Below are 55,203 nucleotides of genomic sequence, written 5' to 3' on the forward strand. Positions count from 1 at the left end.
AACCCCCCCCCCCCCCCCCCCCCCCCCCCCCCCCAATGCCATCATTAGACCAGAGATTCAGTGCCGCTTGCTGCGGCCGTGCTTGGCCGCCGCGCGCTTGCCGCTGCGTGCGCTGGGGGTTTTCTCCGGCGTGGCGAGGGTCTTGGGCGAGGCCTTCTTGCCCTTCGGCATCTTGGACATGTCGGTCAGCAGCACGGCCTTGGGTTTGGCCGGCTTGCGCTCGGGCGCCGGCGCATTGTCGCGTTTGATCGCCTTGCGCAGTCCCTCGTAGGTCACGCCCTTGACCAGTTTGAATTCGATACGCCGGGCCTCGAGATCGACACGCGCCACCTGCACCTGCATCTTGTCGGTCAGGCGAAAACGCATGCCCGTGCGCTCGCCACGCAGTTCGTGCAGGCCGTCGTTGAACTGGAAATACTCCGCGCCGAGCTCGGACACATGCACCAGCCCTTCGACGTGGAGTTCGTCCAGCGTGACGAACACACCGAACGGCGCGACGCCGGTGACCGTGCCGCTAAACACGTCGCCCACGCGCTCGCGCATGTACCAGCACTTGAGCCAGGCCTCGACATCGCGCGAGGCATCATCGGCGCGCCGCTCGTTGGCGGAGCAGAACAGGCCCAGTTTTTCCCAAAGCGCGTGCTCCTGTTCCTTGGCCGTGCCGGGCATGACCTGCATCTCTTCCAGAGCGTTGGGAACATAGCGCTTGCCGTGCAGCAGCGCCTTGATCACGCGGTGGGTGAGCAGATCGGGATAACGCCGGATGGGCGAGGTGAAGTGGGCATAGGCGGGATAGGCCAGGCCGAAGTGGCCGACGTTGTCGGGACTGTACATGGCCTGCTGCATGGAGCGCAGCGCCATGGTCTGCAGCAGCGGCGCGTCCGGCCGGTTCTTGGCGTTCGCCAGTAGCGCCGAATAATCGGCCGCGGCCGGCTTGTCGCCGCCGCCAAGCTGCAGGCTCAGTGTCTTCAGGAAGTCGCGCAAGGCCTGCAGTTTTTCCGGAGTGGGCCCCTCGTGGATCCGGTACAGCCCGGGATGTTTGCTGCGCTCCATGAAGTCGGCCGCGCAAGTGTTGGCGGCCAGCATGCATTCCTCGATCAGCTTGTGGGCATCGTTGCGCACATAGGGAACGATGCTCTGGATGCGGCCCAGTTCGTTGCAGACGATTTTGGTCTCGACCGTATCGAAATCGATCGCGCCCCGCTTCTCGCGGGCCTGCGCCAACAACTGGTACAGCGCGTACAGGTCCTGGATCTGCGGCAACACGCCAGCGTGTTTGCGCGCGGCCGGCCCGTCCTGCTGCTGCAGCGCGGCCCAGACCTCGGTATAGGTGGTGCGCGCATGCGAATGCATGACCGCGTTGTAGAACTGGTAGGCCTGGACCGTTCCTGCCTTGGCGCCGGTCGCGGGTATCACCATGTCGCACACCAGCACCAGCCGGTCGACGCTGGGATTCAGCGAACACAGTCCGTTGGACAGCTTCTCCGGCAGCATGGGAATGACCTTGCGCGGAAAGTACACGCTGGTGCTTCGCTCCAGCGCGTCGGCATCCAGCGCATCGCCGGGCGTGACGTAATGCGCCACGTCCGCGATGGCGACGATGAGCCGCCACCCTGCCCGTTTGCGGGTCTCCGTGCCCAGCTCCACCCGTTCGCAGTAGACGGCGTCGTCGAAGTCGCGCGCGTCTTCGCCGTCGATGGTGATCAGCGGCACGTCACGCAGATCGTACCGGCCGGCCAGGTCGCCCTTGACCACTTCGGCCGGCAGGCGCTCGGCCCGCGCGAGCGCCTTGTCCGAGAACTCGTGCGGGACGTCGAACTTGCGGACGGCGATCTCGATTTCCATGCCGGGATCGTCGATTTCGCCCAGGATCTCGACCACGCGGCCCAGCGGCTGCGTATGCCGGGTCGGCTGCTCGATGATCTCCACCGTGACGACCTGGCCATGCTGCGCCTGGCCGGTTTCTCCCGGCGGCACGAGTATGTCGTGCTTGATGCGCTGGTCTTCAGGCACGACCAGGGACAGGCCCCGCTCGTGCAGATAGCGCCCCACCAGCTTGTTGGTGCGCCGCTCCAGAACTTCGACGATGGTGCCCTCGGGCTTGCCGCGGTAGTCGCTGCCGGCCAGGCGCACCAGCACGCGGTCGCCATGGAGGACTTTCAACATTTCCTTGGGAGGCAGGAACAAGTCGGTCTGGCCATCGTCCCGTATCAGGAAGCCGAAACCGTCGCGGTGCCCCTGCACCCGGCCCGCGATGAAATCGAGCTTGGTCGACAACAGCAGCGCGCCCTTGCGGTTTTGCATCAATTGGCCGTCGCGCTCCATGGCGGCGAGCCGTCGTTCGAACCCCACGCTGCCCGGGTCCACGCCCAGCCGACGCGCCAGTTCCGCCGGAGCGATGGGGGCATTGGCCTCCCGCAGCAATCCGAGGATTTGCTCGCGAGTGGGCACGTCGGGATCGAAATCCGCTGGCGTGGAAGGAAGGTTGTTATGGGATCGAGTTGTCAAAGTTTCAGGTTCTCTTTATAATGCGCAGCTTCTGTCGCTGCTGCCCCGCATGCAACGGTACACGCAAGGAATAACTTGAGTTTACCGCAGCAAATGTTAGGTAGTTGCGACAATGCCCAGATGGCGGAATTGGTAGACGCACTAGTTTCAGGTACTAGCGCTTAGCGGCGTGGAGGTTCGAGTCCTCTTCTGGGCACCAATTCTTGGCAGGCGCAAGCCTTCCGTGTAGTTGGCAATACGAGTTGGAATACCCGCTCAAAGGGTTTTTTGGTTGTGCAGCAGTGCCCAGGTGGCGGAATTGGTAGACGCACTAGTTTCAGGTACTAGCGCTTAGCGGCGTGGAGGTTCGAGTCCTCTCCTGGGCACCAACTGATGGCAGTTCCGGATCCGGAAGGATCCACAGGCAAAACCCCGCAACTTCTGTTGGCGGGGTTTTTTGTTGCCTGCTCGCGCCGCGCAAGGCACGGTCACGCGTGAGCCCCATCACGGCACGGGGCACATCGCGGAACCGGTCGACAGCGGCAATCAGTCGCTCTTCCCCTTCCGGACCCACGCCTCCAACTGGTACGGCCGGATGCTGTCGTAGTCCTCGAAAGGCTGGTGGATCCACGGATTCGTGGGCAGCTTCTGCACGTAGTAGTCGGGCACGACCTTCGAGTGCCCCTTGAACCACAGCACGGCCGTCCGCATTTCCGTGATGGCCGAAAATTGCTGCAGCAAATGCTGGTGCACGCGATCGAAGGTCACGCCCGTATCGACCATGTCGTCCACCAGCAGCACCCTGCCTTCCAAGGTGCCGCGCGTGATCGTGATGAACTGCGCGATGTCCAGGCGCCCCTGCTCCGTGCCCGCCGCCTCGCGGTAGCTGCTGGTCGCCAGGATACCCAGCGGCACGTCGTAGATGCGCGAGAGCACGTCGCCCACGCGCATGCCGCCGCGCGCCAGGCAGACGATCTGGTCGAACTTCCAGCCCGACTGGTGGACCTGCAGGCCCAGTTGCTCGATGAGTTGGTTGTAGCGGTCCCAGCTGATCCAGAGATCTTTGTCGGTATCTTGCTGCATGGTGTACGGATGTTGTAAAAAAGCCCCGGTTTGACCGGGGCGCCAGGATGGGGTCGGATCCGATCAGGCCTTGAAGGGATGCCGCAGCACGATGGTCTCGGTGCGGTCCGGACCGGTCGACACCAGGTCGATCGGCACGCCGCAGACTTCGGCCATCCGCTCCAGGTAGCGTCGGGCATTGACCGGGAGTTTATCGTATTCGGTCACGCCGACAGTAGATTCGCTCCAGCCAGGCATTTCTTCCAGCACCGGTTCGCTGTTGGCCACGGCAGCCGCCCCGTAGGGCAGCACGTCGCGAAACTCGCCATTGACGCGATAGCCCACGCCCAGCTTGATGACCTCCAGGCCGTCCAGCACGTCCAGCTTGGTGATGCACAGGCCGGAAATGCCGTTCAGGCGGATCGAGCGCTTGAGCGCCGCGCCGTCGAACCAGCCGCAGCGGCGAGGCCGGCCCGTGACCGAGCCGAACTCCTTGCCCACCGAGGCCAGGCGCGCGCCGATGTCGTCGTCGAGCTCGGTCGGGAACGGACCCGATCCCACGCGGGTGGCATAGGCCTTGGTGATGCCCAGCACGTACTCGAGCTTCTGCGGCCCGACGCCCGATCCCGCCGACGCCGCTCCGGCCACGCAGTTGCTGCTGGTGACGTAGGGATAGGTGCCGTGGTCCACGTCCAGCAGCGCGCCTTGCGCGCCTTCGAACAACAGTTTCTGGCCGCCGGCCGAGACCTCGTACAGCTCATTGGCGACGTCGGCGACCATGGGCTTGAGCACCGGGGCCAGGGCCATTGCCTGGTCGCGCACCTGCGCGGCATCCACGGCCTGGGCGCCCAGGTACTGGGTCAGCACGAAGTTGTGGTAGTCCAGGACTTCTTCCAGCTTGGCTTCGAAGGAGACCGGATCGTACAGATCCTGGACGCGGATGGCGCGGCGCGCGACCTTGTCCTCGTAGGCGGGGCCGATGCCGCGGCCGGTCGTGCCGATCTTGCCGGCGCCCTTGCGGGCCTCCCGAGCCTGGTCCACGGCAACATGGTACGGCAGGATCAGCGGGCAGGCCTCGGACACGCGCAGGCGCGCGCGCACTTCGACGCCGGCGGCCTCGAGTTCCTCGATCTCGCGCAGCAGCGCCTCGGGCGACAGCACGACGCCGTTGCCGATGTAGCAGATCGTGCCGGGGTGCATGATGCCCGAGGGAATCAGGCGCAGGATGGTCTTCTTGCCGGCGATCCACAGGGTATGGCCGGCATTGTGGCCACCCTGGAAGCGCACCACCCCTTGGGCGGACTCCGCCAGCCAGTCGACGATCTTGCCTTTGCCTTCGTCACCCCACTGGGTGCCGATAACCACGACGTTGTTAGCCATGTTGCTTCTGTTTCTCTAAAGTCCGCCCGCGACGGGCGTCAGATTGCGGTGGATGGGGATGGCCGGGCGGCGGTTTCGGCGCTGGCCAGGGATTCGACCTGCCAGGCACCATCACGCAGCACCAGCTCGCGATCGCAGACGAATTCCTGCTGATCGTGTTCATGTCCGGGCAGGATCTGGACCACGATCTGGCCGGCGGCGCGCAACGCGCGCACGGCTTCGACCAGATCGGGGGCGAGCCCCCATGGGGCCCGTATCGCCGCGCTGGCGGTGGCGGGCGCGAGCAGCCCCGCCAGTTCGCGCAGATCCAGGCTGAAACCCGTGGCCGGCCGCGCCCGGCCGAATACCCGGCCGACATCGTCATAGCGGCCGCCGCGCACCACCGCGTTGGGCCAGCCGCCGCAATAGACCGCGAAGACCACGCCGGTGTGATAGTGGAAGCTGCGCACGTCGGCCAGGTCGATACCGATGTCGACGCCAGGCAGGGACCTGGCCAGCCCGGCCAGCATGTCCAGCGCCTGGCTGATGCGCGGCAGCGCGGGCAGCGCCGCGCGCGCCTTGTCCAGCACGTCCAGTTCGCCATATAGCGTCGGCAGCACTTGCAGCGCCCGGGCCGTGGCCGGCGCCAGTTCGGGTTCCAGCGCCGTCAGCCCGGGGATGTCCTTCTCGCGCAGCAGGCCGAAGATCTCGTCGGCGCGCGCCGCGGCGGCAGGATCGGTTTCCAGCAGTGCCCGCACCACGCCCAGATGGCTGAGATCGACCCGGCAATCGACCACCCCGGCGCGCCGGACGCTTTCCAGGGCCAGTTGCAGGACTTCGATATCGGCTTCGGGACCGGCATGGCCGTACAGCTCGGCGCCGATCTGCAAGGGCTCGCGCGTCGCCCAGAGGCCCCGCGGCAGGGTGTGCAGCACACTGCCGCAATAGCACAGGCGGGTGGTGCCGGCCCGGTTCAACAGATGCGCGTCGATGCGCGTCACCTGGGGCGTCATGTCGGCCCGGATGCCCAGCGAGCGGCCGGACATCTGGTCCACCAGTTTGAAGGTGTGCAGGTCCAGGTCGCCTCCGCTGGCCGACAGCAGCGAGTCGAGGTACTCCACCAGCGGCGGCATGACGAGCTCATAGCCATAGGTGCGGTACAGGTCCAGCAACAAGCGGCGCAATTCTTCTATGCGCCGGGCCTCGGCCGGCAGGATATCTGCCAGGCTTTCGGGCAACAGCCATTTGCCCATGCGGGGATCTCGCAAACGATTTAATGAAAACGATGGACGAAAAAAAAGCGGCTGCGGGTGTGCACACGGTGCAAGCCCCTCAACCGCTTCTTCCAAGCTTGGGTCGCCGACGCGCACCACTTTGGTGCAATGAATGATTCGGACGTACCTCTTGGCTTACACGCTATTGTCCACTCGAATCACGACAAAATCAAGCTGCGTGGCGCGGGGCCGACGCATTGTTCACGATCTTCTATCACGTCATCCAAATGTTTTGCTTACGCCCAAGGATGGGGTGCATTTAAATAGCGCGGCAGCCTGGACCGATGGGCGGCGCCGAAATCACGGCGACGGCCCGGACGTCCTTTTCCCGTACCCGTAATCGGAGACCACCGTGCCTTCGCCTTCCACCGCCCTGCCCGACCTGGAGGCCTTCCGCCTCAGGCGTTTCCTGGAATCCCTCGACGATGGCGCCCTGCTGCGCCAGCCCGAAGCGGCGCTTCGCGATGTAGCCGCCATCCTGGAGCAAAGCCCCAAGGCGGTCCTGATCGAACATCCGGACGGCTCCGATACGCCGCTGTCCGGCAACGTCGCCGGCAGCCGCGAACGGCTTGCCCTGGCCTTCAACACCACGCCGGCCGACCTGCCCGCCGAAGTGGCCCGGCGGCTGCGCAACCAGCCCGAGTTCGTGGAGGTGCCCGCGTCCCAGGCCCCCGTCCAGCAGATCGTCCTGCAAGGCGAGGACTGCGACCTGACCCGGCTGCCGGTCCACCTGCAGCACGGCCTGGACGGCGCTCCCTATATTTCCGCCTCCATCGACTTCGCCCGGGACCCCGACACCGGCTGGACCAACGTCGGTGTCCGCCGCCTCATGCTGCGCGGCCGCCGCACGGCCGGAATCGACCTGGTCGCGCCGTCGGACCTGCGTGCCCTCTACTTGAAACAGTCCGGCCGCGGCCTGCGCGTGCCGATCGCCTTCGCGGTCGGGTCGAATCCGATCGACCACATCGCCGCCACCATGCGTATACCCGGCGACGAGCTCGGCCTGCTCTCCAGCCTGCGGGCCGCGCCGCTGCCGGTCGTCAAGTGCGTGACCAACGACCTGCTCGTGCCGGCCGACGCGGAATTCATCATCGAGGGCTATCTGGACGAGGCCGGCCACGTCGAGCCCGAGGGTCCCTACGGCGAGTTCCTGGGCTACTACGGCGTGGTCAAGAAGAACCCGCTGTTCCATGTGACCGCCATCACGCGCAGGCGCGACGCCGTATTCCAGACCGCGACCATCAGCGGTCCCAACATGGCCTGGACCGATACCGCGCAGTTGAACGCGCTGCGCACCGAGGTGATGATCTGGCGCGCCCTCGAGACCGCGGTGCGGGAAGTCCGGGGCGTCTTCGCCGCTCCGGCCAACGGCGGCATGTTCAACGTCCGAATCGCCTTGCAGCAGCGTGTGCCGGGAGAAGCCCGCAACGCCATCGCCGCGGTATTCGGCTCGCTCTCGAACGTCAAGCACGTGTTCGTGGTCGATCCGGACATCGACATCTTCTCGGACGCGCAGATGGACTGGGCCTTGGGCACACGCTTCCAGGCCGATCGCGACCTGGTGATACAGACCGGCATGCGCGCCATGCCGCTGGACCCCTCGCTGAACGGCGCCCGCACGGGAGCCAAGGCAGGCTTCGATCTGACCATGCCTTTGCTGGCCCCTGGCACGCAACGCCCCCTGGAGTACCGGGTTCCCGCCGCGCCGCGCTTCGAGGGTGCCCGCTTCGGGTCCCTGGAAGAGGCCTTGGCGAACGGCCCCAAGTATTTCGAGGAGCTGATGGCCGCGACCGACAGCAATGACGGCCGGGAAATCGTGCGCTGGCTGGAAGACACCGCCGGCAAACGCCCCCTGGCCCGGGACGAAGAAGGCCGCTACTACTTCAGCTGATTTTCCACGGTAAACGACGGGGCGGCGGACCAGCCGACCGACCCCGCACAGGAGACACACCATGACCCAATCGCTGCCCCGGCGTCCCGCCGGCCCGACCGCCCGCCGCCATGCCCTGCTCGCGGCGCTCGCCACGGCGGGCCTGCTCACCTGGCAACCCGCTTCCGCCCAGGACGCCGCCGACTATCCGGTCAAACCGATACGTATCGTCTCCCCGCATTCGGCAGGCGGCCTGGGAGACACCTTCGCCCGCTACATCGCCCAGCAGTTGTCGGCAACCGTCGGCCAGCCGGTGATCGTGGAGAACCGTCCCGGCGCCAGCCAGACCATCGCCGCCGAAACCGTGGCCAAGGCGCAGCCCGACGGCTACACCCTGCTCATCGCCACGCAAAGCGCCATGGTGTTCAACACGGTCCTGCGCAAGCAACTGCCTTACGATTCGCAGCGGGACTTCAGCCCCATCACCATGCTGTTCGACACCCCGACCTACCTGGTGGTGAACAAGGCCCTGCCCATGCGCACCGTGAGCGACCTCATCGCGGCCGCCAAGGCCTCGCCCGGCAAATACACCTATGCCTCGCTCGGCGCCGGCAGCTCGCAGCACCTGCTGGCGGAAATGTTCAAGAAACAGGCTGGCGTAGATATCCTGCACGTGCCCTACAAAGGCAGCTCCAATGCCAGCACGGACCTGATCGCCGGCCAGGTCAACATGATGTTCGAAGGCGGCGCTTCTTCCCTGCCCCATGTCCGCGCCGGCAAGCTCACCGCACTGGCCTCCACGGGCGAAAAACGCACCGAGATCATGCCGGACCTGCCCACCGTGAACGAAACGCTGCCGGGTTTCAGCGCCAACGTCTGGTTCGCTCTCGCCGGCCCGGCCGGCATGCCGGCGCCCATCGTCGCGCGGTTGAACCGCGAGGTCGTCCGCATCCTGAAGCAACCGGCCACGCACGACAAATTCGTCGACCTGGGCGTGGAGCTCCTGCCCGGCACGCCCCAGGAAATGGCCGATCGCATCCGTAAGGAAATCCCCCAATGGCGCGCCGTCGTCACCTCCGCCGGCATTACCCCTGAGTAGGGAATCCCCCCCCTACGCCCTTCGGGCGCCCCCCAGGGGGCGATGCGGGTGGACCGGCAAAGCCGGATCCACCGCATCCTGGGGTACCAACGGGCTGGCGGGGACTGGCGATACTGCCTGGCATCCGGTTCGGTTGAAAATAAAAACGGCCTTGCTTGACGCAAGGCCGTTTTTATTTCCTGAGCGTCCCCAGACCCAGGGCACAGCGGATCCGGCTCCGCCGGTCCGCCAGTGCCGCCCCCTGGGGGGCGCGCGTCAGCGCGTAGGGGGGGACTCAATTCACAGCCGGCGATTTCATGAAGCGGAAGAAATCGGAGCTCGGGTCCACCACCAGCATGTCGGACTTCGAGCCGAACGAGCTGCGGTAGGCTTCCAGGCTCTTGTAGAAGCGATAGAACTCGCGGTCCTGGCCGAAGGCCTGCGCATAGACGGCCGAGGCCTTGGCGTCGCCTTCGCCCTTGGTTTCCTGGGCCTTGCGGTAGGCTTCAGCCAGGATGACTTCCCGCTGGCGGTCGGCGTCAGCGCGGATCTTCTCGCCTTCGGCGGCGCCGATGGAGCGCTGCTCGTTGGCCACGCGCTTGCGCTCGGCCTCCATCCGGCGGTAGACCGATTCGGAGATCTCGGGCGCGAAATCGACACGCTTGAGCCGCACGTCGACGATCTCCACGCCCAATTGCTTGGCCGCCGACTCGGTGTTGGTGCGGATCTCCTGCATGATCTTGTCACGCTCCTTGGAGGTGACGTCGTTCACGGTACGACGGTTGATCGAGGCGTTCAGGGCATCGCGGATCAGGGCCAGCAGGCGCTCCTGCGCCGCGCGCTCGTTGCCGCCGAAGGTAACGTAGTAGGTGCGCGGATTGGCGATACGCCACTTCACGAAGGCGTCGATCAGCAGGTTCTTCTTTTCCGAGGTCTGCACCCGCTCGCTGTCGGCCGAGTCGATGGTCAGGATGCGCTTGTCGAACTGTTGCACGTTCTGGAACGGCGGCGGCAGCTTGAAGTACAGGCCGGGTTCGTCGATGACTTCCTTGATTTCGCCCAGGGCAAAGACGACGGCATAGTTGCGCTCGTTGACCACGAACACGCACGACGACAATACGGCCAACCCCACGAGCAGACCGATCACCGCAGGAATCAAACGGTCCATGTTATTCCTTCTCAATTATCTGTTGCGGTCCCGCGAGCGCAGCGCGTCGCGTCCGGCTTCCGGCAGCACGCTGCCAGCCAGCGGCGGCGGCACGTTGACGGACGAGGAACCGCCCGCGGCGGACGGCGAGCGCGCCCCGGCCGAGGTTTCCTGCGACACTTGCTGCATCAGCTTGTCCAGCGGCAGGTACAGCAGGTTGCTGCCGTTGCGCGTATCGACCAGCACCTTCGAGGTGTTGGTGTAGACCTGCTGCATGGTCTCGAGGTAGAGGCGGTCCCGCGTGACCTGCGGCGCCTTCCTGTACTCGGTCAGGACCTGGGAGAAGCGCGCGGCATCGCCCTCGGCATTCTCGAGGATGCGTTCACGGTAGGCCTCGGCTTCCTGGACCAGGCGCGACGCAGCGCCCGCCGCCCGGGGAATCACGTCGTTGGCATAGGCCTGGCCTTCGTTGATCTGGCGTTCGCGGTCCTGCCCGGCCTTGACGGCATCGTCGAACGCGGCCTGCACCTGTTCGGGCGGCTGGGCATTCTGGATCGCCACGGTGCTGATCAGCACGCCCGTACGGTACAGATCCATGATCTGCTGCATCAGCGCCGCGACTTCCGTGGCGACTTCCGTACGTCCTTCGTACAGCACGAAGTCCATCTTCTTCTTGCCGACGATCTCGCGCATGGCGGTCTCGGCGGCCTGCTTGACGGCTTCGTCGGGCCCGCGATTGTTGAAGAGGTAGTCGCGCGCGCCTGTTTCCTTCAGCCGGTACTGGACCACGAACTGCATGTCGACGATGTTCTCGTCGTCGGTCAACATCAGGGACTCCTGCAACACCTTGCTGCGCGAGGTATTGCGGAAGCCCACCTCGATGGTGCGCAGTTGCGAGAGATTGACGGTCTCGTGGCTCTGGATGGGGTACGGCAGGCGCCACTGGAAACCGGCCCGCGTGGTTTCCTTGTATTTGCCGAACTGCGTGATGACCGCGACCTGCCCTTCCTGGACGATGAAGAAGCCCGAGGCCAGCCACAGCAAGGCCACCACGACCACGACGACCAGCAGGCCGACCCCCGTGCCTCGCGAGGACGGGGAGAAGCGGCGACCGCCATTGTTGCCGCCGCCGGGAGGGCCCGACGGCTTACGGCCGAACAACCCGCTCAGCCTGCGGTTGAAATCGCGCCACAACTCGTCGAGGTCGGGCGGTCCGCCGCTGTTGTTGTCCCGTCCGTCGTTTTGCGGACGCCGGGGAGGCTCGTTGCCGGAGCCACCGCCGCTTCCGCGGCCCCAGTTCGAGTCGTTTAGATTGAATATTCGAGTTATCGCAGGCAGACGCATCTTTGTAGTAAGCAGAGCGGACGGGCAAAACCCGTCGCCTAGGATCGGGCGTCAGCCGTAGGGCCGACGGACGAAGACAGCGTACGAAAGCGTGGGTCGCTACTATTATTACCCGCGACCACGGGATCTGTTTGTCCGGCCTCGACAAGCGCACCCCGCAGTGCATCCAGGCCGGTACGTTCGATCGCGCTGACGAACACTCGCGAGATCGTACCATGCTCGTCGCGCTCGATTCCCGCCTCGTGGCTGCTGCGGTCGATCTTGTTGTAGACCAGGATGCGCGGGATGTCCGCCGCCCCGATCTCCTCCAGGACCTTGTCGACCTGGGCGATCTGCTCGTCGCGCTGGGGACTGGACGCATCCACGACATGCAGCAGCAGGTCGGCGTGGACGGTTTCCTCCAGCGTGGCCTTGAACGCGGCGATGAGGGTATGCGGCAGCTCGCGGATGAAGCCGACCGTGTCGGACACGACGACCGAGCCGGCTCCTTCGATCCAGATGCGCCGGGTCGTCGTATCCAGCGTGGCGAAGAGCTGGTCGGCCGCGTAGACTTCCGCGCGGGTCAGCGCATTGAACAGCGTGGACTTGCCGGCGTTCGTATAGCCCACCAGCGAGACCGAGAACGTCCCGCCCCGCGCGCGCGAACGGCGCTGGGTCTGGCGTTGGCGCTCGAGTTTGTCGAGGCGCTCGCGCAGGTAGCGGACCTTGTCGCCGATCATGCGGCGGTCCATTTCCAACTGGGATTCGCCGGGGCCGCGCATGCCTATGCCGCCGCGCTGGCGTTCCAGGTGGGACCACATCCGGGTCAGGCGCGTCGCCAGGTGCTGCAACTGCGCCAGTTCGACCTGGAGCTTGCCCTCGTGGCTCTGGGCGCGGAGCGCGAAGATGTCCAGGATGAGCGCGACCCGGTCCACCACCCGTATCTTCAGGGCGCGTTCGAGGTTGCGCTGCTGCGCGGGCGTCAGGTTGTGGTTGAACAGGATGATCTCGGCCTGGCCGGCTTCTGCCGCCAGGGCGATTTCCTCCGCCTTGCCCGACCCCACGAAAAGTGCCGCGTCCGGCCGCGACCGGCGGGCAATGATGGTGTCGACGATCTGCGCGCCGGCGCCGTTGGCCAGCATGATGAATTCGTCGGTCTGGGCCTGGAACTCGGGCTCGCCGAAATCCACGCTGACGATCAGCGCGCGCATCAGCGGCCCGTGGTTCTGCCCGGAGGGCATGGGATTAGTCTGCAGCTGACTCAACCTGGAAGTTGACCGGACGCGAGGGCACGACGGTCGAGATGGCGTGTTTGTAGACCATTTGCGTCACGGTGTTGCGCAGCAGGACCACGTATTGATCGAAGGATTCGATCTGGCCTTGCAGCTTGATGCCGTTGACGAGGTAAATGGAAACAGGTACGTGTTCTTTACGCAGCACGTTAAGAAACGGGTCTTGTAGCAATTGCCCTTTATTGCTCATTAGTGGGCTCCTGGATGTGTTTTTCTTGGCGGATGCCAACTCTGTTACTGTACCGGGTTTTCCCCAGGGAAACTAGCGAATCTAAAAACTGAGAAGCAGACCGCTTTTTTCCCCGTTTTCCATGTGGGGACGCATTGGCGTTCCCACAAGAGCACGTCCCGGAAGATACTCGGTTACCCCGCCTTGTCGAGATAAGGATTTCTCGAGTTTCTGAACTCGATCTTCAATGGAGTGCCGTCGAGCCGGAAAGTTTCCCGGAAACGGGCTTCGAGGAATCGGCGGTACGAATCCGGGATCTCGTCCAGCGCGCTGCCGTGTATCACGATCAGGGGCGGGTTCTGCCCGCCCTGGTGAGCATAGCGCAGCTTGGGCCGGAAAATTCCCTTGCGCGGCGGCTGCTGCTGCTCGACCGCGGCTTGCAGCGTGCGAGTCAGCTTGGGCGTGGACAGCTTGGCGAAGGCCGCCGCGTGGGCCGCTTCGATGGACTTGAGCAGCGGCCCGATGCCGGCGCCTCGCAGCGCCGAGACCGTATGCATCTTGGCGAACGAGAGAAACCGCAGCTTGCGCTCGAACTCCCGCTTGATTTCGTCGCGGCGCTCGCTGTCGGCCTGGTCCCATTTGTTGATCGCCACCACGAGCGCCCGTCCGGTCTCCAGCACGAAGCCGGCGATATGGGCGTCCTGCTCGGAGATCTCCGCGCTGCCGTCCAGCATCAGCAGCACGACGTTGCTGGCCTCGATGGCCTGCAGCGTCTTGATGACCGAGAACTTCTCGATCGCCTCGAATACCTTGCCGCGCTTGCGCAGCCCGGCGGTATCGATCAGCGTGTAACGGCGTCCACCGCGCTCGAACTCGATCTCGATGGCATCCCGGGTCGTGCCCGGCTGGTCGAAGGCGATGACCCGCTCCTCCCCCAGCAACGTGTTCACCAGCGTGGACTTGCCGACGTTGGGGCGTCCGACGATGGCCAGCTTGATGCGGTGGTCGACCGCATCGACAGGAACGAAATCTTCGTCGCCCGCCGCCTGCTCGGTGCCGTCGCCATCCGCGTCCGCCTCGGCGGCTGGCTCGACCAGGCCTTGCAGCGCCTCCTCGATCAGGTCCACCACGCCATCGCCGTGGGCGGACGAGATCGCGTGCGGTTCGCCCAGCCCCAGTTCGTAGAACTCGGCCGCCGCGGAGGCGCGCGACATGCCCTCCACCTTGTTGACCGCCAGCAGCACCTTGCGCCCGGAACGGCGCAGGCGCTCGGCGATCTCGCGGTCATGGCCGGTCAGGCCGGCGCGCCCATCGGTCAGGAAGACGATGACATCGGCCTCGTCCACCGCCTGCACGGTCTGCCTGGCCATCTCGGCCATGATGCCGTTCTTGGCCACCGGCTCGAAACCGCCGGTGTCCACGACGATGAAGGGGTGATCCCCCACCCTGCCCTCGCCATAGTGGCGATCGCGCGTGAGCCCGGGAAAATCGGCCACGAGCGCATCGCGCGAGCGGGTCAGCCGGTTGAACAACGTGGACTTGCCCACGTTGGGTCGTCCCACCAGGACGACCACCGGTTTGAATACTGCGGGTTTCATCGTCGAAAAGCCTTGCTCATTGACCGACATTGATCAGGGTGAGATTACCCCTGGATGTCTGCACCAGCACCCCGCGGTCGGTCGCCACGGGCTGGGAAAGGATGGCGCTGCCGTCGGTCGCGATGCGCGCCAGCAGGGTTCCGTCCTCGCGTTGCAGGAAATGTACGTAGCCCTGGTAGTCGCCCAGGGCGATGGCGCGGCCCACGGAAGCCGGCGCGGTCAGGCCGCGATTTTGCAGGACGTCCTGCTTCCAGATGTTCGCGCCGCTGTCCAGGGCGAAGCCGAAGACCACGCTGCGGTCGTTCGCCGCGTAGGCGAAGCGCACGTCGGCCCCCAGGCCCGTCACGCTGGAGAACTCGCGCGACCAGGTCGAATTGCCCGACCCCACGTCGAAACAATTGATGCGGCCCTGGTAGGTGACGGCGCACAGTTGGCGGCCCGAGATGACGGGGGCGCCGACCACGTCGGCCACGCGCTCGAGTTCGCTCGCGCCGCTGGGGTTGGCGACCGTGCCTTCCCAGCGCACCGCGCCGTTGTTCGTGGCGATGGCGATCAGCTTGCCGCCCGGCAGGCCGGTGAATACGTAGCCGCCGGACAGCAGCATTTCACCCGGAGCGCGCAGGGCCAGGGCCGGTCCCGGGCGCTGGACGCTCCAGCGGCGCTTGCCGCTGTCGGCATCGTAGGCCTGGATGCGATAGTCGCCGCTGCGCACCACCACCAGGCCATCGCCCACCAGGGGCGGGATGGTGATTTCGCTGGAGGACTGGGCACGCCACTTGATCGCGCCGGTGTCGTCGAAGGCGATCACTTCGCCGCGCGGTGTCGCGACCGCCGTCACGCGGCCGTCGCTGCCCACCCCTGCCGACAGATCGACCTTGGCCGACGATCGCCAGATCTCGGCGCCGGTGGCCAGCGCATATTTGCCGACCGAACCGTTGCCCGTGGCGGCGTAGACGGCATCGCCGACGACCACCGGCACGAAGCCCACGCCGCCCTTGCTGCCCACCGACACCGACCAGCCGCTGCTGACCGGCAGCGTGGCATTGAAGTTCGTGAGCGGGGCCGGCGGATAGCGCGGCTTTTCGCTCGAGAACAAGGAACATCCCCCGAGCGCGAGCACGGCCGCCACCGTGACAGCGCGACGTAGATGGCGCCAGCCCTGGCGCTCGCCGGTAAAGCCGTTATGCAACTTCATCAAGCGCCTCCCAGGGCATCGAGTTTCAGTTGGATGGACGATCGCAGTTCGGTCGAGGCATCGAGCTTGGCGAGCGCCTCTTCATAGGCCTTGCGCGCCTCGTCCCGCTTGCCCTGCCCCGCCAGCACGTCGCCCCGGCGGTCGGCGTACAAGGCGGCGAAAGCCGCGGGGGGCGGCGACGCCAGCGCGTTCAGCGCCTCGTCGTAGCTTTTCTCGTCCAGCAGCAGGCCGGCCAGCCGCAGGCGGGCCACGGCGGCCAGGGCTTCGTCGCCACTGCGATCGGCCACCCATTGCAACTGGGCGCGCGCCGATCGGACGTCGCCGGCCTTCTCGTAGGCATGGGCCGCCAGCAGCGCGGCGCGCGGGGCGTAGCCCGTGCCGGAATACTGCTCGAGAATGGTGCCGGCGGAATCCTTGACACGGGTCAGGTCACCCGCCTCGGCCGCTTTCTCCAGGACTTCGAACTGGGCCAGCGCGTTCGCGGCCTGGCTGCGCTGGTACCACTGCCAGCCGTTCCAGGCGGCAGCGGCCAGCAGCACGATGGTCGCAACGGCAAGGATGAAGTTTCCGTACTTCGCCCACCATGCCTTGAGGGATTCCAGTTGTTCCTGTTCTTCGATGTCGTAGGCCATTTATGCCCCGGTTGATGTGGTGATCGCAAGAGTTGCAGCGGGCCGGCCGAGGGCCCGCGCGGACTCCGAGAGCCGCAAGATTAACGGATTCGGCGCCGCTTCGTATCCAGGCCCGGTCAGGCGGCTATTCGGGACCACCGGCCCCGGCCAGTTCGTCGACCAGGAAAGCCGGCAGCCCGGCCATGGCGACGCGCCGCTGGGCCACGCCTTCGGCCCGCAGCGCCTTGACGCTGGCCGCGCCTTCGGCCAGCTCGTCTTCGCCCAGGATGACGGCGTATTCCGCCCCGCTGCCGTCGGCGCGCTTCATCTGTGACTTGAAGCTGCCGCCGCCGCAATGCAGGATGACGTCCAGGCCGGCGTCGCGCAGGCTCTCGGCCAGCTTCATCGCCGCGCGCGCCGCGGGTTCGCCCTGGTGCAACACATAGACGTCGCACTCGGGCTGCGGTTCCGCGGGCTGCACCTGGGACCACAGGTCCAGCAGGCGCTCGACGCCGATGGCGAAGCCCACCGCCGGCGTCGGCTTGCCGCCCAGCAGCGACACCAGCCCGTCGTAGCGGCCGCCGCCGCAAACCGTGCCCTGGGCGCCGAGGCGGTCGGTCACCCATTCGAACACGGTCAGGTTGTAGTAGTCGAGGCCTCGCACCAGCCTGGGGTTCACCCGGTACGCGATGCCCGCTTCCTCCAGCCGCTGGCGCACGCCGTCGAAATGGGCCAACGATGCCTCGCCCAGATAGTCCAGCAGGCGGGGCGCGTTGTCGGCCATTTCCTGCAGCGCGGGATTCTTGGTGTCCAGGACACGCAGCGGATTCGTATAGAGCCGGCGTTGGCCGTCTTCGTCCAGTTGGTCCTTGAACCCTTCCAGGTAGCCGATCAGGGCCTGCCGGTGCGCCAGGCGCTCCTCGGCCGAACCCAGCGAATTGATCTCCAGCCGGACGTCCGCCAGTCCCAGGATTTTCCAGAGCCGCGCCAGCATGAGAATCAATTCGACATCGACGTCCGGCCCGGCGAACCCCAGGGCTTCCACGTCGATCTGGTGGAACTGGCGGTAGCGGCCGCGTTGCGGGCGCTCATGGCGGAACACCGGCCCGATCGCGAACACGCGCTGGGGCCGGTCGTAGGTCAGGTTGTGCTCGATCGTCGCGCGCACCATGCCGGCGGTGAACTCGGGACGCATCGTCAACGACTCGCCATTCAGCGAATCGGTGAAGCTGTACATCTCTTTCTCGACGATATCCGTGACTTCGCCGATCCCCCGCGTGAAAAGCCGCGTCTGTTCCAGCACCGGCGTACGCAGGTTGCGGTAGCCGTAGCTGCGCAGCCATTCGCGCACCAGCGACTCCAGCCGTTCCCACTGGCCCGAATCGGCCGGCAGGATGTCGTTCATGCCGCGGATCGCGGTCACTTTCTTGAAACTATTATCCATTTGGGTCTCCCCCCTGCGCGCTTCGCGCGCCCTCCAGGATGCGGGTGGATCCGGCTTTGCCGGTCCACCCGCATCGCCCCCTGGGGGGTGCGCGTCAGCGCGTAGGGGGGGTCACTCCTTCCTATAACGGTTTTCGACGTAGGTTTCCACCAGCGCCTGGAACTCCCGGGCGATGTGTTCGCCCTTGAGCGTGACCGAACGCTGGCCGTCGATGAAGACCGGCGCGACCGGCTGCTCGCCCGTGCCCGGCAGGCTGATGCCGATATCCGCGAACTTGCTTTCGCCCGGACCGTTGACCACGCAGCCCATGACCGCGACATGCAGGCTCTCGGCACCCGGGTACTTCAAGCGCCAGACGGGCATCTGCGCGCGCAGGTAGCTCTGGATATCCGCCGCCAGTTCCTGGAACACCGTGCTGCTGGTGCGGCCGCAGCCCGGACAGGCGACCACCACCGGCGCGAACGCGCGCAGGCCCAGGCTTTGCAGGATCTCCTGGGCCACCACGACCTCGCGCGAGCGGTCGCCGTTGGGCTCGGGCGTAAGCGATACGCGGATCGTATCGCCTATGCCTTCCTGCAGGAGGATGCCCATCGAGGCGGTCGAGGCCACGATGCCCTTGCTGCCCATGCCCGCCTCGGTCAATCCCAGGTGCAGCGGGTAGTCGCAGCGGCGGGAAATGTCGCGGTAGACCGCGATCAGGTCCTGGGCGTTGCTGACCTTGCACGACAGGATGATGCGGTCCCCCGGCAGGCCGAGTTCCTCGGCGCGCCGGGCATTGTCGATCGCCGACACCACCAGCGCGTCGCGCATGACGGACTGGGCATCCCAGGGCCGGGCCCGCCGGCCGTTCTCGTCCATCATGCGGGCCAGCAGGTCCTGGTCCAGGCTGCCCCAGTTCACGCCTATGCGCACCGGTTTTTCGTGGCGGCAGGCCGCCTCGATCATCTGCGCGAAATTATCATCGCGCTTCTTCCCCGCGCCCATGTTGCCGGGATTGATGCGGTACTTGGACAGCGCCTGCGCGCACTCCGGGTACTGGGTCAGCAGCTTGTGCCCGTTGTAGTGGAAATCGCCCACCAGCGGCGCGTCCACGCCCATGCGATCGAGCTGCTCGCGTATCGCTGGCACCTCGCGGGCAGCCTCGGCGGTGTTCACGGTGATCCGCACGACCTCGGATCCGGCCAGTGCCAGCTCCTTGACCTGGATCGCGGTGGCGATGGCGTCGGCCGTATCCGTGTTGGTCATGGACTGCACCATGACCGGCGCGTCGCCGCCGACGGCGACTGACTTGCCGCCCCAGGTGATGCGGACCTGCCGCGTGGACCGGCGGGCGGCCGGGCCTGCGGGGAACGGCTCCGTTTCGGAGGCGACGGCTGTCGTGGGCGGGGTAGGATTCATGATGCGGCTACTGGAGGGTGAGCCGGGCGACATTGTCCCGGCGATACGGCGCAAGGTCGACGGGCGCGCCACGCCAGGTCAAGTCTACCCCGTTGACATTGCCGATCACGACACGATAAGGCGCGCCCGCCACATCCAGCTCGTAAGGCTCGCCCGCGGGAATGATCCGCGACACGGCCGCCGTGCCGTCGGCCCGCCGCACCTCGATCCAGCTTGCCTGCCTCATCGTCAGCGACAGACCGGGCGCCGGGGCCGGCGCGGCTGCCGCCGGCGGCGGTTCGGGCGCCGGCGGCGGCGGCACGGCCGGCGCAGCCTCCGCCGGGGCGGGGGGCGTCGTCTCGGCCAGTGCCAGAGGCGCTTCCATCTGGACCGATGTCGTGCCTCCGGCGGACGTATCCAGGCTGGCCGTGGACACCTGCCCGAACGAAAGCTTGCCTTGCTGGCTGAGCGCGTAGCCGAGCAGCACCAACGCCAGCACCGCCATCACGCCGCCGACCAGCCACGGGGCCAGCCGCCTGCGGCTGCCAGCCGTCGGCCAGGCCCGGCGCGACGAATGCGCCAACGGGCTGGACAGCGATGAAGCCTGCTCCAGCGAGACCGGATCGGCCACTTGCAGTTGCGGTGACAGCGCCTGCAGCATGGGCGCGGGGTCCGCGTCCAGCAGGCGAGCATAGTTGCGCACGAAGCCGCGCAGCGGCATGCCTTGCGGCAGCTCGGTCCAGCGTTCGTTCTCGAGGGCGCGGATCTGGCGCACCGCGAATTTCAGGCGGTCGGACACATATTCCTGCGACCAGCCTCGCGCCTCGCGCAAGCGGGCCAGTTCCCGGCCTACGGACGACGAAGACGGCGAGCCGGCGGCGGGCGCCTGGCCCTCTTGCCTTCCGGCTGCACCGGTTTCGTGGGGTTCAGACATCGACGACTCCTTGTCCGGCCCTGCCGCAACGGCCGGACCGGCACCGCGGTTGCATCATTCGCGCACCTCCACGATGCGGCCGAAGCGGGTCTCGCCCGCCAGGCGTTCCTTCAAGCGGGTCCGGTCCTTGACCTCGCCGGCCAATTGGCCGCAGGCCGCGTCGATGTCGTCGCCGCGCGTCTTGCGCACGGTGGTGACGATGCCGGCGTCCATCAGGCGCTGGGCGAACAGCCTGACCCTCGCCATGGGCGAGCGCTTGAGTCCGGACTGCGGGAAGGGATTGAACGGAATGAGGTTGAACTTGCACGACACCTGCCGCGCAATGTCTATCAATTGCTTGGCATGCTCGTCGCCATCGTTGATGCCGTCGAGCATGACGTATTCGAACGTGATGAAGTCGCGCGGGGCGAACTCCAGGTAGCGCTGGCACGCCGCGATCAGCTCGCGCAGCGGATACTTGCGGTTCAGCGGCACGAGATCGTCGCGCAGCGCGTCGTTGGGCGCATGCAGCGACACCGCCAGCGCCACCGGACAGTCGCGCGAGAGACGATCCATCATGGGCACCACGCCCGAGGTCGATACCGTGACGCGGCGGCGCGACAAGCCATAGGCGTTGTCGTCCAGCATCAGGCGCAGCGCCGACACCGTGCTGTCGTAATTGAGCAGGGGTTCGCCCATGCCCATCATGACCACGTTGCTGATGATCCGGTCGTCCTGGGTGCCCAGCGGCGCGGGCATGCCGCCCGACAGGCGCGCCCCATCCCGGTCGGCCTCGACCGTGCGGCGCGCCAGCCACAGCTGGCCGATGATCTCGTCCACCCCCAGGTTGCGGTTGAAGCCCTGGTGGCCGGTGGAGCAGAAGCGGCAGGCGACGGTGCAGCCCGCCTGCGTCGAGATGCACAGCGTGCCGCGATCGTCCTCGGGAATGAAGACGGTTTCGATGGCATTGCCATTGCCGACGTCGAGCAGCCACTTGCGCGTGCCGTCGGCCGACTTGTGGGCGCTGACGACCTCGGGCAGTCGAACCTCGCAATGCCGCGCCAGCTTTTCGCGGAACGACTTGGCCAGGTCCGACATCTGCTCGAAATCGTCCACGCCGCGCTGGTGCAGCCAGCGCTGCAACTGCTTGGCGCGAAACGGCTTGTCCCCCCATTTTTCCACCAGCGAGGCGAGCTCGGCCCCGTCCAGCCCCAGCAGGTTGATACGCGGGGATTCGGAACGTGGAGCCTCGGCCTGGGCGGCTTCGGCGAGCGGCGAGATAGTATTCATCCCGGCCTCCTGGGAAAAACGGACATCCTGGCTCAGCGGCTGTGGATGTTCAGTTCGGGGAAAAAGAACGCGACTTCGACCTGGGCGGTCTCGACGGCGTCCGAACCGTGCACGGCGTTGGCGTCGATGCTGTCGGCGAAATCGGCACGGATGGTACCCTTCTCGGCCTTCTTGGGGTCGGTCGCGCCCATCAGGTCGCGATTCTTCTGGATGGCGCTCTCGCCTTCCAGGACTTGCACGAACACGGGACCGGACACCATGAAGTCGACCAGATCCTTGAAGAAGGGGCGCGCGGCGTGGACGGCATAGAAGCGCTCGGCGTCGGCGCGCGAGAGCTGCATCATGCGCGCGGCGATGACCTTGAGGCCTGCAGCCTCGAAACGGGAAACGATCTGGCCGATGACGTTCTTGGAAACGGCGTCCGGCTTGATGATCGACAGGGTGCGCTCGATAGCCATCAAAAACTCCAATAAAAACAGATACTTTGAGGGGAACTTAAACGTTAAATTATATCACGGCCCCTTGACGGGACCGCTATTCCAGCCCTCCCCGGACGCATCGCGCAGGACTGACTGGAACCAGGCGGAACCCTGCGGCATACTTGGTGTCTGACACACCATGCCCTCGCGGGGCGAAACAGAGCAAAAGACCACTTTAGGAGTCGCTCGACCATGAACGATCTACGCACTTCTCCCTTCAACCGGACCGGGACTGCGCCCGGCGAAGTCGCGCGCAATCGCGTGCTGCGCAACACCTATTGGCTGCTCGCGCTGTCGCTGATCCCCACCGTGCTGGGCGCGGCGATCGGTGTCGGCACCGGCCTCGCCCAGGTCATGGGCGGCAGCCCCGGCCTGACCACCATGGTGTTCCTGATCGGCGCCTTCGGCCTGATGTTCGCCATCCAGAAGAACAAGGACAACGGGCTGGGCGTCGCCCTGCTGCTGGTCTTCACGTTCTTCATGGGGCTGATGCTGTCCCGCATGATCGGCTTCGTCATGGGCATGGCCAATGGCTCCACGCTCATCATGACCGCCTTTGGCGGCACCGCGGTGGTGTTCGGCACCATGGCCCTGCTGTCGACCACGATCAAGCGCGACCTGTCCGGCCTCGGCAAGTGGCTGTTCGTCGGCGCCATCCTGATCCTCGTGGCGGCCCTGGCCAACATCTTCCTGCAACTGCCCGCGCTGATGCTGACCATCTCGGTCCTGGCCATCGGCATCTTCTCGGCGTTCATGCTGGTCGACCTGCAGCGCGTCGTCAACGGCGGCGAGACCAACTACGTCTCGGCCACCCTGGCGATCTACCTCGACGTCTACAACGTCTTCGTCAACCTGCTGATGCTCCTGGGCATCTTCGGCGGAGAACGAGAGTAGTAGAGCCCCCCCCTACGCCCTTCGGGCGTCCCCCAGGGGGCGGCACTGGCGGACCGGCGGAGCCGGATCCGCGGTGCCCTGGGTCTGAAGACGCTCAGGAAACAAGAACGGCCTTGCATCTGATGCAAGGCCGTTCTTGTTTATGCTGGCAAGAGGCAAGAACGCCAGTCCCCGCCAGCCCGTTGGTACCCCAGGATGCGGTGGATCCGGCTCCGCCGGTCCACCCGCATCGCCCCCTTGAGGGGGCGCCCGAAGGGCGCGGGGGTGGGCTTCCCTTCCGGTCCACCCGCATCGCCCCCTTGAGGGGGCGCCCAAAGGGCGCGGGGGTGGGCTTCCCTTCCGGTCCACCCGCATCGCCCCCTGGGGGCGCGCGCGTCAGCGCGTAGGGGGGGATTATTCCAGCACAGCGATGGATTCCACGTGGGCGGTGTGGGGGAACATGTTGACCACGCCTGCCGCCTTCAGCGTATAGCCGCCCTCGTGCACGAGGATGGCGGCATCGCGGGCCAGGGTGGCGGGGTTGCAGGAGACGTAGACGATGCGCCGGGGGCGGTCGGCTCCCAGCGTTGCGAGGGCCTTGGCGACCGCCAGGGCGCCTTCGCGCGGAGGGTCGATCAGCATGCGGTCGAAGTGGCCCAGGCTGCGCAGCCAGGTCTCGTCCACCTCGAACAGGTTCAGGGTCGAGAATGCCGTATGCGCGTCCACGCCATGCCGGCGAGCGGCGTCCAGCGCCCGGTCGGTCAGGGCCTGGCTGCCCTCCACGCCCACGACCTCGCGGCAGCGGGTCGCCAGCGCCAGCGTGAAATTGCCCAGGCCACAGAACAGGTCGGCCACCCGGTCCTCGGGACGGGGGTCGAGCAGCGCGAGCGCGCGCGACACCAGGACCCGGTTGATCGCGTGGTTGACCTGGGTGAAATCGGTGGGCTTGAACGGCATGCGCAGCCCGAATTCCGGCAGCGTGTAGGCCAGCCCGTCGATGTCCCCAGGCTCCAGCGGATGCGCCGTGTCGGGCCCCTTGGGCTGCAGCCACCAGTGGATGTCATGACGCGCCGCGAACGCGCGCAGCACCGCCAGGTCCTCGTCGACCAGCGGGATCAGGTGGCGCAGCACCAGCACCACCTGGCTGTCGCCCACGGCGACTTCGATCTGCGGCACGCGGTCGCGCGCGGGCATGGCGGCGACCATCTCGCGCAGGGGCACCAGGAGCGAGGCCACGTGCGGATGCAGGACGTGGCATTCGCGCATGTCGGCCACGTAGCTGCTCTTGCGCTCGCGAAACCCCACCAGCACCCCGCCCTTCTTGACGACCACCCGGACCGACAACCGCGCGCGGTAGCGATACCCCCACGCGGGACCATGGATGGGCGGCAAGACACATTGCGGCACCAGCTTGCCGATGTGCCAGAGCGTGTCTTCCAGTACGCGCTGCTTGATCGCCACCTGCGCGGCCGGGTCCGCGTGCTGGATGGCACAGCCGCCACAGACGCCGAAGTGCGCGCAGCGCGGCGTCACGCGCTGCGACGACGCCTGCACCACGTGCTCGACCTCCGCCAGTTCGTAGGACGGCTTGCGCCTGGTCACCTTCAGCGTCACGCGCTCGCCCGGCAGCGCGCCGTCGACGAACACCACCTTGCCCTGGCGGCGCGCGATACCGCGCCCTTCCAGGTCCACCGACGCGATGGCCACGGAGCCATCGTCGAATTCGGCGGCGACAGCCGTCCCTGCCAGGCCGTCCACGGCCGTCATGTCTGCTTCTTGACTCATGTTCGGAATATCAGTTTTCCCGCGCGGCCCGCCTAGCCCGAGGCGGGCCAGTTCGCCAGGTATTCGCGCCAATGGGGCAGGTCCAGGGACTCCAGCGTGCTGCGCACCAGCGCCACTTCGGCGTCGTACTGGCTGCGCGACAGCATGCCCCGCATCAACCGGAAGCGGCAATAGACCAGCCAGGTATTGACGACGTCGGTCTCGCAATAGGCACGCACTTCTTCCTGGCGCCCGGAACTCCAGGCGGGCCAGACCTGGCTGCCATCCATGCCCATCTTGCCGGGAAAACCGCACAGCTTGGCCAGTTCGTCCAGAGGCGCGTTGGCGCGGCCATTGTATTTCGCCAGCAGATCCATCAGGTCGCAGTGCCGGTTGTGGTAGCGGCTGATGTAGTTGCTGTAGCGGAAATCCCGGTCGTCCTCGCCCATGTCCCAATAGCGCGATGCCTGGATGCCGTGGATCAGCCCACGATAGTGCAGGACCGGCAAATCGAAACCCGAACCGTTCCAGCTGATGAGTTGCGGCGTATAGCGGTCGATGGTCTTGAAAAAGCCGGAGATCAGCGTGGCCTCGGGATCGTCGGCCTTGCCGATGCACTTCACCCGGAATCCGTCGTCGTCACGGAACACGCACCCCACCACCGCGATCTTCTGCAGGTGCAGCGGCAGGAAGTCGTGTCCCACGGCTTCGCGCCGGGCGGCGGTCGCGCGCTCGACCACCTCGGCATCGGGAACGTCCCCGCCCCACCCGTTCAGCGAGCGCAGGCCTTCCAGGTCAGGAATGGTTTCAAGGTCGAAGACCAGCATGGGCGTCATGGCGGACCTCAGCGCGGCGGCAGGTAGCCGGCGGGGTCGACGGGACGGCCCTGCCGGCGGATCTCGAAGTGCACGCGCGGCGACTCGGCGTCAGTACTGCCCAGTTCGGCGATCTTCTGCCCGCGCCGCACCGCCTGCCCTTCCTTGACCAGCATGGCGCGGTTGTGCGCGTAGGCGGACAGGAAAGTGTTGTTGTGCTTGATGATGATCAACTGCCCGTAGCCGCGCAGGCCGCTGCCGCTGTAGACCACCTTGCCGTCGCCCGCGGCCAGCACCGGATCACCCGGGGTACCGGCGATGTCCAGCCCCTTGTTGCGGGTCTCGTGGAAGTTCTCGATGATCTTGCCGCTGGCGGGCCAGCCCCACTCCACGCGCTCGCCTGCCGGCTCGCTGCGTGCCGGCGGCGTTGCCGGGGCCGTGGGCTGGGTGGCGGGCGCGGGCGCTGGCACGGCCGGAGCGGGGGCGGGCGACGCAGGCTCCGGGGCCGGCGTACCCAACGGGCGGGAAGCCGACTGCGACGGCGCGGGCACCGGTGTGGCCTGCGCCACGCCGCTGTCGGCGGGCCTGGCTGCGGTCGACCCCGGCCGCGTCACGCGCAGGACCTGCCCCGGCCGGATCTGGTTCGGATCCTCGAGGTTGTTCCACTGGGCAATGTCCCGCCAGTCCTCGCCATGGTCCAGGGCGATGCGGATCAGCGTATCGCCGCGCTTGACCACGTAGGTATCGGCATCGATCAGACGAGAGGATTCGCGGCCCGCCGTGGCGGCGGGGCCGCTTGGGGGCTTGGCCGGCGTGGTCCGGTCAACGACCGGCACCGTCCTGGGTGTCGTGCCGCAGGCCGCAAGAACCAGTGCGCAACTCGTCCAGAGCAGCACCCTCCGCGCGGTCCGCCCGAGCCTTTCCGCTCCCAGGCGGGGTCGATTGGATTCGTCGCGGTTCGGCTTGCGCCAATTCTGCATCCCAGATCTCCTATTCGTTACAACAACACACCGGACTGCAGGGGCACGAAACGCACCGCCTCCAGGTCGGTCCGCACCCAGCTCTGGGCTCCGGTGCGCTCTATCATGACCAATTTCTGCCTGGCCCCCCCTTCCGGGGCCACCAGGCGGCCGCCGACCACCAGTTGAGCCAGCAGCGCATCGGGTATCTTGAGTCCCGCGGCCGCGACGACGATGGCGTCGAACGGAGCGGCGCTCGGCACGCCCAGCATGCCGTCGCCAAAGACCAGGCGTACGTGGGGAAGCCGGAAAGACCGCAGTCGATTGCGCGCCAATTCGTGCAAGGCCTTGATGCGCTCGATGGAATACACCTCGCGCGCCACCCCCGCCAGCACGGCGGCCTGGTAGCCGCATCCTGTTCCGACCTCCAGCACCTTGCCAAGTTCGCGCCCATTGCGCGCCGCGGCGATCATGCGCGCGACGATCCACGGCTGCGAGATGGTCTGCCCGTGGCCGATCGGCAGCGCCGCGTCCTCGTAGGCACGGCTGGCCAGCGCTTCGTCGACGAAGCGATGGCGCGGAATCGCGAGTACCGCCTCGAGCACACGTTCGTCCGCGATGCCCTGCGCCCGCAGCCGCGCCACCAGCGCGGCGCGCATGCGCTCGGAATTGAGTCCGTGATTGGTCTCGCGCGCCGGGGCCCTGGCCTGGACCGGCGCCGGCACGACCAGCCGGGCCGGCGCCACCCGCGTATTGCTGTTCGTGGGCCTGGCCTCGTCCGGGCGGGCCGGGCGTCCCGGCGTACCACGGACGGCAGGTGGACGTCCCGTGGTGACACGCGTATTGCTGTTCGCCGCCGTCACCGGCGGCAAGGACGAGGACGGACGGCGAGCGGCGGCGGAGCGGGCCTCCGCCCCCTCTTGTCGCGGCGCCGGTGCCGGCGTCAGCGGTTTGCGCCTATCCATTCCGTCGGAATCCATTCGCGCATGGGTTCGAGCTGCGCGCCGTGCGTGAGGTCGAACCGCAGCGGCGTGACCGATACCGCGCCGTCGGCGCAGGCATGGAAGTCCGTGCCGGGCGTGGCGTCGGCGGCCTTGCCCGCCGGACCGATCCAGTAGACCGGTTCGCCGTACGGGGTGGACGAACGCACCACCGGCTCGGAGGGATGGCGCCGGCCCAGCCGGGTCACGCGGGGCGGCTTCAACTCGGACAATGGCAGGTTCGGGATGTTCACGTTCAGCAGGCTCGGCGCCGCCAGCGGACTGGCGATGAAACGTTCAACGAAGCTGCGGGCGGCGGCGGCCGCCGCGTCCAGGTGCGTCCAACCCTTGGCCACCTGGGAAAAAGCGATCGACGGCAAGCCGAACAGATAGCCCTCGGTGGCCGCGGCCACCGTGCCGGAGTACAGCGTATCTTCGCCCATGTTCTGTCCGTCGTTGATCCCGGACACCACCAGGTCGGGGCGCCGGTCCAGCAGGCCGGTCAAGGCCACGTGGACGCAATCGGACGGCGTGCCGTTGACATACAGGAAACCGTTGGCGGCGGTGCGCACCGACAAGGGGCGATCGAGCGTGAGCGAATTCGACGATCCACTGCGATTGGTCTCGGGTGCAACCACGATCAGTTCGGCCAACGGCCGCAGCGCTTCGGCCAGGGCTGCCAGGCCCGGCGCGAAATAACCGTCGTCGTTGGAAATCAGTATCAACATCTATCGCCCCGAGCCCTTGTGCAATGCGATCTCCAGCCGGCGTTGCCGCGAGATAAAAAAAGCCCGCATGGACGCCTTGCGGGCTAGTGTCATCCGGAAAGCCGGGCAGCCTCCCGGTTGCTTGACCGTTCCCGACCCGCGTCCGTTTCCGGCCCACCGAATGCCCTGGGATTGTACATGAGCCCCCTTGCCTGCCGTAGCGCTTTCCCCCGGAACCGGCCTTAGCCCGGCGCGGGCGACTGCCGGCTGTAGGCAGCCACCAGCGCATCCAGGAAACCCCGCACCGCCGGCACCAGGCCTCGCCTCGATGGAAACACCGCCTGCACGATCCCTTCCGGCGGAGAATACCGGGCCAGCGTGACATGCAGCAGGCCGGCCTCGACATCGGCCGCCACCAGCGACCATGGCAGGCACGCGATGCCCAGCCCCTGCAGCGCCGTACTGCGCAGGGTGTTCAGGTCGTCGACCGACAGGCGCGGCACGTGCCCCACCGACACCTCGGCGCCATCCGGCCCGACGAAGCGCCAGACATGCCGCTCCGCCGCCTGCATCATGCTGAGCGTCGGCAGGCGCTCCAGGTCCCGGATGTCCTGAGGCTCGCCATGGCGCGCGAAGAAATCCGGCGTGGCCACCAGCACCAGGCGGCTGCTGGACAACGGGCGCACGACCAGTTCCGAGTCCTCCAGCGGCGGCGTGCGCACGCGCAGCGCGAGGTCGAAGCCCTCCTCCACCACGTCCACCCGCCGGGACGTGGCGTCGATCTGCACACGCACCTGCGGATACTGCTCCAGATAATTCGCGACGATGGCGCCGATGTCGCTATGCAGCAACGTGACCGGGCAACTGAAGCGGATCAGGCCTTGCGGCTTCGACGTCGTCCGGTCCACCGCCTCCCGGGCGGCGGCGGCCTCGGCGGCCAGCGCCGCGCAGTGCTGGTAATACGTCTGGCCGATCTCGGTCACCGAGATCTTGCGCGTGGTGCGGTGCAGCAACCGCACACCCAATTCGTTCTCCAGCGCGGCAATGCGCCGGCTGATGCGCGACACCGGTATCCCCAATGCCCGGGCGGTGGCGGTATAGCCGCCGTGTTCGACCACCTTGGCGAACAGGTACATATCGTTGAGGTCCTGCATGGCCCTCCCAAGGACGTCTTTGATTATTCCAAATATAGAAAAGTAATTCCCAGCAGCGCCAGTTTAAAAAGAATTATTGACGATATATCTTGTTGACGTGGCGGAGGTCATCCGCATTAACCCTAAGAATTCGACGCATACGAGGAATCCCCATGAAAGTCCTGCACATCGACTCGAGCTCCACCGGCACCGCTTCGGTTTCCCGGGAACTGACCGCCGCGGTCGTGAAGGCCCTGCGCCAGAACGACCCCCAATCGACGGTCAAGCACCGCGACCTGGTGGCCCATCCTCCGGCCCACCTGGACGGCGCGCTGCTGCAATCGCTGCGCCCTCAGCCCGGTGCCGTGGTCCCGGATGACGAGGGATTCCGCCAGGAAGTCGCCTACACCGACGAATTGCTGGCCGAATTCCTGGCCGCCGACGTCGTGGTGATCGGCGCTCCGATGTACAACTTCTCGATTCCCTCCCAGCTCAAGGCCTGGGTCGACCGTGTCGCACAAGCCGGCAAGACCTTCCGCTACACCGCCAACGGCCCCGAAGGCCTGGCTGGCGACAAGAAGGTCGTGATCGTCTCCTCCCGCGGCGGCAAGTACGCCGGTACGCCGGTGGAGAGCCTGCTGGATCACCAGGAGTCCTACCTGCGCGCGGTGCTCGGCTTCTTTGGCGTGACCGACGTGAGCGTGCTGCGCGCCGAGGGCGTCGCGCTGGGCGGCGAGGCTCGCGAAGCGGCCGTCAACCAGGCATTGGAACAAGCCGGCCTGATGGCCGAAGAACTGGCCGCCGCGGCCTGAGACGGGAATTCGGGCCGGATCCGGGGGCGCGCCGCCTAGGATCCGCCTCGCGTGCCATACAGCAGCAGGATCAGCCCCAGCACGACCAGCACCATGCCGCCGCGTTCGCGGCCGCTGGCATGCTGGGCGAAGATCCGCCGCGAAGCGAACTGCGCGAACAGGACTTCCACCAGGCCCAGCGTACGGACGTTGGCCGCCGAGGTCAGCGCGAAGCCGATGTACCAGCACTGGGACGCGAAGGCCCCCATGAATCCCGCCGGCAGCGACGAGCGCCAATGCGCCAGCACGCCGCGCAGCACGTCGCGCCGGAACAGCGCCTGCCAAAGCACCAGCGCGCCCGTCTGCATGACCAGTCCCGCTACCAGCGTCACGCTCGCGCGCGTCGCGAACGAACCGCTGTCCAGCGACACGATGGCACCGCGAAACGCCACCGCCGACAAGGCGAAGAAGGCGCCCGAGGCGATGCCCAGCAGCGCCGGACGCCAGTTGCCGCCCGCCCCCGCGCCGGGTTTCCACGACATGACGACCACGCCCGCCGTCGCCACCAGCACGGCGCAGGCGCCCAGCGCCGACAGGGGGTCTCCCAGCACGGCCACGGCAAAGACCGCGACCAGCACCGGCTCGGTCTTTACGTAGACCGTGCTGAGCGCGAAGTTGCGCAATTGCATGGTGGCCAGCATCAGCACCGTTGCCAGGATCTGTGCCGCGGCAGCTGCCGCCGAATACAGCAGGAACCGCGCATCGACATGCGGCAGGGAGTCTCCGCCCACCGCCAGCACCACGGCCAGGAACACCAGGGCGAAGGGCAGGCCGTACAGGAAACGGATCTGGGCCGCGCCCAGTGTGCCCAGCGTCTCCGTCAGCCGATGCTGCATGGTGTTGCGCGCCGTTTGCGCGGCGGCGGCGATAAGCGTGGCGGGAATCCAGAGCAGCGAGAGGTCCAAGGTCGTGGCCGGAAATCGATCAGCGGGCGATGATACCGCGCCCTAGCCTTCGCCCCGGTTGCGCTCTGCCAGGTAGCGGCCGGGCGGCTTGCCCATGGCCTTCCTGAACATGGTGATGAAGGCACTGACCGACTCGTAGCCCAGGTCCATCGCCACGCGCTGCACGGGCATGCCGGCGGACAGGCGTTGCAGCGCGACGATGACGTGCAGTTGCTGGCGCCAACGACCGAAACTCATGCCCGTTTCAGCCTTGATCAGCCGGGCCAGGCTGCGCTCGCTCATCGCCACCTGCTGCGCCCATCCGGCCACGGTACTGCGATTCGCGGGATCGGATGCCAGCGCGTCGGCAATGCGGCGCAGGCGGCTATGGGCGGGCACGGGCAGGTGCAGTTGCTCGGTGGGCATGCGCCCCAGTTGTTCCAGCAATACGCCCACCAGGCGGTGGGTCGGTCCATCCGGCGGGTAGTCGGTGGATTCGGCGGCCAGGTGCAGGATCAGTTCGCGCAGCAGCGGCGAGATCGACAGCGTGCAGCACACCTCGGGCAGCGGGGCCGTGTCCGGCTCGACGAACAGCAGGCAGACCTGGCCGTGCTGCGACACCCGGTTGCTGTGCGCCATGCCAGGTGGAATCCATACCCCGCATTGCGGCGGCACCATCCAGAGCCCGGTGGGCACATGGCAGGTGACCGAGCCCCGCAGCGCCAGGATCAACTGGCCCTTGCGATGCCGGTGCACCGGTTGTTCGCTGCGGCGCTGCCGGGCCGTCAGGTGCACCGCCACCACTGGCGCGACGGTGGCGTCGGGATCGAACTCGGCGAAGGCGGCTTCGAAAGCGGTCATGGCGAGTGATTGGCTGGTTTTGGCAATTTATTGTCATTTTATCCAAAGACAGACATACGCAAAATGCCTACAGTCCATGGGTACCCTTTCCGACTGCTTCACCCATGGCTCCGCTTTCCGCTCCAAGTTCCCTGTCCCGCCAGGCCTGGCTCGTCGCCGGCATCCTGCTGATCGCTTCCAACCTGCGCGGCCCGGTCACCGGCGTGGCGCCCGTGCTGGACATGATCCGAACCAGCCTGGACCTGACCGCCGCCCAGGCCGGCCTGCTCACCACCCTGCCCCTGCTGGCCTTTGCCGCCGGTTCTCCCATCGCCGCGCTGGCCGCCCGCCGCCACGGACTGGAGCGCACGTTGATGGCGGCGCTGCTGACCCTGGTGGCGGGCCTGTGCCTGCGGTCCTCGGGCGCGACCTGGGCCCTGTTCGCCGGCACCGTGCTGATCGGCGGCGCGATCGCCTTCGGCAACGTGCTGCTGCCCAGCCTGCTCAAGCGCGATTTCCCCGGGCGCATCGCCAGCCTGACCTCCGCCTATGCGCTGACGATGGGCGTGGCCTCGGGCCTGGCCTCGATGATCGCCGTGCCGCTGGCGCTCTGGTCCGCCGGCCCCGGATGGCCGCTGGCCCTGTTCGCCCCCGTCGTGCTGGCCGTCGCCAGCGCCCTCATCTGGCTGCCGCAACTGCGGGCCCCCGCCCCGGCCGCGGCACCGGCCGGCCCGGCTGCCCGCCCCCGGCCGGTCTGGAAATCGGCGCTGGCGTGGCAGATCACCCTTTTCCTTGGCCTGAACTCGCTGGTCTATTACATCGTTTCCAGCTGGCTGCCCTCGATGCTGCACGACGCGGGCTACCCGCCGGGTTCGACCGGTTCGGTCCATGGCATGCTGCAGATCGCCTCGGCCGTCGTCGGCCTGCCGCTGCTGGCGCTGGTGCGCCGGGTGCGCGACCAGCGCTGGCTGGCGGTCGGTTGCTCGGGCCTTTCCATCGTGGCCCTGCTGGGCCTGCTGGCCGCGCCGTCCTGGGCCGCGGCGTGGGCCATCCTGTATGGCTGCGGCGGCGGCGCTTCCATCATCCTGGGGCTGGCCTTCGTCAGCCTGCGTGTCGGCAACGCGCAGCAGGCGGCCGCGCTGTCCGGCATGGCCCAGGCCGTGGGCTATCTGCTGGCCGCGGGCGGCCCCACGGCCATCGGCGCGGTGCACGACATGACGGGCGGATGGACGGTCGCCCTGCTGATCTGCCTGGTCTTCGCCTGCGCCCAGGCCGTGTTCGGCCTGTACGCGGGGCGGCATCGCCAATTGGCCTAGGGCCAGTTCCCGATAAAAGGAGCCTCGTGCAGGCCGGGAATGGACCCTGGCCACGGGACGCATAACAGCTTTGATGGCCCGGCGATAGGCGGGCCCGGATCCTCCTCCTAAAGTATGGCCGACCACCTGAAAAGAACCACAACGGAGGAGATGTCCATGGGTTTTCATCGACGACGCGCCGGCCTGGCGCTGACGCAGGCGGCGCTCCTGCTGGCCGTGGCCGGCGGCGCGGGTGCCGCCGGCTTTCCCGACCACGCCCTGCGGCTCGTCGTGCCTTTTCCGGCGGGAGGCGCCGCCGACATCATGGCGCGCGGACTGGCGCAGCAACTGACCGAACAACTGGGTCAGCAAGTGGTGATCGAGAACCGCGGCGGCGCGGGCGGAACGACAGCGGCCGAGGCCGTGGCTCACGCGGCCCCGGACGGCTACACGCTGTTCTTCGCCACCATGGGCACACAGGCCATCAATCCCTCGCTGTATCCCAAGCTGCGCTACGACCCGATCAAGGATTTCGAATACGTCAGCCTGACCCACACCACGCCGCGCGTACTGGTCGTCCATCCCTCGGTGCCGGCAAAGACCGTGGAAGAGTTGATCGCGCTGGCGAAGGCACAGCCCGGCGCCCTGACCTATGGCTCGGCCGGCAACGGCAGCTCCAGTCACCTGTCGGGCGCGCTGTTTTCCTCGATGGCGGACGTGCGGCTGCTACATGTCCCCTACAAGGGCAGCGCGCCGCTGTTGAACGACGTGCTGGCGGGCCGTGTGTCCATGACTTTCGATTCGTACGCGGTGTATGCCGAGCACATACGCAGCGGCAAGGTGCGCGCGCTGGGCGTCACCAGCCTCAAGCGCATGAGCGCGCTTCCTGACGTGCCGGCCATCGCCGAGGCCGGCCTGCCCGGCTACGACGTCTCGAACTGGCTCGGGCTGCTGGCCCCCCGGGGAACGCCCGCGGCGGTGGTGGACCGATTGCACGGCGCCGTCGTCCGCGGCATGTCCGAGGAGTCCGCGCGCCGCCGCCTGGCGGCCATGGGGATAGAAGCGACCTCCAGCACGCCGGCCGAATTCACCGACCTGGTCAGGATGGAAATCCCCAAGTGGGAGGCCGTGGTGAAAAAATCCGGCGCGACGGTCGACTGACGGCTTCAGGCGCCCCAGCCCACCGCGCGCAGCGTTACGCTCATGTCCGCGGCGGCACCGGGCGCAAGTTCCAGCACGTCGTCCCAGACCCGGGCGGTCTCGATGCACAACATGTCGCGCCAGGCATCAGGACGGAACTGCGACAGGCGCAGCGACTTGTCCACCCAGGGGTTCCACACCACGGCCGAACGCGAACCCGACGCCTGGATCTCGACGGTTCGCCGCCATCCGGGATCGCGTATCTGCATCGGCCCGGACAGGCCGGTGTAGATGCGGTCGGTTTCCCCCTGGATGGACAGCGGCCCCTCCTGCACCTGCGGCGTCCAGTCTCTCAAGGTATCGACATAGGCCGCGCCATCCAGGCCTTCGATCGCCACCTCGCGCGCATCGCTCACGGCGAAGTAGGTATGCAGCGCCTGGCTCAGGGCCAGCGTGCCCGGGCCCGTGTTGCGGGTGGACAAGGTCAGCGTGAGCGCATCGTCCAGGCGGATATCCAGCGTCGCGACGGCCGCGTGGTTCCAGCCGCCGTGGCCGGCGGGCAGGTCCAGTCGCAGCCGCAGGCACGCGGCGTCGCCCTCGACGCGCGCGCCGCACTCTTGCCAATCCAGCGCCCGCGCGAAGCCATGGGCCGGCGCATCGGCGCCGGGCGCCAGCATGGCGCGGACAAGTTCGGGATTGCGGTCGAACTGGCCGAACCACGGCCAGCAGACGGGAATCCCGCCGCGCAACGACGAACCGGTCCGGAATTCCGCCTGGTCGCTCAGCCACACCACCGGGGGCTGTCCGGTCGGGGCGTAGTACAGGACCTGCGCGCCCTGGCGCGCCACCAGCGCCTCGCCGTGCGGCGACACCAGGCGCCAGCACGGCAGGTCTTTCACCGTCGTGGCCACGACGGCCGCGGAGCGTTTCGCGCGCATGCTTTCAATCCTCGTGCTTGTCGTGAGTGGCAGCGGCGCCGAGCTTCCAGTAGCCGGCGGCCTTGATCCACTCCTTGGGCAGTTGCCAGCTCTCCACCAGGACCTGGCGCACGCGCCTGGCCACCCCGGATTCGGCCGCGACCCAGGCATACCAGTCGCCCTGGGGCTTGCCCAGCTCGGCCACTGCCTGCGCGAGCAGTTCCGGACGCCCGGGCGCCACGCCGTCGCGATGGACCCAGCGGACCGCCACGTCGGCCCGCGTGTCGAACGATTGTTCTTCGGCCACGTCGGCCACCTCGGCCACGACCACGGCGCGCGCGCCCTCGGGCAGTTCTTCCAGGCGGCGGGCGATGGCCGGCAGCGCGGTTTCGTCGCCCACCAGCAGATAACCGTCGAAGTCCCCTTCCAGCACGAAGGAGCCGCGCGGACCGCCCACGCCCAGGTACTGTCCCGCCTCGGCGCGCGCCGCCCACTCGGCGGCGGGGCCGTCGCCATGCAGGGCGAACTCGATATCGAGTTCGCCCGCCGCGGCGTCGTACCGGCGCGGCGTATAGTCGCGCGCCGCCGGACGGGGCTGGCCCTCGGGGAACACCATGCCATTGGGCCCGGGCGTCGGCACCACCGGCCGCTGCTGGCCGGGCGCGGGAAAGAACAGCTTGACGTGGTCGTCGTGCGCGGCGCTGGCGAAGCCGGCCAGGTCCTCGCCTTCGAGCGTCACCCGCAGCAGGCGGGGCGTGACCTTGCGCACCGCGCGTACGCGCAGCAGGCGGAACTTCAGTTCGTGGCGGACGCGGCGCACCGCGCGTTCGGTTTTTTCCATGGTGAATTTTCCAGGATGATGTTTGGAGGGGCGGCTACTTGCCCAGGATCTCGGCCGTGGCGCGTCTCAGGATGGCGGCGATGCGCAGGGCCTCGCCGCCCTCACAGGCGCCCGCCTGGTGCAACGCCTGCTTCAGGCCATAGCGCGCCAGCATCAGGTCCTCGGGCGTGCCCGGCGCGATGGTGTCCAGGCCGTCCTCGCCGTCGAACACCCGGCGCACCTGGGCCATCCGCGCCCCCACCTTGGCCAGGTCGGCCAGGATGCGTTCGGCCTGGCCGCGATGGCGCGCCAGGCAGGCGCTGCCTTCGTCGGTCAACCGATAGCGTTTCTTGGTGCCTTCCACGGTGACCACGGCATGGCCCACGTCTTCCAGGTAGGCCAGCGCGGGATACACCATGCCCGAACTGGGGCTGTAGAACCCCGACGAGCGCTCGGACAATTGCTTGATCAGTTCATAGCCGTGGCGCGGCTCTTCCTCCAGCAACGCCAGCAGGATGAGCTGCAGGTCCTCGGCGGCGAGCCTGCGCCCCGGGCGCAGGCCCAGGCCGCGTCCACCCGGTGAAATGTCATGGCGTTGCATGGCTGCCCTCCGGCCTGTTCCAGGCCATGGAATATCTAAAAACATATCTTACGACATATCTTAAGACATAAAAAATCGGCTGCCAAACGGAGATGCACGGTTTGGTGGTTTATCCACCACTTCTGTGGACAAGCTTGGGGATAGCATGGAGACGGCGCGGCGGGAGCCGCGTGGCGACTGGCTTTGAAATACCCGGCTCAAAAAGCGGGCACCGGATGGCCGGGCCCGCCGGGCCAAAAGGACATCATGCAGATAGACATCGTCAATGCGGAGGCAACCATCTTCTCGGGCGAAGGCAGCTATGTGCAGCTCCCGGGCAAGGACGGATCGCTGGGGATACTGCCCGGCCACATTCCCCTGCTGACGCTGCTCAAGGAAGGAATGATCACCATCCGGCGGGCCGAAGGGGATGAATACGTCTACGTATCGGGCGGCCTGGCCGAAGTCATGCCGCGGGGCATCACGGTCCTGGCCGACACCGCCGTGCGTACCACCGGACTCGACGATGTCCGGGCCGAACAGGCGCGCGCCGCGGCGCGCGAGCGCATGCATGACCGCCTGGACGCGATGCGCTATGCGGCCGCCCGCGCCGAACTCGTGACGAGCCTGGAACTCAAGCGCGGCCGCTGACCTGCCTCAGTCGGAAGTGCTGGGCGCCCAGAATACCTGGGCGATGGCGGGATTGCGGCCCAGCTTGTCGGTAATGCGGTCCAGGTCGCTGCCATGGATGGAAGTGGCCATGAGCGTGGCCTTGATCTCGATCTCTTCGTCGCCGAAGGGCACGACCTCCAGGTCGGCCAGCGGGTAGTTCGCCTCCTCCAGCTCGGACTCGAGCGCCGTCAGCGCGGCACTGCGGTGGGCCGTGCCGGTGATGACGTGGATGATGCTCGTCACCTCGGACGACAGGACATCCACCGGCTGGCGATTGAAGGTGTTCACCACCGGCCGCAGCAGCGTATTGGCGGCGAGGACGAAGATCGTGGCCAGCACCGCCTCGGCGATGAGGTCCGCACCCGCGCAGGCGCCGATCGCGGCGGATCCCCACAGCGTGGCGGCGGTGTTCAGGCCGCGCACGTTGCCCTCTTCCCGCATGATGACCCCGGCCCCCAGGAAACCGACGCCCGAGACCACGTAGGAGGCTACCCGCGCCGCGCCGTCCGAGCCCGCGATGCGCATGGCCATGTCCACGAAGATGGCGGCGCCCAGCGCCACCAGCACATTGGTCCGCAGGCCCGCCGTGCGCTGCCGGTACTGCCGCTCCAACCCGACCAGGGCCCCCAGGATGAACGCGGTCGTCAGGCTGACGAGCGTGTCGAGCAGATCCAGCGTCTGGATATTGGCGATTGCCTTCATGGGACCTCGTTGTTCTTGTCGTCGATCTGAATGGGACGGCACCGGGTGGTCGAGCACCGTCCGAAGGATAGCGCGGCTTTGCCGCCGCGTTTATTGCAGTTGTTCGTAATGCACGCGCTGGACGTCGGGATAGCGCCCGAGCCCCAGCGCGACCGAATTCAAGGCACCGCGCAGGTGCGGCGCGCAGTGCAGCGTGACCGACATCCAGTGGGTGTCGTCATCGGACGCGGCGCTGGCCACGCGCATCTGCGAGATGCGCAGGTCCCGGGCCGACAACTCGGCGTGCAGGTGCTGGCGCAGGCGATCCAGCCGCGGGCTGGCGCTGAACACCGTCAGGCGATAGGACTGGAGCTGCTCGCGAGGGACGCGCGCGGGCTTGGCGCCCCAGGGGCTCAGGATATGGGCGAAACGCATGATGACCTCCTGGCAGACAGGAAGACGGATCATGCCGCTCGGCATACGCGGGGGGAACTGCCCGAAGGCAGCAAATAGATGGGAGCCCCGGTTAACGGGGCGGCCGCATCCTGGCTTGGCAGGACGCGGCAGACAAATCTGCGGACCTGCTAAGCGGCGTTTGCCGAAACGGCTGAACTGCCGTCGTTATCCACGACTTGCCTCAAGAAAGATTGGAATCCGTCGATTTTAACCCAATTACCCCCTAGGGACAACCCTAGGATCCTATCGCGGCACCCGCGCCAGCCGCCCTTGGGCCGCGTGGGAATTGTTGATAGATCACGCGCACCCAATCCTGGATGTAGCGCTCGTAGTGCGCTTCGTCATGCTGCCAGAGATTGTTCAGGGCCATGCCGCGCACCAGGTTCAGGGACAGGTTCAACGCCAGTTGCGCCTGCTCGCCGCTAAAGCCCGCCTGCCGGAACACCTCCAGCCACAGCGCATTGGTCGAAGACCGGTAGCGCTCCATCACGGGCAGGATCTTGCCCATCAGGTCGGGATCGGTGCGCGCCACCATGATGACTTCGATCGCGGCGATGAACGGCCAGTCGAAATAGACGCTCCAGCAATCCTTGATGAAGCCCTCGACAGGACGCTCGATCGCCTCCGGCGCATGCGCCTCGCGCTGGCCGCGCCGGATGGACTCCTCGTAGATTTCGGCGGTCGCGGCCACCACCAGTTCGGCCTTGGTCGCGTAGTGGTGCATCAAGGCGCCGTTGGACATACCGGCGCAGCGCGCCACTTCCTTGGTGGTCAGGCCGTTGTAGCCCGAGCGCATCAACACCTCTATCGTCGCCGCCAGCAGGCGTTCGCGCGCGTCCCGGCTGCGGTTCGCCTGCGTGCGCCGCGTACGGGGGCGCCCCTGCACGGTCTCAGGCGGCGGGGACATCGTCGGTGGTCGGGTGGGTCGCATCGCTCCCGGGCATCCTCAGTACGGCCAAGGCCGCATCTTAGCCTCCCTCGCCGGGCATGGGACGATCCTAGGGTTTCCCTCATTTTACAAACCGTTCACTCTGTTTGTATAAATCATCACACGAAGCCATTCAAGACGAACGCAAAAAGGAGACCCCCATGTCCTTCGTGAAGAATGCCTGGTATGTGGCCTGTTGGAGCGACGAGGTCAAGGCCGGCGAGCTGTTCGCCCGCACCTTGCTGGACGAACGGGTCGTGTTCTACCGCAAGGCGGACGGCACGCCGGTCGCCTTGCGCGACCGCTGCCCCCACCGCTTCATCCCGCTCAGCATGGGCAAGCTCAGGGGCGACGTGGTCGAGTGCGGCTACCACGGACTGCGGTTCGACAGCAGCGGCGCCTGCGTCAAGAACCCGCACGGCGACGGCAGGATCCCCGCCGCGGCCCGCGTGCAGGCCTACACGGCGCACGACCGCCACGGCATGCTGTGGATCTGGATGGGCGACGCCGCCGCGGACCCGGCGCGGATCCCCGACTACGGCATGCTGGACGAGGGCGCGGGCTATCGCACCAGCCGCGGCCAGCTGCATATCAACGCCAACTACGAGTTGATGGGAGAGAACCTGCTCGACCTGAGCCACATCAGCTTCCTGCACGAGGGGCTGCTGGGCAGCCCCGAGCAGGTCCACGCCAGGCAGGAGGTCGTCCAGGACGGCAACCGCCTGCAATGCAACCGCTGGATGCCCAACGTCTCCGTGCCTGGCGTGTTCGACATGCTGTTCCGGCGCGACGGCCAGCCGGTGGACATGTGGACCAACATGCGCTGGGACCCGCCCGGATGCTTCCTGCTGGACACCGGCGTCCAGGCGCCTGGGGAATCCCGTGAGCGCGGCGCATGGTATTACGGCATCCACATCCTGACGCCGGAGACCGCCCGCACCACCCATTACCACTTCGCCGCCGCTCGCCCGCCCGGCCCGGAATTGGATCCCGAGACCAACGCCCGGCTCGCGGAGATGCGGCGCATCGCGTTCGAGGACCAGGACAAGCCCATCATCGACGCGCAGCAGGAGGCGCTGGGCGACCACGATTTCTGGGACATGAAGCCCGTGCTGCTGAATGTGGATCTCGGGCCGGTGCGCATGCGCCATACGCTCGACCGCCTGCGCAAGGCAGAGGCCGCCCCGGCCCGCTGACCGCGTTTCTTGGCCGGCCGCGGCAACGCATCGCGGCCGCCTTCCCGGCAGGATCACCCTGCCCCATCACACCGAGGAGACAATCATCATGCACCACTGCTTGCGCGGCGTGGCGGCCGCGGCCGCCCTGATCATGGCCTGCGGCGCGGCCCACGCCCAGGCGCCGATCAAGATTGGCTTCATGGGAGAACTGAGCGGCCCCCAGGCCGCCGTGGGCCAGGACCAGCTCGACGGTTTCATGCTGCTGGTCGAACGCAACGGCGGCAAACTGGGCGGGCAGCCCGTCGAGATCCTGCGCGAGGACACCCAGCTCAAGCCCGACGTGGCCAACCAGGCGGCGCGGCGGCTGGTGGAGCGCGAGAAAGTGCCCATCGTCACCGGCATCTCGTTCTCCAACATCATGCTGGCCGTGCACAAATACCTGACCGACCGCGAAGTCTTCGTGATCGGATCGAACGCGGGCCCTTCGCAGATCGCCGGGCCGCGTTGCTCGCCCTATCAGTTCATCACGTCCTGGCAGGGTGACCAGGCGTCCGAGGCGGTCGGCCAGTACGCCGCCGACAAGGGCTACAAACGCGTCGTCGTCCTGGCCCCCAACTACCAGGCCGGCAAGGACACGGTGGCCGGCTTCAAGCGCTACTACAAGGCCCCGCTTGCCGACGAGGTCTACACCTCCTTGCAGCAGCTCGATTTCTCCACCGAGCTGGCGCAGGCCGCCGCCCGCCAGCCCGATGCCGTGTTCGCGTTCTTCCCCGGCGGACTGGGCGTCAGCTTTGCCAAGCAATACGCCCAGTCGGGCCTGCAGAAGACGCCACTGCTGTCGACCTTCACCATCGACGCCATCTCGCTGCCGGTGCTGGGCGAGTCGGCGCAAGGCATGATCAGCGGCGGCTTCTGGGCGCCCGATTTCGACAATGCCTCGAGCCGCCGCTTTGTCCAGGCCTTCGAGCAGCGCTACAAGCGCATTCCGTCGAACTACGCGGCCCAGAGCTACGACGCGGCGCTGCTGCTGGACGCCGCCATCGCCAAGGTGCAGGGCCGCGTGGCCGACAAGCCCGCCTTCATGGCGGCCTTGAAACAGGCGGACTTCCCCTCGGTGCGGGGCGACTTCCGTTTCAACAACAACCACTTCCCGCTGCAGGACATGCACGTGTTGCAGGCGGTCAGGGACGAACAGGGGCGCATGACCCTCAAGACCCTGGCCACGCCCTTCCACAAACAACCCGACGCCTATCACCGGCAGTGCCCGTTGTCCTGACCCCCGGCGGCCCGCGCGCCGGGTTGTCGCGGCAAACCAACATTCGCCCAAAAACGACAGCAGCGGCAAGCCCGGCCGCCTAGACTATGCGGACTCTGGCGGCCGTCCCCCGGCCGTGGGCTGCCCGCGGGCCCGCATCGGCGCCCGGCGGCGTTGTAGAACCTGCGGGATCCGACATTGAAATCTCAGCTTTTTGCCCGCCTGGCCGGCGCTCTCGGCCTGTGCGCGGTGTTTGCCGCCTCGGCGGCACCTCCCCCCGTGATCGTCCTGAATTCCCTGGATGCCTCGGTCAGCATCCTCGATCCCGCGACCTACGCGGAATTGCGGCGCGTGCCCACGGGCAAGGAACCTCATCACCTGTACCTGACGCCGGATGAGAAATCGCTGCTGGTGGCCAATGCCGGCAGCGATTCGCTCACTTTCTTCGACCCCGCCACCGGCAACGTCCAGCGCACGCTGACCGGCATCGTCGATCCCTACCAGCTGCGTTTCTCGCCCGACATGAAGTGGTTCGTAACCGCGGCGAACCGGCTGGATCACATCGACATCTACCAATGGACCGGCCAGGCAGGATCGGCCGACCCCAAGCTGGTCAAGCGCATTCCGGCCGGCCGCACGCCCAGCCACCTGACCATAGACAGCAAGAGCCGCAACCTGTACGTATCGCTGCAGGACAGCGACCAATTGATCGCCATCGACCTGGCGACGCAGGCGCCACTGTGGACCATCCCGGTGGGCAAGACGCCGGCCGACGTCTATATCACCAACGATGACCGCTACCTGCTGGTCGCGTTGACCGGCGACAGCTATGTCGAGGTCTACGACCTGGCGGTCTCGCCCGCCAAGCTCGTCAAGCGCATCCCCACCGCGGCCGGCGCCCACGCGTTCAGAGCCCAGGGCGACGGACGGCACCTGTTCGTCAGCAACCGCGTGGCCAACACCATCAGCCGCATCGATCTCCAGACCCTGTCGGTGGTCGACGCCTATCCCGCCCCCGGCGGCCCGGACTGCATGGAAGTGCTGGCCGACGGCAAGACCCTGCTGGTCACCTCGCGCTGGGCCAAGAAGCTCACCGTCATCGATACCGTCACCCGCAAGGTCGTGCACCAGACCAAGGTGGGCCGCTCGCCCCACGGCGTCTGGACCCTGTCCCATGCGCCACGCCAGTAGCCAGGCGCGCGCGGGCGCGGCCGCGCTGCTGCTGGTTGCCGCCGGCGCGCAGGCGGCGGAGTGCGCGCGCCCGGTCTACCTGACCTTCGACACCGGCCACATGGGCGTCGCCCCGCTGGTGGCCGAGGTGCTGGACCGCCAGCAGGTCAAGGCAAGCTTCTTCCTGGCCAACGAGAAAACCCGCGACGGCGGCACCAGCCTGGACGATCGCTGGGCCCCCTGGTGGAAGGCCATGGCGGCGCGCGGGCATGTTTTCGGCTCGCACACGTACGACCACGTGTACTGGCAGGCCAACCTGCCGGACGGCGGCTTCCGCGTCAAGCCCACCTTCGGCCCGCAGGCCGGACAGGCCCGGGCCATGAGCGTCGAGGCCTATTGCGCCGAACTGGACCGCAGCGCCGCGCGCTTCAAGGACATGACCGGGCAGGCCATGCTGCCGCTGTTCCGCGCGCCCGGCGGCAAGACCTCGCCCGCCCTGCTCCAGGCTGCCGAAAACCGCTGCGGCTATCGCCACGTGGGCTGGGCCGACGCCGGCTTCCTGGGCGACGAACTCCCCAGCGACAAATACCCCAACGCGGCGCTGCTGGCGCGCGCCTTGCGCAACATCCGTCCCGGCGATATCTTGATGGCGCACCTGGGCATCTGGTCCCGCCAGGACCCCTGGGCGCCGGCCGTGCTGGAACCGCTCATCACCGGGCTCAAGCAGAAGGGTTACTGCTTCGCGACGCTGGCCGACCATCCGCAATACCGGGCCTGGCTGGCCACGCATCACGTCCATGGAACTCCTTAGCGATCTTTTCTCCGGCATGCAGCAGTGGCTGTTCGAGACGCTCGTCCAGCCCCTGCTCTTTCACCTGGGGCTCGGCAGCATCCTCGAGGACGCCTATGACGGCACCATGTGGCTGCTGCTGGGCATCCTGCAACTGCTGATCATGCTGGCCGTGTTCGTCCCCCTTCAACGCTGGCGCCCGGTCGAGAAAATCGTGGACCGGACCGCGGTGCGGCTGGACATCCTCTACACCGCCATCCACTCCCTGGGCCTGTTCCGGCTGGTGCTGTTCTTCACGACCCAGCCGCTGGCCGATCACGTGTTCGGCCAGTTGCACGTGCTGGGGTTCTCCCCCTTCCATCTCGACGAAATCTGGCCCGGCGTGACCGACCGCGCCTGGGTCAGCCTGATCCTGTACCTGTTGATCTTCGATTTCGTCGACTATGCCTTCCACCGTGCCGAGCATCGCTTCCAGTGGCTGTGGGCGCTGCACGCGGTCCATCACAGCCAGCGCCAGATGACGATGTGGTCCGACAACCGCAACCACCTGCTCAGCGACCTGCTGCGCGACGTGATGGTCGTCCTGGTCTCGCACCTGGTGGGCGTGCCGCCGGGACAGTTCGTGATGGTCGTGATCATCACCCGGCTGGTCGAAAGCCTCTCGCACGCCAATCTGCGGGCCGGCTTCGGCCGCTTTGGCCAGTACCTGCTGGTAGGACCGAAATTCCATCGGCACCACCACGCCATCGAACCGCCATCCGCCCCCGGCCGCCCCGAGGCCAATTACAACTTCGGCGTCCTGTTCCCGATCTGGGACATCCTGCTGGGCACCGCGCGCTTCGACGGCAACTATGGGCCGACCGGCATCAGCGACCAGCTTCCCGAGCGCGGCGGCCGCGACTACGGCCGCGGCTTCCTAGCCCAGCAATGGCTGGGGCTCAAGAGACTGCTGGGCAGCGCGCCGCCACGCGGCTGAGCCTCGGGGGCGACGATATAATCCCGGTTTCCAACGAGGACTTCTTACATGCTTGAACAGAACGCCTTCTCCCGTGAAGACCTGCTGCGCTGCGCGCGTGGCGAATTGTTCGGGAAAGGCAATGCGCAGTTGCCCGCCCCCAACATGCTGATGATGGATCGCATCACGCACATCTCGGACAAGGGAGGCAAGTACGGCAAGGGGCAGGTCGTCGCCGAGCTCGACATCCATCCGGACCTGTGGTTTTTCGCCTGCCATTTCGAAGGCGATCCGGTCATGCCCGGCTGCCTGGGCCTGGATGCCATGTGGCAGTTGGTGGGCTTCTTCCTGGGTTGGCAGGGCAATCCCGGCCGGGGCCGCGCGCTGGGTTCGGGCGAGGTCAAGTTCGTCGGGCAGGTGTTGCCGACGGCCAAGAAGGTCACCTACACCATCGATATCAAGCGCACCATCAATCGCACGCTGGTGCTGGGCATCGCCGACGGCACCATGAGCGTGGACGGCCGCGAGATCTACACCGCCGAAGGCCTGCGCGTGGGCCTGTTCACTTCCACCGATTCGTTCTGACCACGCGGCGCGGGCTGGCCCGTTGCCCGCGCCGGACATCCTCCCGGGGAGACTTTCCATGCTGTACGACGTTCGCACCTACACGTGCCGGCCCGGCACGATCAAGAAACAGCTCGAGCTCTATCAGGAACTGGGTTTCGACCCGCAGCGCAAGCACCTGGGCGATCCGGTGCTCTACCTGCAGACGGAGACTGGCAACGTCAACAGCTTCACCCACATCTGGGCGTACCGCGACGCCGCCGACCGCATGACGCGCCGCGCGGCGCTGCAGAAGGATCCGGACTGGCAGGTCTACCTGAAGAAAAGCGTGGAGATGGGCAACCTGGTCTCGCAAGAGAACCACCTGATGGTGCCTGCCCCCTTCTTCTCCTCGAAGCTGTAGCCCCCCAGGGGGCGCCCGAAGGGCGCAGGGGGGACCTCTACCCCGACCGCTCGCGGAAGGTTTTTACGCTGCCTTCCGCGTCGACTTCCTCCAGCCGGACCTTGAATCCCCACAGCCGGGCCAGGTGCTTCATCACCTGGTCGGCATCCTCGGCCTGCAAGGGTCTTCCCCGCATCGTCATGTGGCGCAGGACCAGCGACCGGTCGGAATCGCGGTTGAAGCGCACGACCTGGATGTCCGGCACCTGCATGTCGCGGTTGTGCTGGTCCGCCAGCAGCCGCCGCACGCGCCGGTAGCCGTCGTCGTCGTGGATGGCCTCGACTTCCAGCTTGGGGTTGGCTTCGTGGTCGGCGATCGCGAAAAAGCGGAACTCGCGGATCAGGCGCGGCGACAGGAACTGCGCGATGAAAGACTCGTCCTTGAAGTTGCGCATCGCGAAGTCCAGCGTCTTCAGCCAATCGCTGCCGGCGATGTCGGGGAACCACTTCCTGTCTTCGGGAGTGGGGTGCTCGCAGATGCGGCGGATGTCCTGCATCATCGCGAACCCCAGGGCATACGGGTTGATGCCGCCGTAGCCGCGCTGGTCAAAGCCGCGCTGGGCCACCACGTTGGTGTGGCTCTGCAGGAACTCGATCATGAAGCCGTCGTTGACCAGCCTCTTCTCGTGCATGCGGTTCAGCAGCGTGTAGTGCCAGAAGGTCGCCCACCCCTCGTTCATGACCTTGGTCTGGGTCTGCGGGTAGAAGTACTGGGACAGCTTGCGGACGATGCGCACCAGTTCCTTCTGCCATGGTTCCAGCGAGGGGGAATATTTCTCGATGAAATACAGGATGTTCTCTTCCGGCTCCGCGGGGAACACGGCGGGCTTGCCTCCCCGCTCGACGTGGTCGCGCGTGGGCACCGTGCGCCACAGGTCGTTGTATTGCTGGCGCGCGTATTCTTCGCGCTCGGCCTGACGCTGCATTTCCTCGCGGTAGGAAATCGGATGCGGGCGGCGATAGCGGTCCACGCCATGGGCCATCAGCGCGTGGCAGGAGTCCAGCGTCGCCTCGACCGGACCGATGCCGTACTTTTCCTCGCAAGCCATGACGTACTTGCGGGCGAACACCAGATAGTCCAGCACGCCGTCGGCCTCGGTCCACTGCCGGAACAGGTAGTTGCCCTTGAAGAAGGAATTGTGGCCGTAGCAGGCATGCGCGATCACCAGCGCCTGCATGGCCATGGAATTCTCTTCCATCAGGTAGGCGATGCAGGGATTGGAGTTGATGACGATCTCGTAGGCCAGCCCCTGCACGCCCCGCCGGTAGGCCTGCTCGTTGCGGATGAACTCCTTGCCGTAGGACCAGTGCGGATAGCCTATCGGCAGTCCGACCGAGGCATACGCGTCCAGCATCTGTTCGGACGTGATGACCTCGATCTGGCTGGGATAGGTATCCAGCCCGAATTCCCGCGCGATCTCGCCTATGGCCTCGTCATAGCGCTGGATCAGTTCGAAGGTCCATTCCGAGGTGGTCGAGATCGGCTGAGCCGCCGGGGGCGGCGGCGCTTCACGCGCCGGATGGGCGGCGATCATGCGGTCTCCTTCTTGAACAGATCGTGCAGCACGCCGAAAATCTCGCGGCGCTCGCGTATGCGCCGCATCGCGAAATGCGGCGCCGTCTCGCGCTCGTACTCGGCCCACAGGCTGCTCTTGCGCATCTCGTCCACGTCGGGAATCTCGATATAGGCGTAGTAGCGCGTGAGCGGCAGCAGATGCTCGGACAGGAAGCGAGCGCTCTTGGCCGCGTCGGCACCGAAGGAATCGCCATCGGTGGCCTGCGCCGCGTAGATGTTCCAGGTGGCGGGCGAATAGCGTTCGGTCACGATCTCATGCATGAGTTCGAGGGCCGACAGGACCACCGTCCCCCCGCTCTTGGGATCGTGGAAGAAGGTCTGCTCGTCCACCTCTTCGGCGTTGTCCGTATGCCGCACGAACACCAGGTCCACGCGTTCGTACTTGCGCGACAGGAATAGGTACAGCAGCGTGAAGAAGCGCTTGGCGAGATCCTTCTTGTTCTCGTCCATGGACCCCGAGACATCCATCAGGCAGAACATCACGGCGCGCGCCACCGGCGCCGGCTCGACCACGCGATGCCGGTAGCGCAGGTCGAGCGAATCGAGGAACGGCACGCGCGCGAGCCTGGCCCGATGCGCCTCGACCTCGGCGCGCAAGGCATCGAGCTCGTCTTCCGGGGCGCCCGCCTCTTCCGACTCCTCGAGCTTCTGCTGCGCCTCCTGCAGGCCCAGCCGCGAACCGCCGCTGAGCGCGATGCGCCGCGACAGCGAGGTCTTGAGCGTGCGCCCCACGCTCAGCGTGCTCGGAGACCCCGTCGTGGTATAGCCCGCGCGCCGCCACTTCTGCTGGTTGATCTCGCCCAGCTGAGTACGGATCAGGTGGGGGAGTTCCATGTCCTCGAAGAAAAGGTTCAGGAACTCGTCCCGGGACAGGCTGAACGTGAACGGATCCACCGAGTCGCCCTCGCCCGGCTCGGACGGGTCGCCGTCGTCGCCACCCCGGGGCCGGTCGATCTTGTCCCCCTTGGCGAACTCGCGGTTGCCGGGATGGACGATCTCGCGATCCCCGCCCCTGCCATAGCGGAAGCTGGGTTCGGAGATGTCCTTGGCCGGGAGGTTGATTTCACCGCCCTGGTCCATCTCTTCAATGGACCGTTCCTGGACCAGCTCGCGGACTGCCTTGCGTATCTGGTCCTTGTACCGCCTGATGAAGCGCTCCCGGTTGACAGCGCTCTTGTTACGGCCGTTGAGCCGCCGATCGATGAGTGAATTCATATTCACCTAGCTCACGAAGACTTCCTCACCCGCAAGTACCACTCGCACAGCAAGCGGACTTGCTTTTCGGTATAGCCTTTCTCGACCATCCGTTCGACAAAGCTCTCGTGCTTGCGCTTGTCTTCGACCGAAGCCTTGGCATTGAACGAAATGACCGGGAGCAGATCCTCGGTGTTGGAGAACATTTTCTTCTCGATCACCTCGCGCAGCTTCTCGTAGCTGGTCCACGCGGGATTGCGGCCGTTGTTGTTGGCGCGGGCGCGCAGCACGAAGTTCACGATCTCGTTGCGGAAGTCCTTGGGGTTCGCGATGCCCGCCGGCTTCTCGATCTTCTCGAGCTCGGTGTTGAGCGCCGAGCGGTCGAAGCTTTCCCCCGTCTCGGGGTCGCGGAATTCCTCGTCCTGGATCCAGCAGTCGGCGAACGTGACGTAGCGATCGAAGATGTTCTGCCCGTATTCCGAATACGACTCCAGGTACGCCGTCTGGATTTCCTTGCCGATGAACTCCGCGTAGCGCGGCCCCAGGTAGCCCTTGATGTGCTCCAGGTAGCGCCGGCGGATCTCGTCGGGGTAGTCCTCGCGGCCGATGCGCTGCTCCAGCACGTACATCAGGTGCACCGGATTGGCGGCGATCTCGGTCTGGTCGTAGTTGAAGACACTGGACAGGATCTTGTAGGCGAAGCGCGTCGAGACGCCCGTCATGCCTTCGTCGGTGCCGGCGTAGTCCTTGTACTCCTGGAGGACCTTGGCCTTGGGATCGACATCCTTCAGGCTCTCGCCGTCATACACCCGCAGCTTCGAATAGATGCTGGAATTCTCGGGCTCCTTGAGCCGCGTCAACACCGAGAACTGCGCCATCATGTCGAGCGTGCCGGGCGCGCACGGCGATTCGGCCAGCGAGCTGTTCTGCAACAGCTTGCGGTAGATCTTGACCTCTTCAGACACCTGCAGGCAGTACGGCACCTTGACGATGTAGATACGGTCCAGGAACGCCTCGTTGTGCTTGTTGTTGCGGAAGGTCTGCCATTCGGACTCGTTGGAATGCGCAAGGATGATCCCGTTGAACGGGATGGCCGAAAACCCTTCGGTACCCTTGAAGTTGCCTTCCTGGGTCGCCGTCAGCAAGGGATGCAGCATCTTGATGGGCGCCTTGAACATTTCAACGAATTCGAGCATGCCCTGGTTGGCCAGGCACAGTCCTCCCGAATAGCTGTAGGCATCGGGATCGTCTTGCGAGTAGCGGTCCAGCTTGCGGATATCGACCTTGCCGACCAGCGAGGAGATGTCCTGGTTGTTCTCGTCGCCCGGTTCGGTCTTGGCGATGGCGAGCTGCCTCAGCACCGAAGGCTGGAGCCTGACCACGCGGAACTGCGAGATATCGCCGTCGAATTCCCTGAGCCGCTTGATGGCCCACGGCGACATGATGCCCGTCAGGTAACGGCGGGGAATGCCGTATTCTTTTTCGAGCTGGTCGCCGAAGCGGTCGGGGTGGAACAGGCCCAGCGGCGATTCATTGACGGGCGAACCCTTCAGGGCATAGATGGGATGCGCTTCCATCAGCGCCTTCAGGCGCTCCGCGATGGACGACTTGCCGCCACCGACCGGTCCCAGCAGATAGAGGATTTGCTTGCGTTCTTCCAGCCCCTGGGCCGCGTGCTTGAAGAACGCCACGATCTGATCGATCACGTCCTCCATGCCGAAGAATTCCTTGAAGGCGGGATAGCGGCGGATCAGGCGATTGGAAAACAGGCGCGACAACCGCGGATCGTTGCGCGTATCGACCAGTTCCGGCTCGCCTATCGCGGCAAGCATGCGCTCGGCCGAACTGGCGTAGACCACGGGATCCCTGCGGGCGAGGTCCAGATACTCCTCGAGAGAAAGTTCGGTTTCCTGCGTCTTGGCGTATTGAGACTTGAACCCTTCGACGATGTTCAGCACGGACAACCTCCAACAGCGAGTGAATGAAAACTTCCTACACGACTCTGTTGTTGTTAGTGCCGGTCGAGCCGGCTTCCGGTTCTTCCCGCCGGATGAACTGACGACCTCCTTGCAAACATCATACGGCGCATCGGCACGGACGATTCGCTTTCTGTTGCGCACGAACGATATTTTTTTGGCTCATCTCCTAGGGGTATACACTCTTAAGGCTCTGGATCGATGTGCGGAGTTCCGCAAACCACGAACCATGTTTCATCCCTTTCGATCGTCGCAACCGCATGCAAAATAAAGTGCGGCGCCCCTTTCCTACATAGCCAAAAATTTGCTATACTTTTTTTCTTTCGGGGCGTAGCGCAGCCTGGTAGCGCACTTGCATGGGGTGCAAGGGGTCGCGAGTTCGAATCCCGCCGCCCCGACCATATACAAGTTCTTGACCTGTATTAGTCGGAACCGAAGAAAAAAAGCCCGGTGGCCAAAAGCTGCCGGGCTTTTTGTTTTCCAGCGGGCCGGCGAGTCGATGCCCCCGCGCCCGCTGGGCGCCGCTAGCGCGCCACTGCCGCCCGCAGCGGCAGCGCGGTCTTGTAGCGCACCTGTTTGAGCGCGAAGCTCGAACGGATCTTCTCGACCTGGGCGATAGGCGAAAGCTGTTCCAGGATGAAACTCTCCAGTGCCTGCATGTCTGGCACGGCTACCCGAAGCAGGTAGTCGGCGTCCCCCGTCATCAAGTAGCACTCCATGACTTCCTCGCGGGCGCAGATGGCGTCCTCGAACGCCTGCAACGCCTTGCGATTCTGCTGCTTCAGGCTGATGGAAATAAAGACGTTCAGGTGCAGGCCCAGTTGCTGCGGGTCGAGCAAGGCGACGTACCTGCGGATCAGGCCGGCTGCCTCCAGGGCCTTGACGCGCGTCAGGCATGGCGATGGCGACAAATGCACCCGGCGCGCCAGTTCTACGTTGGAGATGCTGGCATCGGCCTGCAGCTCGGCAAGGATGCGCCGGTCGATGTCATCGAGACCAATCATGCTTCATCTCCCCAGTTTGAAAGAATTTTCTGCCGCTCAATCGCATTTTCTCCAGAATTTTCAGAGAAAAATGCCGAGCCTTCAAGCGTAGAATTTTTCATGACAAGACGAGGAGGCGCACGCATGTACGACGAATCCCGGCACCTGGCGCGGCAGGACGGCCCGCCGGTCGACCCGGACCCCGTGGAAACCGCCGAGTGGCGGGACGCCCTGAGCTCGATGCTGGAGGCAAACGGCCCGGGCCGCGTGCGACAGATCCTCGACATGCTGGCCGAGGCGGCCAGCGATCCGGCGATCGGCTGGCGCCCGCCGCGCAATACTCCCTACGTCAACACCATCGCCGTCGAGGCGCAGCCCCCCTTCCCCGGCGATCTCGCCATCGAGGAACGGCTGGCCGCGCTGATGCGCTGGAATGCGCTGGCCATGGTCGTCCGCGCCAACCTCGCTCACGGCGAGCTGGGCGGCCACATCGCCAGCTATGCCAGCGCCGCCGATCTGTTCGAGGTCGGCTTCAATCACTTTTTCCGGGGCGGCCCCGCGAGCCAGGCGGACCTGGTGTTCTGCCAGCCGCATTCCGCGCCGGGCATCTACGCCCGAGCCTTCCTGGAAGGCCGCCTGGAAGAGGCCGACCTGGCGCACTACCGGCAGGAGATCACCGCCCGGGCACAAGGCATCCGCGGCCTGTCCAGCTACCCCCATCCCTGGCTCATGCCCGATTTCTGGCAATTCCCCACCGGCTCGATGGGCATCGGACCCATCAACGCCATCTACCAGGCCCGCTTCATGCGCTATCTGGCGCATCGCGGCCTGCTCGACACGAGTGGCCGGAAGGTGTGGGGCATCTTCGGCGACGGCGAGATGGACGAACCCGAAAGCATGTCGGCGCTGACCTTGGCGGCCCGCGAAGGGCTCGACAACCTGGTCTGGGTGGTGAACTGCAATCTCCAGCGGCTCGATGGCCCGGTGCGAGGCAACGGCCGCATCGTCGACGAACTCGAAGCCCTGTTTGCCGGCGCCGGCTGGAACGTGATCAAGCTGCTGTGGGGATCGGACTGGGATGGCCTGTTCGCCCGGGATGCCGGCGGCGCCCTGCGGCGGGCCTTCGCGCGGACGGTGGACGGACAGTTGCAGACCTTCGCGGCCAAGGATGGCCGCTTCAACCGCGACCACTTCTTCGGCCAGGACCCGCAACTCGCCCTGCTGGCGCAGGGCCTTACCGACGAAGAGATCGACCGGCTCCGCCGCGGCGGCCACGACCTGGTGAAGATCCATGCCGCCTATCACGCGGCCGCCCGCAGCACCGGGCGCCCCACCGTCATCCTGGCCCAGACCAAGAAAGGCTACGGCATGGGCGAGGCGGGCCAGGGCAAGATGACCACCCACCAGCAGAAGAAGCTGGACCGCGACGCACTGATCGCCTTCCGCGACCGTTTCTCGCTGCCGCTGAGCGACGAGCAGGCCGCATCCCTGGCCTTCCTCCATCCCGGCGCGGACAGTGCCGAGATCCGCTACCTGCATGACCGGCGCGGCACATTGGGTGGCCCCGTGCCCGCCCGCTCGCCGCGTGCGGAGGCGGTTTCTATCCCCCCGCTCGATCGCTATGCCTCCTTTGCCCTCCAGGCCGATGGCAAGGAAATGTCGACCACCATGGCCTTCGTGCGCCTACTGACCGGCCTGCTCAAGGATGACCTGCTCGGCCCGCGCGTCGTGCCCATCGTGGCCGACGAGGCGCGCACCTTCGGCATGGCGGCGCTGTTCCGGCAGATCGGCATCTATTCCAGCGTGGGCCAACGCTACGAACCCGAGGACATCGGCTCGGTGCTGAGTTATCGCGAGGCGATGGACGGCCAGATCCTGGAGGAAGGCATCAGCGAGGCCGGCGCGATCAGTTCCTGGACCGCGGCGGCCACCAGCTACGCCGTGCATGGCACGACGATGCTGCCGTTCTACATCTACTATTCCATGTTCGGTTTCCAGCGTGTGGGCGACCTGATCTGGGCGGCCGCCGACCAGCGCGCCCGCGGCTTCCTGCTGGGCGCCACCGCCGGCCGCACCACGCTCGGCGGCGAAGGCCTGCAGCACCAGGACGGCGCCAGCCTGGTGGCCGCGGCGGCCGTCCCCAATTGCCGGGCCTACGATCCCGCGTTCGCGTCCGAGGTCGCCGTCATCATCGACCACGGCATGCGGGCCATGCTCGAACGCCAGGAAGACGTCTTCTACTACCTCACGCTGGTCAACGAGAGCATCCCCCAGCCCAGCCTGCCGCCCGATACCCATGAAGGCATCATCAAAGGGCTCTACCGGCACATCACCCACGGCCAGGGCGAGCCCGCGATACGCCTGCTGGGGTCCGGCGCGATCCTGCGCGAAGTCATTGCGGCCGGCGAACTGCTGGCCGCAGACTGGGGCATCGCCAGCGAGGCCTGGAGCGCGACCAGCTACGCGGAACTGGCCCGGGACGCGCGCGACGTCGAACGTTGGAACCGCCTGCATCCGGACCAGCCCTCGCGGCGCAGCCACGTCGAGCAATGCCTGGCGGGCAACGCTCCCGTAGTGGCCGCGAGCGACTACGTCCGCGCCTGGCCGTCGCTGATCGCGCCCCATTGCCCCGCGCGGATGACGGTGCTGGGAACGGACGGCTTTGGCCGCAGCGATACCCGGGGCGCCCTGCGCCAGTTCTTCGAGGTCGATCGTTTCCACATTGTCCTGGCCGCGCTGAGCGCGCTCGCCGACGCCGGCGCATGTCCTCGCGAGCGATGCGGGCAGGCCATTGCCCGCTATCCGATACGGACGGACCCGCGTCCGGCCTGGGAGGCCTGAGACGCGTGGAAACAAGGAGGGATGACCCCTAGCGGACCAGGCTGGTCTCGCGGGCGGACTGCAACAGGCCGACGATATCGGCCAGCTCCGCCCGGATGGCCTGCAGCTCGGGCTCTTCGATGGAGACCAGCGCCACCTGGGGCGTGTCGTCCGCGTGCGCCCGGGATTCGTCCAGCCGGTTGCGCGCGCCGCTGATGGTAAAGCCCTGCTCGTACAGCAGTTCGCGGATACGGCGGATCAACAGCACTTCGTGATGCTGGTAGTAGCGGCGGTTGCCCCGTCGCTTGATGGGCTTGAGCTGGGTGAACTCCTGTTCCCAGTAGCGCAGCACATGCGGCTTGACACCGCACAGCTCGCTGACCTCGCCTATCGTGAAATAGCGCTTGGCGGGAATGGGCGGAAGAACGACGGGGGGCTCGATGCGCGCCATAAGACCTCTCAGGACGGATTCTGTTCGCGCAACGCGACCTGTTCGACCATGCTCTTGAGCTTCTGGCTCGCATGGAAGGTGACGACGCGGCGGGCGGCGATGGGGATTTCCTCGCCCGTCTTGGGATTGCGTCCCGGCCGCTGCGGCTTGTTGCGCACCTGGAAGTTGCCGAAGCCCGATAGCTTGACCATGTCGCCGCGTTCCAGCGCGTCGCGGATTTCCTCGAAGAAGGTTTCGACCATGTCCTTGGCTTCGCGCTTGTTCAGGCCGACCCGCTCGAACAGCAGGTCGGCCAGTTCGGCCTTGGTCAGGGTACGCGAATCGACTCCGCCCTGCGGCAGGTCGGAGTCGGAATCGGCGTCGAACGCGTCCGGGGAAGCGTAGCTATCGGAAACGAGAGAATGCATAGACACGGATGGAAAGCGGTATCAAACCCTCAACCGCGCACCGTGCTCGGATTCCAGCGCGGCGCGGATACGGGCCAGGCACGCCTCGACTCGGGCGTCGTCCAGGGTTACCGAAGTATCCTGTAGCCAGAAGCGGAAGGCAAGGCTTTTTTCCTTTTCTAACAAGGACTTATCCCGCCA

At 66.5% G+C, this 55,203-nt stretch carries 53 protein-coding genes and 3 tRNA genes (1 of these 56 cut by a window edge); 18 read left to right on the forward strand and 38 right to left on the reverse strand.

Going from position 1 to position 55,203, the window contains the following annotated elements; genetic code table 11:
• Positions 1-57: 57 nt before the first annotated feature.
• Positions 58-2,508, reverse strand: a complete 2,451-nt coding sequence (gene rnr / locus AC1Q6E_RS03650; RefSeq protein ID WP_152795246.1) for a ribonuclease R — start codon at positions 2,506-2,508, stop codon at positions 58-60.
• Between the two features lie 114 nt (positions 2,509-2,622).
• On the opposite strand from rnr, the gene AC1Q6E_RS03655 reads away from it, so the two are divergent.
• A tRNA-Leu gene (locus AC1Q6E_RS03655) sits at positions 2,623-2,707 on the forward strand.
• Between the two features lie 84 nt (positions 2,708-2,791).
• Positions 2,792-2,876: transfer RNA gene (locus tag AC1Q6E_RS03660), tRNA-Leu, on the forward strand.
• 157 nt (positions 2,877-3,033) lie between these two features.
• Here AC1Q6E_RS03660 and AC1Q6E_RS03665 read toward each other — a convergent pair.
• The 3 genes from AC1Q6E_RS03665 to AC1Q6E_RS03675 form a co-directional block, all read right to left on the reverse strand.
• Complete coding sequence (locus AC1Q6E_RS03665) at positions 3,034-3,570, reverse strand: phosphoribosyltransferase (protein WP_130358624.1); 537 nt, start codon at positions 3,568-3,570, stop codon at positions 3,034-3,036.
• Between the two features lie 63 nt (positions 3,571-3,633).
• Positions 3,634-4,929 carry an adenylosuccinate synthase gene (locus AC1Q6E_RS03670; protein WP_152795244.1) on the reverse strand — a complete coding sequence of 432 codons (1,296 nt, stop codon included), beginning with the start codon at positions 4,927-4,929 and terminating at the stop codon, positions 3,634-3,636.
• Positions 4,930-4,967: 38 nt separating this feature from the next.
• Positions 4,968-6,161, reverse strand: coding sequence for an ATP phosphoribosyltransferase regulatory subunit (locus AC1Q6E_RS03675; RefSeq protein WP_152795242.1), 1,194 nt, complete (start codon positions 6,159-6,161; stop codon positions 4,968-4,970).
• 373 nt (positions 6,162-6,534) lie between these two features.
• On the opposite strand from AC1Q6E_RS03675, the gene AC1Q6E_RS03680 reads away from it, so the two are divergent.
• The gene (locus AC1Q6E_RS03680) at positions 6,535-8,073 is read left to right on the forward strand and encodes a UbiD family decarboxylase (RefSeq protein ID WP_296555445.1); all 1,539 of its coding nucleotides are present in this window, start codon (positions 6,535-6,537) and stop codon (positions 8,071-8,073) included.
• Positions 8,074-8,134: 61 nt separating this feature from the next.
• A complete protein-coding gene (locus tag AC1Q6E_RS03685; RefSeq protein ID WP_152795240.1) occupies positions 8,135-9,151 on the forward strand; it encodes a Bug family tripartite tricarboxylate transporter substrate binding protein in 1,017 nt (338 codons plus the stop codon).
• Positions 9,152-9,425: 274 nt separating this feature from the next.
• Here the strand turns inward: AC1Q6E_RS03685 and hflC are convergent, their stop codons facing one another.
• From hflC to ndk, 12 genes are all read right to left on the reverse strand, one after another.
• Complete coding sequence (gene hflC, locus AC1Q6E_RS03690; protein WP_152795238.1) at positions 9,426-10,298, reverse strand: protease modulator HflC; 873 nt, start codon at positions 10,296-10,298, stop codon at positions 9,426-9,428.
• A gap of 15 nt (positions 10,299-10,313) precedes the next feature.
• A complete protein-coding gene (gene hflK / locus AC1Q6E_RS03695; protein WP_152797702.1) occupies positions 10,314-11,615 on the reverse strand; it encodes an FtsH protease activity modulator HflK in 1,302 nt (433 codons plus the stop codon).
• A gap of 44 nt (positions 11,616-11,659) precedes the next feature.
• The gene (gene hflX, locus AC1Q6E_RS03700) at positions 11,660-12,811 is read right to left on the reverse strand and encodes a GTPase HflX (protein WP_152797701.1); all 1,152 of its coding nucleotides are present in this window, start codon (positions 12,809-12,811) and stop codon (positions 11,660-11,662) included.
• A 34-nt stretch (positions 12,812-12,845) separates the two neighbouring features.
• Positions 12,846-13,082 carry an RNA chaperone Hfq gene (hfq, locus tag AC1Q6E_RS03705; RefSeq protein WP_152795236.1) on the reverse strand — a complete coding sequence of 79 codons (237 nt, stop codon included), beginning with the start codon at positions 13,080-13,082 and terminating at the stop codon, positions 12,846-12,848.
• 173 nt (positions 13,083-13,255) lie between these two features.
• Positions 13,256-14,659, reverse strand: a complete 1,404-nt coding sequence (gene der / locus AC1Q6E_RS03710) for a ribosome biogenesis GTPase Der (RefSeq protein ID WP_152795234.1) — start codon at positions 14,657-14,659, stop codon at positions 13,256-13,258.
• Positions 14,660-14,675: 16 nt separating this feature from the next.
• The gene (gene bamB / locus AC1Q6E_RS03715; RefSeq protein WP_152795232.1) at positions 14,676-15,854 is read right to left on the reverse strand and encodes an outer membrane protein assembly factor BamB; all 1,179 of its coding nucleotides are present in this window, start codon (positions 15,852-15,854) and stop codon (positions 14,676-14,678) included.
• Positions 15,854-16,486, reverse strand: a complete 633-nt coding sequence (locus AC1Q6E_RS03720) for a YfgM family protein (protein ID WP_152795230.1) — start codon at positions 16,484-16,486, stop codon at positions 15,854-15,856. The genes bamB and AC1Q6E_RS03720 overlap by 1 nt, the downstream gene beginning before the upstream one ends.
• Positions 16,487-16,610: 124 nt before the next feature.
• Positions 16,611-17,909 carry a histidine--tRNA ligase gene (hisS, locus tag AC1Q6E_RS03725; protein ID WP_296555441.1) on the reverse strand — a complete coding sequence of 433 codons (1,299 nt, stop codon included), beginning with the start codon at positions 17,907-17,909 and terminating at the stop codon, positions 16,611-16,613.
• 111 nt (positions 17,910-18,020) lie between these two features.
• Entirely contained in the window at positions 18,021-19,307 is a 1,287-nt protein-coding gene (gene ispG, locus AC1Q6E_RS03730) for a flavodoxin-dependent (E)-4-hydroxy-3-methylbut-2-enyl-diphosphate synthase (protein ID WP_492572225.1), read from the reverse strand.
• A 7-nt stretch (positions 19,308-19,314) separates the two neighbouring features.
• Complete coding sequence (locus AC1Q6E_RS03735; RefSeq protein ID WP_492572226.1) at positions 19,315-20,220, reverse strand: helix-turn-helix domain-containing protein; 906 nt, start codon at positions 20,218-20,220, stop codon at positions 19,315-19,317.
• Between the two features lie 54 nt (positions 20,221-20,274).
• Positions 20,275-21,489 carry a dual-specificity RNA methyltransferase RlmN gene (gene rlmN, locus AC1Q6E_RS03740; RefSeq protein ID WP_152795222.1) on the reverse strand — a complete coding sequence of 405 codons (1,215 nt, stop codon included), beginning with the start codon at positions 21,487-21,489 and terminating at the stop codon, positions 20,275-20,277.
• Between the two features lie 32 nt (positions 21,490-21,521).
• Positions 21,522-21,947, reverse strand: coding sequence for a nucleoside-diphosphate kinase (gene ndk / locus AC1Q6E_RS03745; protein WP_492572227.1), 426 nt, complete (start codon positions 21,945-21,947; stop codon positions 21,522-21,524).
• 213 nt (positions 21,948-22,160) lie between these two features.
• On the opposite strand from ndk, the gene AC1Q6E_RS03750 reads away from it, so the two are divergent.
• On the forward strand, positions 22,161-22,862 hold the full coding sequence (locus tag AC1Q6E_RS03750; protein ID WP_152795218.1) for a Bax inhibitor-1/YccA family protein: 702 nt from the start codon (positions 22,161-22,163) through the stop codon (positions 22,860-22,862).
• A 393-nt stretch (positions 22,863-23,255) separates the two neighbouring features.
• On the opposite strand, the gene rlmD is transcribed toward AC1Q6E_RS03750, so the two are convergent.
• The 6 genes from rlmD to AC1Q6E_RS03780 form a co-directional block, all read right to left on the reverse strand.
• Entirely contained in the window at positions 23,256-24,608 is a 1,353-nt protein-coding gene (gene rlmD / locus AC1Q6E_RS03755; RefSeq protein WP_152797700.1) for a 23S rRNA (uracil(1939)-C(5))-methyltransferase RlmD, read from the reverse strand.
• Positions 24,609-24,658: 50 nt separating this feature from the next.
• Complete coding sequence (locus AC1Q6E_RS03760) at positions 24,659-25,441, reverse strand: 3'-5' exonuclease (RefSeq protein WP_492572228.1); 783 nt, start codon at positions 25,439-25,441, stop codon at positions 24,659-24,661.
• 8 nt (positions 25,442-25,449) lie between these two features.
• Complete coding sequence (locus AC1Q6E_RS03765; protein ID WP_152835654.1) at positions 25,450-26,400, reverse strand: peptidoglycan DD-metalloendopeptidase family protein; 951 nt, start codon at positions 26,398-26,400, stop codon at positions 25,450-25,452.
• A gap of 17 nt (positions 26,401-26,417) precedes the next feature.
• Positions 26,418-27,125: a protein-L-isoaspartate(D-aspartate) O-methyltransferase gene (locus AC1Q6E_RS03770; protein ID WP_492572349.1), complete on the reverse strand. Its 708-nt coding sequence runs from the start codon at positions 27,123-27,125 to the stop codon at positions 26,418-26,420.
• A gap of 197 nt (positions 27,126-27,322) precedes the next feature.
• Positions 27,323-28,087, reverse strand: coding sequence for a 5'/3'-nucleotidase SurE (gene surE, locus AC1Q6E_RS03775; protein WP_152796521.1), 765 nt, complete (start codon positions 28,085-28,087; stop codon positions 27,323-27,325).
• A 221-nt stretch (positions 28,088-28,308) separates the two neighbouring features.
• On the reverse strand, positions 28,309-29,220 hold the full coding sequence (locus AC1Q6E_RS03780; protein WP_296555433.1) for a LysR substrate-binding domain-containing protein: 912 nt from the start codon (positions 29,218-29,220) through the stop codon (positions 28,309-28,311).
• A 152-nt stretch (positions 29,221-29,372) separates the two neighbouring features.
• On the opposite strand from AC1Q6E_RS03780, the gene AC1Q6E_RS03785 reads away from it, so the two are divergent.
• Entirely contained in the window at positions 29,373-30,011 is a 639-nt protein-coding gene (locus tag AC1Q6E_RS03785; protein WP_492572229.1) for an FMN-dependent NADH-azoreductase, read from the forward strand.
• Positions 30,012-30,046: 35 nt separating this feature from the next.
• Here the strand turns inward: AC1Q6E_RS03785 and AC1Q6E_RS03790 are convergent, their stop codons facing one another.
• Both AC1Q6E_RS03790 and AC1Q6E_RS03795 read right to left on the reverse strand, forming a co-directional pair.
• On the reverse strand, positions 30,047-30,955 hold the full coding sequence (locus tag AC1Q6E_RS03790) for an EamA family transporter (protein WP_152796527.1): 909 nt from the start codon (positions 30,953-30,955) through the stop codon (positions 30,047-30,049).
• A gap of 42 nt (positions 30,956-30,997) precedes the next feature.
• Positions 30,998-31,795, reverse strand: a complete 798-nt coding sequence (locus tag AC1Q6E_RS03795) for an AraC family transcriptional regulator (protein ID WP_492572230.1) — start codon at positions 31,793-31,795, stop codon at positions 30,998-31,000.
• A gap of 104 nt (positions 31,796-31,899) precedes the next feature.
• Here AC1Q6E_RS03795 and AC1Q6E_RS03800 point away from each other — a divergent pair, with 104 nt between their 5' ends.
• Both AC1Q6E_RS03800 and AC1Q6E_RS03805 read left to right on the forward strand, forming a co-directional pair.
• Positions 31,900-33,090 carry an MFS transporter gene (locus tag AC1Q6E_RS03800; RefSeq protein WP_152796531.1) on the forward strand — a complete coding sequence of 397 codons (1,191 nt, stop codon included), beginning with the start codon at positions 31,900-31,902 and terminating at the stop codon, positions 33,088-33,090.
• A gap of 156 nt (positions 33,091-33,246) precedes the next feature.
• Complete coding sequence (locus AC1Q6E_RS03805) at positions 33,247-34,230, forward strand: tripartite tricarboxylate transporter substrate binding protein (RefSeq protein WP_492572231.1); 984 nt, start codon at positions 33,247-33,249, stop codon at positions 34,228-34,230.
• 5 nt (positions 34,231-34,235) lie between these two features.
• Here AC1Q6E_RS03805 and AC1Q6E_RS03810 read toward each other — a convergent pair whose 3' ends face one another.
• Genes AC1Q6E_RS03810 through AC1Q6E_RS03820 form a run of 3 tightly spaced genes read right to left on the reverse strand, consistent with a single transcriptional unit; the run spans position 34,236 to position 36,547 of the window.
• Positions 34,236-35,147 carry a D-hexose-6-phosphate mutarotase gene (locus tag AC1Q6E_RS03810; protein ID WP_492572232.1) on the reverse strand — a complete coding sequence of 304 codons (912 nt, stop codon included), beginning with the start codon at positions 35,145-35,147 and terminating at the stop codon, positions 34,236-34,238.
• A gap of 4 nt (positions 35,148-35,151) precedes the next feature.
• Positions 35,152-35,967, reverse strand: coding sequence for a siderophore-interacting protein (locus AC1Q6E_RS03815; RefSeq protein WP_296556495.1), 816 nt, complete (start codon positions 35,965-35,967; stop codon positions 35,152-35,154).
• Positions 35,968-36,001: 34 nt separating this feature from the next.
• Entirely contained in the window at positions 36,002-36,547 is a 546-nt protein-coding gene (locus AC1Q6E_RS03820; protein ID WP_296556493.1) for a PadR family transcriptional regulator, read from the reverse strand.
• Positions 36,548-36,793: 246 nt separating this feature from the next.
• On the opposite strand from AC1Q6E_RS03820, the gene atpC reads away from it, so the two are divergent.
• The gene (gene atpC / locus AC1Q6E_RS03825; protein WP_152796542.1) at positions 36,794-37,177 is read left to right on the forward strand and encodes an ATP synthase F1 subunit epsilon; all 384 of its coding nucleotides are present in this window, start codon (positions 36,794-36,796) and stop codon (positions 37,175-37,177) included.
• A 6-nt stretch (positions 37,178-37,183) separates the two neighbouring features.
• Here the strand turns inward: atpC and AC1Q6E_RS03830 are convergent, their stop codons facing one another.
• The 3 genes from AC1Q6E_RS03830 to AC1Q6E_RS03840 form a co-directional block, all read right to left on the reverse strand.
• On the reverse strand, positions 37,184-37,900 hold the full coding sequence (locus AC1Q6E_RS03830; RefSeq protein ID WP_152796544.1) for an MgtC/SapB family protein: 717 nt from the start codon (positions 37,898-37,900) through the stop codon (positions 37,184-37,186).
• A gap of 90 nt (positions 37,901-37,990) precedes the next feature.
• Positions 37,991-38,347 carry a hypothetical protein gene (locus tag AC1Q6E_RS03835; RefSeq protein ID WP_152835653.1) on the reverse strand — a complete coding sequence of 119 codons (357 nt, stop codon included), beginning with the start codon at positions 38,345-38,347 and terminating at the stop codon, positions 37,991-37,993.
• Positions 38,348-38,570: 223 nt separating this feature from the next.
• Positions 38,571-39,242: a TetR/AcrR family transcriptional regulator gene (locus AC1Q6E_RS03840; protein ID WP_296556491.1), complete on the reverse strand. Its 672-nt coding sequence runs from the start codon at positions 39,240-39,242 to the stop codon at positions 38,571-38,573.
• 182 nt (positions 39,243-39,424) lie between these two features.
• Here AC1Q6E_RS03840 and AC1Q6E_RS03845 point away from each other — a divergent pair, with 182 nt between their 5' ends.
• The 7 genes from AC1Q6E_RS03845 (at position 39,425) to AC1Q6E_RS03875 (ending at position 45,578) form a co-directional block, all read left to right on the forward strand.
• Positions 39,425-40,459 (forward strand): Rieske 2Fe-2S domain-containing protein, encoded by a 1,035-nt coding sequence (locus AC1Q6E_RS03845; RefSeq protein ID WP_296556490.1) that lies wholly within the window; start codon positions 39,425-39,427, stop codon positions 40,457-40,459.
• Between the two features lie 88 nt (positions 40,460-40,547).
• Positions 40,548-41,717 (forward strand): ABC transporter substrate-binding protein, encoded by a 1,170-nt coding sequence (locus tag AC1Q6E_RS03850; protein WP_296556489.1) that lies wholly within the window; start codon positions 40,548-40,550, stop codon positions 41,715-41,717.
• Between the two features lie 177 nt (positions 41,718-41,894).
• Complete coding sequence (locus AC1Q6E_RS03855; protein WP_492572233.1) at positions 41,895-42,887, forward strand: YVTN family beta-propeller repeat protein; 993 nt, start codon at positions 41,895-41,897, stop codon at positions 42,885-42,887.
• Positions 42,871-43,677 (forward strand): polysaccharide deacetylase family protein, encoded by an 807-nt coding sequence (locus tag AC1Q6E_RS03860; protein WP_492572234.1) that lies wholly within the window; start codon positions 42,871-42,873, stop codon positions 43,675-43,677. The genes AC1Q6E_RS03855 and AC1Q6E_RS03860 overlap by 17 nt, the downstream gene beginning before the upstream one ends.
• The gene (locus tag AC1Q6E_RS03865; protein ID WP_152796554.1) at positions 43,664-44,632 is read left to right on the forward strand and encodes a sterol desaturase family protein; all 969 of its coding nucleotides are present in this window, start codon (positions 43,664-43,666) and stop codon (positions 44,630-44,632) included. The genes AC1Q6E_RS03860 and AC1Q6E_RS03865 overlap by 14 nt, the downstream gene beginning before the upstream one ends.
• A gap of 48 nt (positions 44,633-44,680) precedes the next feature.
• A complete protein-coding gene (gene fabA, locus AC1Q6E_RS03870; protein WP_152796555.1) occupies positions 44,681-45,196 on the forward strand; it encodes a 3-hydroxyacyl-[acyl-carrier-protein] dehydratase FabA in 516 nt (171 codons plus the stop codon).
• Between the two features lie 58 nt (positions 45,197-45,254).
• Complete coding sequence (locus AC1Q6E_RS03875; RefSeq protein ID WP_152796557.1) at positions 45,255-45,578, forward strand: NIPSNAP family protein; 324 nt, start codon at positions 45,255-45,257, stop codon at positions 45,576-45,578.
• Positions 45,579-45,615: 37 nt separating this feature from the next.
• On the opposite strand, the gene AC1Q6E_RS03880 is transcribed toward AC1Q6E_RS03875, so the two are convergent.
• From AC1Q6E_RS03880 to AC1Q6E_RS03890, 3 genes are read right to left on the reverse strand one after another with little or no spacing between them, the layout of a single operon-like run.
• Entirely contained in the window at positions 45,616-47,151 is a 1,536-nt protein-coding gene (locus tag AC1Q6E_RS03880; RefSeq protein WP_152796559.1) for a SpoVR family protein, read from the reverse strand.
• Complete coding sequence (locus AC1Q6E_RS03885; RefSeq protein WP_152796561.1) at positions 47,148-48,407, reverse strand: YeaH/YhbH family protein; 1,260 nt, start codon at positions 48,405-48,407, stop codon at positions 47,148-47,150. Before AC1Q6E_RS03885 ends, AC1Q6E_RS03880 begins: the two co-directional genes overlap by 4 nt.
• A gap of 11 nt (positions 48,408-48,418) precedes the next feature.
• Entirely contained in the window at positions 48,419-50,341 is a 1,923-nt protein-coding gene (locus AC1Q6E_RS03890) for a PrkA family serine protein kinase (RefSeq protein WP_296556504.1), read from the reverse strand.
• A gap of 345 nt (positions 50,342-50,686) precedes the next feature.
• Between AC1Q6E_RS03890 and AC1Q6E_RS03895 the strand changes: the two genes are divergently transcribed.
• Positions 50,687-50,763: transfer RNA gene (locus AC1Q6E_RS03895), tRNA-Pro, on the forward strand.
• 123 nt (positions 50,764-50,886) lie between these two features.
• Here AC1Q6E_RS03895 and AC1Q6E_RS03900 read toward each other — a convergent pair.
• Together AC1Q6E_RS03900 and AC1Q6E_RS03905 are read right to left on the reverse strand one after the other, a co-directional pair.
• Positions 50,887-51,366, reverse strand: a complete 480-nt coding sequence (locus AC1Q6E_RS03900; RefSeq protein WP_152796565.1) for an Lrp/AsnC family transcriptional regulator — start codon at positions 51,364-51,366, stop codon at positions 50,887-50,889.
• The gene (locus AC1Q6E_RS03905; protein WP_296556485.1) at positions 51,363-51,491 is read right to left on the reverse strand and encodes a hypothetical protein; all 129 of its coding nucleotides are present in this window, start codon (positions 51,489-51,491) and stop codon (positions 51,363-51,365) included. Before AC1Q6E_RS03905 ends, AC1Q6E_RS03900 begins: the two co-directional genes overlap by 4 nt.
• On the opposite strand from AC1Q6E_RS03905, the gene mdeB reads away from it, so the two are divergent.
• A complete protein-coding gene (gene mdeB / locus AC1Q6E_RS03910) occupies positions 51,490-54,186 on the forward strand; it encodes an alpha-ketoglutarate dehydrogenase (protein WP_492572235.1) in 2,697 nt (898 codons plus the stop codon). The genes AC1Q6E_RS03905 and mdeB overlap by 2 nt on opposite strands.
• Positions 54,187-54,214: 28 nt before the next feature.
• Here the strand turns inward: mdeB and AC1Q6E_RS03915 are convergent, their stop codons facing one another.
• The 3 genes in view from AC1Q6E_RS03915 to pheT are tightly spaced (at most 21 nt apart) and all read right to left on the reverse strand, a layout consistent with a single transcriptional unit that may run on beyond the window.
• Positions 54,215-54,616, reverse strand: a complete 402-nt coding sequence (locus AC1Q6E_RS03915; RefSeq protein ID WP_152796568.1) for a MerR family transcriptional regulator — start codon at positions 54,614-54,616, stop codon at positions 54,215-54,217.
• A gap of 8 nt (positions 54,617-54,624) precedes the next feature.
• Positions 54,625-55,023, reverse strand: a complete 399-nt coding sequence (locus AC1Q6E_RS03920; protein ID WP_296556501.1) for an integration host factor subunit alpha — start codon at positions 55,021-55,023, stop codon at positions 54,625-54,627.
• A gap of 21 nt (positions 55,024-55,044) precedes the next feature.
• Positions 55,045-55,203 carry the end of a phenylalanine--tRNA ligase subunit beta gene (pheT, locus tag AC1Q6E_RS03925; protein ID WP_492572236.1) on the reverse strand. The gene runs 2,253 nt beyond the window's last position, so 159 of the gene's 2,412 nt are visible here — the last part of the coding sequence; its start codon lies off the right edge, out of view; the stop codon is at positions 55,045-55,047.

The sequence above is a fragment of the Pigmentiphaga sp. MLSB6-MA01 genome (genome assembly GCF_058793475.1).

What these genes read in the sequence shown, in the direction of transcription:
- AC1Q6E_RS03665 (WP_130358624.1), bottom strand. Translation starts at nt 3,570, where the DNA reads ATGCAGCAAGATACCGACAAAGATCTCTGGATCAGCTGGGACCGCTAC.
- AC1Q6E_RS03670 (WP_152795244.1), bottom strand. Translation starts at nt 4,929, where the DNA reads ATGGCTAACAACGTCGTGGTTATCGGCACCCAGTGGGGTGACGAAGGC.
- AC1Q6E_RS03675 (WP_152795242.1), bottom strand. Translation starts at nt 6,161, where the DNA reads ATGGGCAAATGGCTGTTGCCCGAAAGCCTGGCAGATATCCTGCCGGCC.
- AC1Q6E_RS03685 (WP_152795240.1), top strand. Translation starts at nt 8,135, where the DNA reads ATGACCCAATCGCTGCCCCGGCGTCCCGCCGGCCCGACCGCCCGCCGC.
- hflC (WP_152795238.1), bottom strand. Translation starts at nt 10,298, where the DNA reads ATGGACCGTTTGATTCCTGCGGTGATCGGTCTGCTCGTGGGGTTGGCC.
- hflX (WP_152797701.1), bottom strand. Translation starts at nt 12,811, where the DNA reads ATGCGCGCGCTGATCGTCAGCGTGGATTTCGGCGAGCCCGAGTTCCAG.
- hfq (WP_152795236.1), bottom strand. Translation starts at nt 13,082, where the DNA reads ATGAGCAATAAAGGGCAATTGCTACAAGACCCGTTTCTTAACGTGCTG.
- der (WP_152795234.1), bottom strand. Translation starts at nt 14,659, where the DNA reads ATGAAACCCGCAGTATTCAAACCGGTGGTCGTCCTGGTGGGACGACCC.
- bamB (WP_152795232.1), bottom strand. Translation starts at nt 15,854, where the DNA reads ATGAAGTTGCATAACGGCTTTACCGGCGAGCGCCAGGGCTGGCGCCAT.
- AC1Q6E_RS03720 (WP_152795230.1), bottom strand. Translation starts at nt 16,486, where the DNA reads ATGGCCTACGACATCGAAGAACAGGAACAACTGGAATCCCTCAAGGCA.
- hisS (WP_296555441.1), bottom strand. Translation starts at nt 17,909, where the DNA reads ATGGATAATAGTTTCAAGAAAGTGACCGCGATCCGCGGCATGAACGAC.
- ispG (WP_492572225.1), bottom strand. Translation starts at nt 19,307, where the DNA reads ATGAATCCTACCCCGCCCACGACAGCCGTCGCCTCCGAAACGGAGCCG.
- AC1Q6E_RS03735 (WP_492572226.1), bottom strand. Translation starts at nt 20,220, where the DNA reads ATGTCTGAACCCCACGAAACCGGTGCAGCCGGAAGGCAAGAGGGCCAG.
- rlmN (WP_152795222.1), bottom strand. Translation starts at nt 21,489, where the DNA reads ATGAATACTATCTCGCCGCTCGCCGAAGCCGCCCAGGCCGAGGCTCCA.
- ndk (WP_492572227.1), bottom strand. Translation starts at nt 21,947, where the DNA reads ATGGCTATCGAGCGCACCCTGTCGATCATCAAGCCGGACGCCGTTTCC.
- AC1Q6E_RS03750 (WP_152795218.1), top strand. Translation starts at nt 22,161, where the DNA reads ATGAACGATCTACGCACTTCTCCCTTCAACCGGACCGGGACTGCGCCC.
- rlmD (WP_152797700.1), bottom strand. Translation starts at nt 24,608, where the DNA reads ATGACGGCCGTGGACGGCCTGGCAGGGACGGCTGTCGCCGCCGAATTC.
- AC1Q6E_RS03760 (WP_492572228.1), bottom strand. Translation starts at nt 25,441, where the DNA reads ATGACGCCCATGCTGGTCTTCGACCTTGAAACCATTCCTGACCTGGAA.
- AC1Q6E_RS03765 (WP_152835654.1), bottom strand. Translation starts at nt 26,400, where the DNA reads ATGCAGAATTGGCGCAAGCCGAACCGCGACGAATCCAATCGACCCCGC.
- surE (WP_152796521.1), bottom strand. Translation starts at nt 28,087, where the DNA reads ATGTTGATACTGATTTCCAACGACGACGGTTATTTCGCGCCGGGCCTG.
- AC1Q6E_RS03780 (WP_296555433.1), bottom strand. Translation starts at nt 29,220, where the DNA reads ATGCAGGACCTCAACGATATGTACCTGTTCGCCAAGGTGGTCGAACAC.
- AC1Q6E_RS03785 (WP_492572229.1), top strand. Translation starts at nt 29,373, where the DNA reads ATGAAAGTCCTGCACATCGACTCGAGCTCCACCGGCACCGCTTCGGTT.
- AC1Q6E_RS03795 (WP_492572230.1), bottom strand. Translation starts at nt 31,795, where the DNA reads ATGACCGCTTTCGAAGCCGCCTTCGCCGAGTTCGATCCCGACGCCACC.
- AC1Q6E_RS03800 (WP_152796531.1), top strand. Translation starts at nt 31,900, where the DNA reads ATGGCTCCGCTTTCCGCTCCAAGTTCCCTGTCCCGCCAGGCCTGGCTC.
- AC1Q6E_RS03805 (WP_492572231.1), top strand. Translation starts at nt 33,247, where the DNA reads ATGGGTTTTCATCGACGACGCGCCGGCCTGGCGCTGACGCAGGCGGCG.
- AC1Q6E_RS03810 (WP_492572232.1), bottom strand. Translation starts at nt 35,147, where the DNA reads ATGCGCGCGAAACGCTCCGCGGCCGTCGTGGCCACGACGGTGAAAGAC.
- AC1Q6E_RS03815 (WP_296556495.1), bottom strand. Translation starts at nt 35,967, where the DNA reads ATGGAAAAAACCGAACGCGCGGTGCGCCGCGTCCGCCACGAACTGAAG.
- AC1Q6E_RS03820 (WP_296556493.1), bottom strand. Translation starts at nt 36,547, where the DNA reads ATGCAACGCCATGACATTTCACCGGGTGGACGCGGCCTGGGCCTGCGC.
- atpC (WP_152796542.1), top strand. Translation starts at nt 36,794, where the DNA reads ATGCAGATAGACATCGTCAATGCGGAGGCAACCATCTTCTCGGGCGAA.
- AC1Q6E_RS03830 (WP_152796544.1), bottom strand. Translation starts at nt 37,900, where the DNA reads ATGAAGGCAATCGCCAATATCCAGACGCTGGATCTGCTCGACACGCTC.
- AC1Q6E_RS03835 (WP_152835653.1), bottom strand. Translation starts at nt 38,347, where the DNA reads ATGATCCGTCTTCCTGTCTGCCAGGAGGTCATCATGCGTTTCGCCCAT.
- AC1Q6E_RS03840 (WP_296556491.1), bottom strand. Translation starts at nt 39,242, where the DNA reads ATGTCCCCGCCGCCTGAGACCGTGCAGGGGCGCCCCCGTACGCGGCGC.
- AC1Q6E_RS03845 (WP_296556490.1), top strand. Translation starts at nt 39,425, where the DNA reads ATGTCCTTCGTGAAGAATGCCTGGTATGTGGCCTGTTGGAGCGACGAG.
- AC1Q6E_RS03850 (WP_296556489.1), top strand. Translation starts at nt 40,548, where the DNA reads ATGCACCACTGCTTGCGCGGCGTGGCGGCCGCGGCCGCCCTGATCATG.
- AC1Q6E_RS03860 (WP_492572234.1), top strand. Translation starts at nt 42,871, where the DNA reads ATGCGCCACGCCAGTAGCCAGGCGCGCGCGGGCGCGGCCGCGCTGCTG.
- AC1Q6E_RS03865 (WP_152796554.1), top strand. Translation starts at nt 43,664, where the DNA reads ATGGAACTCCTTAGCGATCTTTTCTCCGGCATGCAGCAGTGGCTGTTC.
- fabA (WP_152796555.1), top strand. Translation starts at nt 44,681, where the DNA reads ATGCTTGAACAGAACGCCTTCTCCCGTGAAGACCTGCTGCGCTGCGCG.
- AC1Q6E_RS03875 (WP_152796557.1), top strand. Translation starts at nt 45,255, where the DNA reads ATGCTGTACGACGTTCGCACCTACACGTGCCGGCCCGGCACGATCAAG.
- AC1Q6E_RS03880 (WP_152796559.1), bottom strand. Translation starts at nt 47,151, where the DNA reads ATGATCGCCGCCCATCCGGCGCGTGAAGCGCCGCCGCCCCCGGCGGCT.
- AC1Q6E_RS03885 (WP_152796561.1), bottom strand. Translation starts at nt 48,407, where the DNA reads ATGAATTCACTCATCGATCGGCGGCTCAACGGCCGTAACAAGAGCGCT.
- AC1Q6E_RS03900 (WP_152796565.1), bottom strand. Translation starts at nt 51,366, where the DNA reads ATGATTGGTCTCGATGACATCGACCGGCGCATCCTTGCCGAGCTGCAG.
- mdeB (WP_492572235.1), top strand. Translation starts at nt 51,490, where the DNA reads ATGTACGACGAATCCCGGCACCTGGCGCGGCAGGACGGCCCGCCGGTC.
- AC1Q6E_RS03905 (WP_296556485.1), bottom strand. Translation starts at nt 51,491, where the DNA reads ATGCGTGCGCCTCCTCGTCTTGTCATGAAAAATTCTACGCTTGAAGGC.
- AC1Q6E_RS03915 (WP_152796568.1), bottom strand. Translation starts at nt 54,616, where the DNA reads ATGGCGCGCATCGAGCCCCCCGTCGTTCTTCCGCCCATTCCCGCCAAG.
- AC1Q6E_RS03920 (WP_296556501.1), bottom strand. Translation starts at nt 55,023, where the DNA reads ATGCATTCTCTCGTTTCCGATAGCTACGCTTCCCCGGACGCGTTCGAC.